Source organism: Stenotrophomonas sp. SMYL20, from assembly GCF_036320045.1.
GTDB lineage: Bacteria > Pseudomonadota > Gammaproteobacteria > Xanthomonadales > Xanthomonadaceae > Stenotrophomonas > Stenotrophomonas maltophilia_A.
In genome coordinates this window covers 73,551-128,861 of the sequence record NZ_JAWIRT010000015.1, presented here as the reverse complement: position 1 = coordinate 128,861, position 55,311 = coordinate 73,551, and the positions used below count along the sequence as shown (strand labels likewise).

General features: G+C 66.3%; 48 protein-coding genes, 2 rRNA genes and 2 pseudogenes. 33 read left to right on the top strand and 19 right to left on the bottom strand.

All coding sequences use genetic code 11. The features are described from left to right. Nucleotides 1-9: 9 nt before the first annotated feature. Nucleotides 10-124, top strand: a 5S ribosomal RNA gene (rrf, locus tag V3B48_RS13280). A gap of 134 nt (nucleotides 125-258) precedes the next feature. Beyond that, a 5S ribosomal RNA gene (gene rrf / locus V3B48_RS13275) occupies nucleotides 259-373 on the top strand. 382 nt (nucleotides 374-755) lie between these two features. Here the strand turns inward: rrf (V3B48_RS13275) and V3B48_RS13270 are convergent. Further along, the gene (locus V3B48_RS13270; RefSeq protein ID WP_049421206.1) at nucleotides 756-2,471 is read right to left on the bottom strand and encodes a M28 family metallopeptidase; all 1,716 of its coding nucleotides are present in this window, start codon (nucleotides 2,469-2,471) and stop codon (nucleotides 756-758) included. An 86-nt stretch (nucleotides 2,472-2,557) separates the two neighbouring features. Then, nucleotides 2,558-3,220: a hypothetical protein gene (locus tag V3B48_RS13265; protein ID WP_197616878.1), complete on the bottom strand. Its 663-nt coding sequence runs from the start codon at nucleotides 3,218-3,220 to the stop codon at nucleotides 2,558-2,560. Nucleotides 3,221-3,315: 95 nt separating this feature from the next. On the opposite strand from V3B48_RS13265, the gene V3B48_RS13260 reads away from it, so the two are divergent. Together V3B48_RS13260 and V3B48_RS13255 are read left to right on the top strand one after the other, a co-directional pair. Beyond that, nucleotides 3,316-4,614: a peptidoglycan DD-metalloendopeptidase family protein gene (locus V3B48_RS13260; RefSeq protein WP_197616876.1), complete on the top strand. Its 1,299-nt coding sequence runs from the start codon at nucleotides 3,316-3,318 to the stop codon at nucleotides 4,612-4,614. A gap of 108 nt (nucleotides 4,615-4,722) precedes the next feature. Continuing rightward, on the top strand, nucleotides 4,723-6,183 hold the full coding sequence (locus V3B48_RS13255) for a S41 family peptidase (protein ID WP_329893865.1): 1,461 nt from the start codon (nucleotides 4,723-4,725) through the stop codon (nucleotides 6,181-6,183). A gap of 83 nt (nucleotides 6,184-6,266) precedes the next feature. Here the strand turns inward: V3B48_RS13255 and V3B48_RS13250 are convergent, their stop codons facing one another. Beyond that, nucleotides 6,267-6,959: a rhomboid family intramembrane serine protease gene (locus V3B48_RS13250; RefSeq protein WP_019662230.1), complete on the bottom strand. Its 693-nt coding sequence runs from the start codon at nucleotides 6,957-6,959 to the stop codon at nucleotides 6,267-6,269. Nucleotides 6,960-7,185: 226 nt separating this feature from the next. On the opposite strand from V3B48_RS13250, the gene V3B48_RS13245 reads away from it, so the two are divergent. Together V3B48_RS13245 and pnuC are read left to right on the top strand one after the other, a co-directional pair. Beyond that, the gene (locus V3B48_RS13245; RefSeq protein ID WP_277779407.1) at nucleotides 7,186-8,535 is read left to right on the top strand and encodes an outer membrane protein transport protein; all 1,350 of its coding nucleotides are present in this window, start codon (nucleotides 7,186-7,188) and stop codon (nucleotides 8,533-8,535) included. 142 nt (nucleotides 8,536-8,677) lie between these two features. Then, the gene (pnuC, locus tag V3B48_RS13240; RefSeq protein WP_032129718.1) at nucleotides 8,678-9,250 is read left to right on the top strand and encodes a nicotinamide riboside transporter PnuC; all 573 of its coding nucleotides are present in this window, start codon (nucleotides 8,678-8,680) and stop codon (nucleotides 9,248-9,250) included. Between the two features lie 88 nt (nucleotides 9,251-9,338). Here the strand turns inward: pnuC and putA are convergent, their stop codons facing one another. Beyond that, nucleotides 9,339-12,557 carry a bifunctional proline dehydrogenase/L-glutamate gamma-semialdehyde dehydrogenase PutA gene (gene putA / locus V3B48_RS13235; RefSeq protein WP_197616872.1) on the bottom strand — a complete coding sequence of 1,073 codons (3,219 nt, stop codon included), beginning with the start codon at nucleotides 12,555-12,557 and terminating at the stop codon, nucleotides 9,339-9,341. A 274-nt stretch (nucleotides 12,558-12,831) separates the two neighbouring features. On the opposite strand from putA, the gene V3B48_RS13230 reads away from it, so the two are divergent. Genes V3B48_RS13230 through V3B48_RS13205 form a run of 6 tightly spaced genes read left to right on the top strand, consistent with a single transcriptional unit; the run spans nucleotide 12,832 to nucleotide 17,662 of the window. Continuing rightward, entirely contained in the window at nucleotides 12,832-13,308 is a 477-nt protein-coding gene (locus V3B48_RS13230; protein ID WP_021202927.1) for a DUF2244 domain-containing protein, read from the top strand. 11 nt (nucleotides 13,309-13,319) lie between these two features. Next, nucleotides 13,320-14,273, top strand: coding sequence for a cytochrome c oxidase subunit II (gene coxB, locus V3B48_RS13225; RefSeq protein WP_032129720.1), 954 nt, complete (start codon nucleotides 13,320-13,322; stop codon nucleotides 14,271-14,273). A gap of 59 nt (nucleotides 14,274-14,332) precedes the next feature. Beyond that, nucleotides 14,333-15,940 carry a cytochrome c oxidase subunit I gene (gene ctaD / locus V3B48_RS13220; RefSeq protein ID WP_004153896.1) on the top strand — a complete coding sequence of 536 codons (1,608 nt, stop codon included), beginning with the start codon at nucleotides 14,333-14,335 and terminating at the stop codon, nucleotides 15,938-15,940. 8 nt (nucleotides 15,941-15,948) lie between these two features. Next, a complete protein-coding gene (locus V3B48_RS13215) occupies nucleotides 15,949-16,185 on the top strand; it encodes a hypothetical protein (RefSeq protein WP_279912651.1) in 237 nt (78 codons plus the stop codon). Beyond that, nucleotides 16,182-16,772, top strand: coding sequence for a cytochrome c oxidase assembly protein (locus V3B48_RS13210; RefSeq protein WP_279912652.1), 591 nt, complete (start codon nucleotides 16,182-16,184; stop codon nucleotides 16,770-16,772). Before V3B48_RS13215 ends, V3B48_RS13210 begins: the two co-directional genes overlap by 4 nt. Before the next feature lie 14 nt (nucleotides 16,773-16,786). Next, the gene (locus tag V3B48_RS13205) at nucleotides 16,787-17,662 is read left to right on the top strand and encodes a cytochrome c oxidase subunit 3 (RefSeq protein WP_005412024.1); all 876 of its coding nucleotides are present in this window, start codon (nucleotides 16,787-16,789) and stop codon (nucleotides 17,660-17,662) included. Between the two features lie 20 nt (nucleotides 17,663-17,682). On the opposite strand, the gene V3B48_RS13200 is transcribed toward V3B48_RS13205, so the two are convergent. Continuing rightward, entirely contained in the window at nucleotides 17,683-17,901 is a 219-nt protein-coding gene (locus tag V3B48_RS13200; protein WP_010484233.1) for a twin transmembrane helix small protein, read from the bottom strand. A 57-nt stretch (nucleotides 17,902-17,958) separates the two neighbouring features. On the opposite strand from V3B48_RS13200, the pseudogene V3B48_RS13195 reads away from it, so the two are divergent. The 6 genes and pseudogenes from V3B48_RS13195 (at nucleotide 17,959) to V3B48_RS13170 (ending at nucleotide 23,839) form a co-directional block, all read left to right on the top strand. Next, nucleotides 17,959-18,676: pseudogene (locus tag V3B48_RS13195) on the top strand (SURF1 family protein). 141 nt (nucleotides 18,677-18,817) lie between these two features. Then, nucleotides 18,818-19,387, top strand: a complete 570-nt coding sequence (locus V3B48_RS13190) for a hypothetical protein (RefSeq protein WP_032129724.1) — start codon at nucleotides 18,818-18,820, stop codon at nucleotides 19,385-19,387. 10 nt (nucleotides 19,388-19,397) lie between these two features. After that, complete coding sequence (locus tag V3B48_RS13185; protein ID WP_329893864.1) at nucleotides 19,398-20,561, top strand: COX15/CtaA family protein; 1,164 nt, start codon at nucleotides 19,398-19,400, stop codon at nucleotides 20,559-20,561. Nucleotides 20,562-20,565: 4 nt separating this feature from the next. Continuing rightward, complete coding sequence (cyoE, locus tag V3B48_RS13180) at nucleotides 20,566-21,459, top strand: heme o synthase (protein ID WP_010484229.1); 894 nt, start codon at nucleotides 20,566-20,568, stop codon at nucleotides 21,457-21,459. Nucleotides 21,460-21,611: 152 nt separating this feature from the next. Then, entirely contained in the window at nucleotides 21,612-22,418 is an 807-nt protein-coding gene (locus tag V3B48_RS13175; RefSeq protein WP_329893863.1) for a calcium-binding protein, read from the top strand. 677 nt (nucleotides 22,419-23,095) lie between these two features. Continuing rightward, the gene (locus tag V3B48_RS13170) at nucleotides 23,096-23,839 is read left to right on the top strand and encodes a hypothetical protein (protein WP_329893862.1); all 744 of its coding nucleotides are present in this window, start codon (nucleotides 23,096-23,098) and stop codon (nucleotides 23,837-23,839) included. 117 nt (nucleotides 23,840-23,956) lie between these two features. On the opposite strand, the gene V3B48_RS13165 is transcribed toward V3B48_RS13170, so the two are convergent. From V3B48_RS13165 to rpsU, 6 genes are all read right to left on the bottom strand, one after another. Next, nucleotides 23,957-24,928 (bottom strand): bile acid:sodium symporter family protein, encoded by a 972-nt coding sequence (locus tag V3B48_RS13165; RefSeq protein WP_293796594.1) that lies wholly within the window; start codon nucleotides 24,926-24,928, stop codon nucleotides 23,957-23,959. A 28-nt stretch (nucleotides 24,929-24,956) separates the two neighbouring features. Beyond that, a complete protein-coding gene (locus V3B48_RS13160; RefSeq protein ID WP_329893861.1) occupies nucleotides 24,957-25,457 on the bottom strand; it encodes a protein tyrosine phosphatase family protein in 501 nt (166 codons plus the stop codon). Nucleotides 25,458-25,484: 27 nt separating this feature from the next. Continuing rightward, complete coding sequence (gene dnaG / locus V3B48_RS13155) at nucleotides 25,485-27,224, bottom strand: DNA primase (protein ID WP_329893860.1); 1,740 nt, start codon at nucleotides 27,222-27,224, stop codon at nucleotides 25,485-25,487. A 59-nt stretch (nucleotides 27,225-27,283) separates the two neighbouring features. Then, nucleotides 27,284-28,228 (bottom strand): YihY/virulence factor BrkB family protein, encoded by a 945-nt coding sequence (locus V3B48_RS13150; RefSeq protein WP_050509858.1) that lies wholly within the window; start codon nucleotides 28,226-28,228, stop codon nucleotides 27,284-27,286. 103 nt (nucleotides 28,229-28,331) lie between these two features. Beyond that, a complete protein-coding gene (locus V3B48_RS13145) occupies nucleotides 28,332-28,775 on the bottom strand; it encodes a GatB/YqeY domain-containing protein (protein WP_004153909.1) in 444 nt (147 codons plus the stop codon). Between the two features lie 133 nt (nucleotides 28,776-28,908). Beyond that, nucleotides 28,909-29,124: a 30S ribosomal protein S21 gene (gene rpsU, locus V3B48_RS13140; RefSeq protein WP_002808376.1), complete on the bottom strand. Its 216-nt coding sequence runs from the start codon at nucleotides 29,122-29,124 to the stop codon at nucleotides 28,909-28,911. A gap of 166 nt (nucleotides 29,125-29,290) precedes the next feature. Here rpsU and tsaD point away from each other — a divergent pair, with 166 nt between their 5' ends. Next, nucleotides 29,291-30,316 (top strand): tRNA (adenosine(37)-N6)-threonylcarbamoyltransferase complex transferase subunit TsaD, encoded by a 1,026-nt coding sequence (tsaD, locus tag V3B48_RS13135; protein ID WP_032129730.1) that lies wholly within the window; start codon nucleotides 29,291-29,293, stop codon nucleotides 30,314-30,316. Nucleotides 30,317-30,457: 141 nt separating this feature from the next. Here tsaD and V3B48_RS13130 read toward each other — a convergent pair whose 3' ends face one another. After that, nucleotides 30,458-31,123, bottom strand: a complete 666-nt coding sequence (locus V3B48_RS13130) for a hypothetical protein (protein ID WP_121504722.1) — start codon at nucleotides 31,121-31,123, stop codon at nucleotides 30,458-30,460. A 359-nt stretch (nucleotides 31,124-31,482) separates the two neighbouring features. Between V3B48_RS13130 and folB the strand changes: the two genes are divergently transcribed. From folB to V3B48_RS13110, 4 genes are all read left to right on the top strand, one after another. Continuing rightward, the gene (gene folB, locus V3B48_RS13125) at nucleotides 31,483-31,836 is read left to right on the top strand and encodes a dihydroneopterin aldolase (RefSeq protein ID WP_025878255.1); all 354 of its coding nucleotides are present in this window, start codon (nucleotides 31,483-31,485) and stop codon (nucleotides 31,834-31,836) included. A 62-nt stretch (nucleotides 31,837-31,898) separates the two neighbouring features. Then, nucleotides 31,899-33,170, top strand: coding sequence for a mechanosensitive ion channel domain-containing protein (locus tag V3B48_RS13120; protein ID WP_329893859.1), 1,272 nt, complete (start codon nucleotides 31,899-31,901; stop codon nucleotides 33,168-33,170). A gap of 128 nt (nucleotides 33,171-33,298) precedes the next feature. Continuing rightward, on the top strand, nucleotides 33,299-35,473 hold the full coding sequence (locus V3B48_RS13115) for a glycoside hydrolase family 3 N-terminal domain-containing protein (RefSeq protein ID WP_329893858.1): 2,175 nt from the start codon (nucleotides 33,299-33,301) through the stop codon (nucleotides 35,471-35,473). Nucleotides 35,474-35,604: 131 nt separating this feature from the next. Further along, a complete protein-coding gene (locus V3B48_RS13110) occupies nucleotides 35,605-36,147 on the top strand; it encodes a hypothetical protein (RefSeq protein ID WP_329893857.1) in 543 nt (180 codons plus the stop codon). Between the two features lie 70 nt (nucleotides 36,148-36,217). Here the strand turns inward: V3B48_RS13110 and V3B48_RS13105 are convergent, their stop codons facing one another. Further along, nucleotides 36,218-37,384 carry a PQQ-dependent sugar dehydrogenase gene (locus V3B48_RS13105; RefSeq protein ID WP_329893856.1) on the bottom strand — a complete coding sequence of 389 codons (1,167 nt, stop codon included), beginning with the start codon at nucleotides 37,382-37,384 and terminating at the stop codon, nucleotides 36,218-36,220. A gap of 170 nt (nucleotides 37,385-37,554) precedes the next feature. Here V3B48_RS13105 and yiaA point away from each other — a divergent pair, with 170 nt between their 5' ends. Beyond that, nucleotides 37,555-38,007 (top strand): inner membrane protein YiaA, encoded by a 453-nt coding sequence (gene yiaA, locus V3B48_RS13100; RefSeq protein WP_285302899.1) that lies wholly within the window; start codon nucleotides 37,555-37,557, stop codon nucleotides 38,005-38,007. A gap of 52 nt (nucleotides 38,008-38,059) precedes the next feature. On the opposite strand, the gene V3B48_RS13095 is transcribed toward yiaA, so the two are convergent. From V3B48_RS13095 to V3B48_RS13070, 6 genes are all read right to left on the bottom strand, one after another. Further along, complete coding sequence (locus tag V3B48_RS13095; protein ID WP_285302900.1) at nucleotides 38,060-38,389, bottom strand: hypothetical protein; 330 nt, start codon at nucleotides 38,387-38,389, stop codon at nucleotides 38,060-38,062. 110 nt (nucleotides 38,390-38,499) lie between these two features. Then, entirely contained in the window at nucleotides 38,500-39,801 is a 1,302-nt protein-coding gene (locus V3B48_RS13090) for an amino acid permease (protein ID WP_043400011.1), read from the bottom strand. Further along, nucleotides 39,798-40,559, bottom strand: a complete 762-nt coding sequence (locus V3B48_RS13085; protein WP_032130381.1) for a L,D-transpeptidase family protein — start codon at nucleotides 40,557-40,559, stop codon at nucleotides 39,798-39,800. The genes V3B48_RS13090 and V3B48_RS13085 overlap by 4 nt, the downstream gene beginning before the upstream one ends. Before the next feature lie 15 nt (nucleotides 40,560-40,574). Further along, on the bottom strand, nucleotides 40,575-41,423 hold the full coding sequence (locus V3B48_RS13080; protein WP_032130382.1) for a MurR/RpiR family transcriptional regulator: 849 nt from the start codon (nucleotides 41,421-41,423) through the stop codon (nucleotides 40,575-40,577). 184 nt (nucleotides 41,424-41,607) lie between these two features. Next, nucleotides 41,608-42,702 carry a dipeptide epimerase gene (locus tag V3B48_RS13075; protein ID WP_293796344.1) on the bottom strand — a complete coding sequence of 365 codons (1,095 nt, stop codon included), beginning with the start codon at nucleotides 42,700-42,702 and terminating at the stop codon, nucleotides 41,608-41,610. After that, complete coding sequence (locus tag V3B48_RS13070) at nucleotides 42,703-44,139, bottom strand: SH3 domain-containing protein (protein ID WP_329893855.1); 1,437 nt, start codon at nucleotides 44,137-44,139, stop codon at nucleotides 42,703-42,705. 132 nt (nucleotides 44,140-44,271) lie between these two features. Here V3B48_RS13070 and V3B48_RS13065 point away from each other — a divergent pair, with 132 nt between their 5' ends. From V3B48_RS13065 to V3B48_RS13025, 9 genes and pseudogenes are all read left to right on the top strand, one after another. Then, nucleotides 44,272-45,762, top strand: a complete 1,491-nt coding sequence (locus V3B48_RS13065) for a transglutaminase domain-containing protein (RefSeq protein ID WP_329893854.1) — start codon at nucleotides 44,272-44,274, stop codon at nucleotides 45,760-45,762. A 51-nt stretch (nucleotides 45,763-45,813) separates the two neighbouring features. Next, nucleotides 45,814-48,837: a TonB-dependent receptor gene (locus V3B48_RS13060; RefSeq protein WP_329893853.1), complete on the top strand. Its 3,024-nt coding sequence runs from the start codon at nucleotides 45,814-45,816 to the stop codon at nucleotides 48,835-48,837. Between the two features lie 55 nt (nucleotides 48,838-48,892). After that, nucleotides 48,893-50,446, top strand: a complete 1,554-nt coding sequence (locus V3B48_RS13055; protein WP_329893852.1) for a serine hydrolase — start codon at nucleotides 48,893-48,895, stop codon at nucleotides 50,444-50,446. Beyond that, entirely contained in the window at nucleotides 50,379-51,092 is a 714-nt protein-coding gene (locus V3B48_RS13050) for a M15 family metallopeptidase (RefSeq protein WP_329893850.1), read from the top strand. Before V3B48_RS13055 ends, V3B48_RS13050 begins: the two co-directional genes overlap by 68 nt. Nucleotides 51,093-51,324: 232 nt before the next feature. After that, entirely contained in the window at nucleotides 51,325-51,696 is a 372-nt protein-coding gene (locus tag V3B48_RS13045; protein WP_329893849.1) for a hypothetical protein, read from the top strand. A gap of 232 nt (nucleotides 51,697-51,928) precedes the next feature. After that, the gene (locus V3B48_RS13040; protein ID WP_004139214.1) at nucleotides 51,929-52,339 is read left to right on the top strand and encodes an EF-hand domain-containing protein; all 411 of its coding nucleotides are present in this window, start codon (nucleotides 51,929-51,931) and stop codon (nucleotides 52,337-52,339) included. A gap of 95 nt (nucleotides 52,340-52,434) precedes the next feature. Next, entirely contained in the window at nucleotides 52,435-53,187 is a 753-nt protein-coding gene (locus V3B48_RS13035) for an HAD family hydrolase (protein ID WP_329893848.1), read from the top strand. A 31-nt stretch (nucleotides 53,188-53,218) separates the two neighbouring features. After that, a pseudogene (locus tag V3B48_RS13030) lies at nucleotides 53,219-53,674 on the top strand (hypothetical protein); the annotation flags it as partial. Nucleotides 53,675-53,872: 198 nt separating this feature from the next. Next, a complete protein-coding gene (locus tag V3B48_RS13025; RefSeq protein WP_329893846.1) occupies nucleotides 53,873-55,237 on the top strand; it encodes a VOC family protein in 1,365 nt (454 codons plus the stop codon). Nucleotides 55,238-55,311 lie beyond the last annotated feature (74 nt).

Genomic DNA, 55,311 nt, shown 5'->3' with positions numbered 1-55,311 from the left:
AACCGCCTCCCTGGTGAAATTAGCGCTGTGGAACCACCCGATCCCATCCCGAACTCGGAAGTGAAACGCAGCTGCGCCGATGGTAGTGTGGCTCAAGCCATGCGAGAGTAGGTCATCGCCAGGGTTTGCACCCAAAAACCCCGCTGCTCACGCAGCGGGGTTTTTCTTATTAAGTGAAGGCACTGCATTTTCCGGGTACCTTCCGCCCCAAGGGCAAGATCGCGAAGCTGGCGCTGCAAGCGCTGCTGCAACCGTCTCCCTGGTGAAATTAGCGCTGTGGAACCACCCGATCCCATCCCGAACTCGGAAGTGAAACGCAGCTGCGCCGATGGTAGTGTGGCTCAAGCCATGCGAGAGTAGGTCATCGCCAGGGTTTACACCCAAAACCCCGCTGCTCGCGCAGCGGGGTTTTTCTTTGTGCGCGCGAAATGCGGGTAGTGCCGGCCGATGGCCGGCAACCCGACGGCGTTACATCGCCCCATAGATCCACGCCATGCGTGGAGGCCCTCTGCGAGGAACCATGGCGCCAACCAAGGTTGGCAGCTACCAACAGCAGGCCCACACAGCGATCATTTGCCGGCCAGCGGCAGGCACTACAAGTAGATCCACGCCATGCGTGGAGGCCCTCTGCGAGGAACCATGGCGCCAACCAAGGTTGGCAGCTACAACTGCAGGGCGCGATCACACACAAAAAAGCGGCGCCCTTGCGGGCGCCGCCTTGGCTTGCTTCAGTACTCAGTCGAGCAAGCTCGACGCTACTTCGCCGCAGCCGGGGCCTTGTCCTTCATCATCGCGTCGCGGGCTGCCTTGAACGGGTTGCCTTCGTACCAGTTCGGCCAACGATCGCCACCGGCCAGTTCCTTGCCGACGCCGTACATCAGCTGCAGGTCTTCGACGGTGCCGTCCAGCTTCCAGGTGGCCGCATCGAACTCATCCTTCGGGCCGTGGTAGCGGTTGGCGCCGTAGTCGGCTGCAGCCTTGCGGCCCGCGTCCACGCCACCCTCGCGCAGGTCTTCGCCGCCATCGGCGTACAGGGCCGGCACACCGGCCTTGGCGAAGTTGAAGTGATCGGAACGGAAGTAGAAGCCGCTCTGCACCGAGGTCTCACCGTGCAGGGTACGGTCCTGGGCCGCGGCCAGCGGCTTGAGGATGTCTTCCAGCTCCGAGCTGCCGAAGCCGGTGACGGTAACGTCCTTGGCACGGCCGGCAACCGACATCGCGTCGATGTTGATCACGCCGGCGATCTTGTCCAGCGGGAAGGTCGGATGGGCAACGTAGTACTTCGAACCCAGCAGGCCGGATTCTTCCAGGGTCACCGCCAGGAACACCACCGAACGTTCCGGCTTCGGCTCCTGATGGGCCATTGCTTCGGCCACTTCGAGAATGCCGGCCACGCCGGTCGCGTTGTCGACCGCGCCGTTGTAGATATTGTCGCCGGTCTCGCCCTCGTGCTTGCCCAGGTGATCCCAGTGCGCCATGTACAGCACGGCCTCGTCAGCGCGCTTGCTGCCCGGCAGCACGCCCACCACGTTGCGCGACTGCTTCTGCGCGATCTGGCTCTTCAGATCGACCGCAGCGGTGGCCTTCAGCGGCACCGGCTTGAAGCCGCGCTTGCTGGCGTCCTTGTAGGCCTGCGCCAGGTCCAGGCCGGCACCGGCGAACAGCGCCTTGGCAGCGTCGGCACTCAGCCAGCCCTGAACCGGAATGCGGGCTTCCGGGTCATCCTTGGCCGGCAGGTCGTACTGCGGGCCTGCCCAGGAGTTCTTCACCACATCCCAGCCGTAGGAAGCGCCGGCGGTGTCGTGCACGATCAGCGCGGCAGCGGCGCCCTTTCGCGCAGCCTCCTCAAACTTGTAGGTCCAGCGCCCGTAATAGGTCATGCGCTTGCCGTCGAACAGCTTCGCGTCATCGACATGGAAGCCCGGGTCGTTGACGAACATGACGACCGTTTTGCCCTTCCAGTCCTGGCCGGCGTAGTCGTTCCACTTCTGCTCCGGCGCGTCGACGCCGTAGCCGACGAACACCAGGTCGCTGGCATCGACCTTCACCTCGGCCTGGCCGGTACGGGTACCCACCACCATGTCGGTGCCGAACTTCAGCTCGGTGGTCTTGCCGCCCTGGGTGATCTTCAGCACGGTCGATTCGTCGGCCGTGGTCTCGGTCATCGGCACATCCTGGAACCAGCTGTCGCCGTTGCCGGGCTGCAGGCCGATGCGCTGCATCTGGTCGCGGATGTAGTTGACCGTCAGTTCCTCGCCCTTGCTGCCCGGGGCGCGGCCTTCGAATTCATCCGAAGCCAGCGTCTTGACCATCTCGGCGAAGTCGCCGGCGTTGATCTCCGGCGAGAACGCATGGGCCGCCGGCTTGGCAGCGGCGGTGTCGGTGGCCGGCGCGGGCGCCGGAGTGTCTTCGCCTTTGCAGGCACTGAGCGCGGCCGCAGCGGCCAGGCACAGGAGGAGTTTGCGGGGCATCGTCGATTCCTGGAAAACAAAGGGCGGCCGCACCACGTGTACGACCGGTAACAGCGAGTATCACCGAACCGATGGGCGCGGTGTGCTCAGTCCGCCGGAGCGGTTTCGGTGTCGAACGGGATCGGCTCGGCGCCGGTGACCGGGCCGATGCGGGCCGTGCGGTGCACGTACAGCACCACCTCGCGTTCGAACTGCAACGGGCCGTCCACCACGGCATTCGGACCGACGATCACGCGTGGCTTGCGGCTGGCGGTCAGCGAGACGCTGAAGTTCGGCTTGCGCACGTGCACACCGCCCTTGACCTGCGAACCGATGCCCACGGTGATGTCACCGTTGACGGTTTCCACGTCGTTGCCGACGCGGCTTTCGACCAGCCCGATGCCACCGTTCACGGTTTCAACGCCGCCTTCGATCTGGCTGCCGCGATCGCTGAAGATGCTGCCGTTGACGGTGCTGACGCTGCCGTGTGCGATCACCTCGCGGCCCAGGCGTACGCCGCCGTTGACCGTTTCGATCTTGCCGGTGCGCGCGCGATCGGCGACCTTGACCCCGCCGTTGACGGTGTCGATGCTGCCGGTCTCGACACCTTCGCCGACGCGGATGCCGCCGTTGACGGTGTCCAGCTTGCCGTAGCGCTGGCCGGGTTCGGCGCTGATGCTGCCGTTGACCTTGCTGATGTTTTCCTGCGCTGCCACTGGCCCGGTGACCAGCAGTACGCCCAACAGCAGCGGAATGGAGAGAGCTTTCATGGGGACCTCGATGGATGTGCGGCTGGCAGGCCGCGTGCGGAGATGTCACCATTCCCCGGTACCCCCTGCAACTGCCTGAAGTCACTGGAAAGCCCTTGCGCAACAACGCCTTCCCATCACGCCGACATCACATCGCCGCTGCTCGCGGCGGGCGCTGCCTGCTGTTGGGGCTGGCCTTGGCACTGGCGTTGCCGCTGCCGGGGGCCGCGCAGACCACGCGCGAGACCGAGCGCAAGCTGCAGAAACTGCGCAGTGAACTGAAGGGCGTGGCGCAGGAGCGCCGGCAGATCGAGGGCCAGCGTGGCCAGGCCTCGCAGCAGCTGCGTGAGGCCGACGAGAAGGTGGCCCGCACCGGCCGCGCGCTTGCGCAGACGGAAACCGCGCTGCGCGAGCAGGGCCACGCCCTGGCCGAGGCCGAACAACGCCGCAGCACGCTGCAGGTCAACCTCGCCCAGCAGCATCGCGAGCTGGCCGGCCTGCTGCGTGCGGCCTACCAGCTGGGCAACCACGCACCATTGAAGCTGCTGCTGTCGCAGGACACGGTGGCCGATGCCAATCGCGCCCTGGCCTACCACCGCTACCTGCAGCGTGAGCGGGCCCAGCGCATCACCACGCTGACCGCCGACCTGAAGGAACTGGAAGCGCTGCAGGCGCAGATTGCCGAGCGCAAGCAGAAGCTGCAGGGGGCGCAGCAGGACCAGAAGCAGCAGGCAGCGGCGCTGGAAGCCGACCGCCGCGATCGTGCAAAGACCGTGGCCTCGCTGGACGAGCGCTTCAAGGACCAGCGCGAGAAGGAACAGGCGCTGGGCCAGGACGCCAAGGCGCTGGAAACACTGCTGGCCAATCTGCGTGCGGCCGCCGCCCGTGCCGAGGCCGAGCGTCGCGCGGCTGCGCGCCGTGCGGCAGCGGAGAAGGCCGCTGCCGAACGTGCCGCACGCCAGGCCGCGGCACAGGGACGGCCGCCACCGCCCACCAAGATTCCGCCGGCGGTGGCTTCCGCACCGGCGCCGAAGGTGGGGGGCCTGGGTTGGCCGTTGTCCGGCAACCTGCTGGCCCGCTACGGCGGCAAGCTGCCTGACGGGCGTACCAGCAGCGGCGTGCTGATCGGCGCACCGGCCGGCAGCACCGTCACCGCCGTGGCCGACGGTACCGTGGTGTTCTCCGACTGGATGACCGGCTACGGCATGATCCTGATCGTCGACCACGGCAATGGCTACATGAGCCTGTACGCCCACAACGACACCCTGCTCAAGGACGCCGGTGCACGGGTCAGCCGTGGCGATGCGGTGGCCAAGGTCGGCAACTCGGGGGGCCAAGGGGTCACCGCGCTGTACTTCGAGCTGCGTCGTGGCGGGCAACCGGTGAATCCGGACAGCTGGCTGCAGCGGCGCTGAATCCCCGCTCGCCACGTGCGGGCCGGATTCAACGGGAATTTAGCTGTGCTTCGCGCATAATCGGTGCATGTGCCTTGGGCACCATGCCACCGTCGACAGGAGTGATCCATGCGCGCAGCCCGTACCGCCACCCTCTTGCTGGCCCTGTTGCCAGCGCTGTCCTGGGCGCAGCAGACCGCGCCCGCCCCGAGCCAGGAAACCGGCGGGCAGGCAGCGAGCAGCGAGGAGGCGGTGACCTCGAAGGTGCCGCTGGAGGACATCCGCCGCTTCGTGGCCGTCTACAACGCAGTGCGGGCCGCCTACGTCGATCCGGTCGATGACAAGAAGCTGATGCAGGCAGCGGTGCGTGGCTTGCTGCTCGACCTCGACCCGCACAGCACCTACTTCAACAAGGAAGACGCGCAGGCCTTCGACGAACAGGCCAGCGGCGCCTACGAAGGCATCGGCGTGGAGCTGCAGCAGCAGCCAGACAACGCCAGCATGAAGGTGATCTCGCCGATCGACGACACGCCGGCGGCCAAGGCCGGCATCCTCGCCGGTGACCTGATCATCGCCATCGACGGCAAGCCGATCAGCGCGATCGATGCCAGCGAACCGCTGCGCGGCCCGGCCGGCAGCAAGGTGGTGCTGACCATCGTGCGCGAAGGCAAGCCCAAGCCGTTCGATGTCAGCCTCACCCGCCAGACCATCCGCGTGACCAGCGTGCGCAGCCGCCTGCTGGAACCGGGCTATGGCTACATCCGCCTGAGCACCTTCCAGGCCGACACCGGTTCGGACTTCCAGAAGCACGTGCAGCAGCTGCAGAAGCAGTCCGGTGGCCAGCTCAAGGGCCTGGTGCTGGATCTGCGCAGCAACCCGGGTGGCTTGCTGACTGCTGCCGTGCAGGTGGCCGACGACCTGCTCGACAAGGGCAACATCGTCAGTACCCGCGGCCGCATCAGCATCAGCGATGCACGTTTCGATGCAACGCCGGGCGATCTGTTGAAGGGCGCACCGGTGGTGGTGCTGGTCGACGCCGGTTCGGCCAGTGCCTCGGAAGTGCTGGCCGGCGCACTGCGCGACAACAAGCGCGCCCGCGTGGTTGGCAGCCGCACCTTCGGCAAGGGCTCGGTGCAGACCGTGCTGCCGCTGGACAACGGTGACTCGGTGAAGCTGACCACCGCGCGTTATTACACGCCCAGCGGCAAGTCGATCCAGGCCACGGGCATCGTGCCGGAGGTCGAACTGAAGCCGGCCGCTACGCCGGCCGAGGATGCACTGCCGGCCAGCCTGAGCGATTACAGCGAAGCGACCCTGCCGGGTCATCTGCGCGGTGACGACGAGGGCACCGAGGGCTATCACGCCGGTGCGGTACTGCCGGGCGATGGCCCGATCAACGACGCGCTGGCCGAGCTGAAGACCCCGGGTTCGGTGGCTGCACGCTTGAAGGCCGAAGCGGCAAAAGCGGATGCGGCCAAGGCTGCGAAGGCCGCTGCGGCGAAGCCGGAAGCGAAGGTAGAAGCGAAGCCAGAAGCGAAGCCAGAAGCGAAGCCAGAAGCGAAGCCCGCACCCGTCCCGGCCAAGCCCTGATTCTGTAGAGTCGAGCCGTGCTCGACTGATCCACGAACGAGCGGGTGCGCATGGAGCCGGCCAGCGGCCGGCACTACCAGGGGTCAGAAGCCGTGGCGCTTGCGCAGGCGGCGGGCGATGGCCGCCCGCACGTAGACCCCGTACACCACGCCGAACACGAAGCCGCCGATGTGCGCCCACCAGGCCACCATGCCGAAGCTTGGGCCGATATGGGCGAACACCACCTGCAGGGCGGCCCAGACGCCGATCAGGAGGTAGGCCGGGGCGCGCACGAACTCCAGGAACAGGCCGAGCGGAATGACCACGCCCAGCCGGGCGCCCGGGAACAGGGCCAGATAGGCGCCGATCAGTGCGGACACCGCGCCGCTGGCACCGATGATGATCTGGTCCGGGCTGCCCATGGTGTAGATCGCCACCAGGTTGGACACCGCGCCTCCGACCAGGAACAGCAGCAGCAGCCGCCACGGGCCCAGCACCCGCTCAGCAGGCAGGCCGAAGATCAGCAGGAATACCAGGTTGCCCAGCAGGTGTGACCAGTCCGCGTGCAGGAACAGGGCCGTGAACAGCCGCAGCACGCTGCCGTCCTGCAGGGTCGCCCACCAGTCCAGCGGGTGGGTCAGGCCGGTGGACAGGGCGCCCCAGTCCAGCCAGAGGCTGCCCCGGGCGTCGTCCGGACGCGAGATCGACCACAGGAACGCCAGCCACAGTGCCGCAAACAGCACGGGCGTGGCCCAGCGCAGGGCCGCCTTCTTGCGCGACGGGAGGGAGACGAACATGAGCAATAGCCTAGCGTGCGGGCGCTTACGGCGGGGATTGTCCTGTTCAGCTTCTGGGACGAAAAAAGCGCCTGCGCTGTTATTGTTTCATTAACAGCTCTGGGTAATACTCGCATACGGCGTCGTATGTCGGGAGGGGAATCCGGCGCGCTCCGAAGGGCCCCAAGGCCTGCCGGGCGCAGGCGCACTCAGAGCACCATCACCGCTTACCGGAGAGAGAACTACGATGCAAACCGCTTCCACCATTGCCCGACTGACCCTGCTGGCCGTCGGCGTTGCCGGTGCGCTGGCCGCCGCCGATGCCAACGCTGCCGCCTTCCAGCTGAAGGAAAACAGCGCCAAGGGCCTCGGCCGCGCGTTCGCCGGTTCCGGCAGCGCCGAAGGCGACGCCTCCATCATCGCCGTCAACCCGGCCGGCATGCGCCAGCTGGAAGGCACCCTGGTCCAGGGCGACCTGAGCGCCATCAGCTTCAAGGCCGAGTTCAAGGGCCAGGGCCGCAATGCGGCAGGCCGCCCGCAGACCGGTGGTGACGGCGGCGACGCCGGCATGATCGCTCCGGTCCCGGCTGCGTACTTCCACATGCCGATCGGCGAGAAGGCCCACTTCGGTGTGTCGCTGACCGCACCGTTCGGCTTCAAGACCGAATACGACAACGGTTGGGTGGGTCGTTACAGCGGCCTGAAGACCGATCTGAAGGCCATCGACCTTGGCTTCGCCGCGTCGTATGACGTCAACCCGTACGTGTCGTTCGGCGCGTCGGTGTTCGTCGAGCACCTGACCATCGAGCTGAGCAACGCCGTCGACTACGGCAGCATCCTGGCCGGCGCCGGCGCTCCGGGCTTCGCCCCGGGCAGCGCGGATGGCACCCTGAAGATCGAGGGTGACAACAATGCCGTGGGCTGGACCGTCGGTGGCCTGTTCTCGATCGACGAGAACACCCACATCGGCCTGAGCTACCGTTCGAAGGTCGAGCACAAGATCACCGGTGGTGATGCGACCTTCAGCGGCGCCGACCGCGCACGTTCGCTGCTGACCAACTCGCCGCGTACCCGCGGTTGGTTCATGGACACCAGCGGCAAGGCCACGGTGACCATGCCGGCCTCGGCCACCCTGAGCGTGACCCACAAGGTCAACGACCGCTGGACCGTGATGGGCGACGTGACCCGTACCGCCTGGTCGACCGCCTTTGACAGCGTCACCGTCGACTACGCGTCGCCGCAGGCGGACTCGGTCCTGGAGTTCGGCTACCGTGACACCACCTTCGTGTCGCTGGGCGCCGACTACAAGCTGAGCGACACCGTCACCCTGCGCGGTGGTGTTGCGCTGGACCAGACCCCGACCACCGACGCCCACCGCGACGTGCGCGTGCCGGATACCAGCCGCAAGTGGCTGTCGCTGGGCGTGGGCTGGACCCCGTCGGCAAACACCGAGTACAACTTTGGCTACACCCACCTGTTCACCAGCGATCCGAACGTGAACGTGCGTGCGACCACTGCCAACCAGGGCAACTCGCTGTCGGGCAAGTACAAGGTCCGTGGCGACGTGTTGGCGGCTTCGTTCCAGTACAAGTTCTGATTCGGGCCTCGGCCTGACGCAGCACACGGAAGGCCCCGCGCAAGCGGGGCTTTCTTTTTCTGTGGCCACGGGCCATCCACGCGTGGCGTGGATCTACCGAAGATCGGAGCCATCCACGGCGTGGATCCACGACAATAGCGCCATGAACCTGTCCGATCCGAACTTCCAGCTGGAGCTGGCTGCCAACATCGCCGTCGCCGGCTCGATCCTGCTGGCCGGACGCAACAACGTGCACACCTGGTGGCTGGGCATCGTCGGCTGCGCATTGTTCGCCGCTGTGTTCGAGCGTTCGCACCTGTACGCGGACATGGTGCTGCAGTTCTTCTTCATTGCCATCAGCGTGCTGGGCTGGTGGCAGTGGCTGCGCGGCGATCACGGTGCGCCGCTGCCGATCACCTCATTGCGACCGCGTGCATGGGCCTGGCTGGCGCCGCTGGCGGTGGTGGCCACGTTCGGCTACGGCTGGATGCTGACCCGCCTGACCAACGCCTACGCGCCCTACATCGATTCGGCGGTACTGGTGCTGAGCGTGATCGCGCAGATCCTGATGATGCGGCGCAAGCTGGAATCGTGGTGGGTGTGGCTGTTGGTGAACACCGTGGCAGTGCCGCTGTACTACAGCCGTGGCCTGCACCTGACCTCGATCCTGTACGTGGGCTTCTGGATCAACGCGCTGGTGGCGTTGCGTCATTGGCGCGGCCTGATGCGGGTGTAGCGCCGAGCCCACGCTAGGCGCCACAGGAAAAAAGGCACAAAAAACCCCGCTTTCGCGGGGTTTTTCGTTCACTGCAACTATCGGGCGATCAGTCGCCCAGGGTCAGCAGCGAGGCGTTGCCGCCGGCAGCGGTGGTGTTCACCGTCACCGTCTTTTCGGTGGCAAAGCGCAGCAGGTAGTGCGGGCCGCCGGCCTTCGGGCCGGTGCCGGACAGGCCCTGGCCGCCGAACGGCTGCACGCCGACCACCGCACCGATCTGGTTGCGGTTGACGTAGACGTTGCCGACGTGGACGCCGTTGCTGATGCGGTCGACGGTCTCGTCAATGCGCGAATGCACGCCCAGGGTCAGGCCGTAGCCGGTGGCGTTGATCTGGTCGATCACCGCGTCGAGCTGGTCGCCCTTCCAACGGATCACGTGCAGGACCGGCCCGAAGATTTCCTTGTGCAGCTGGCCCAGATCCTTCAGTTCGTACGCACGCGGTGCGAAGAAGGTGCCATTGGCCGCTTCGGCAGAAAGCTCGGCGGCAGCAATCAGGCGCGCTTCGCGGTCCATGCGTTCGGCGTGGTCCTGCAGGATCTTCAGCGCGTCGGCGTCGATCACCGGGCCGACGTCGGTGGACAGCAGGCCGGGGTTGCCGACCTTCAGTTCCTTCATCGCACCGGCCAGCATGGTCATCACCTTGTCGGCGATGTCGTCCTGCACGAACAGCACGCGCGCGGCCGAGCAACGCTGGCCGGCGGACGTGAAGGCCGAACCGATCGCGTCCTTGACCAGCTGTTCCGGCAGTGCCGAGGAGTCGGCGATGAAGGCATTCTGGCCACCGGTCTCGGCAATCAGCACGCCGATGGCGGCGTCACGCGCGGCCATCGCGCGGTTGATCGCACGGGCGGTGTCGGTGGAGCCGGTGAAGGCCACGCCGGCCACGCGCGGGTCGGCAGTGAGCGCGGCACCGACGGTGGCACCGTCGCCCGGCAGGAACTGCACCACCTCGGCCGGCACGCCGGCGTCGTGCAGCAGCTTCACCGCGTAGTAGCCAATCAGGTTGGTCTGCTCGGCCGGCTTGGCGATGACGCTGTTGCCGGCGGCCAGGGCAGCGGCGACCTGGCCCAGGAAGATCGCCAGCGGGAAGTTCCACGGGCTGATGCAGACGAACACGCCGCGACCATGCAGCTGCAGTTCGTTGGACTCACCGGTCGGGCTCGGCAGCTTCTCGGCGTGGCTGAACTGCTCGCGCGCCTGCTTGGCGTAGTAGCGCAGGAAGTCCACCGCTTCGCGCACTTCGGCGATGCTGTCGGGCAGGCTCTTGCCGGCTTCCTTCACGCACAGCGCCATGAACTCCGGCATGCGCGCTTCCAGCTGGTCGGCGGCGTGCTCGAGGATGGCGGCGCGGCTGGCGGCCGGGGTGCGGTTCCAGGCCGGCTGCGCGGCCACGGCATTGGCCAGGGCCTTCTGCACGGTGGCGGCATCGGCGGCCTGCCACTGGCCGACCACTTCGCGGGTGTCGGCCGGATTGGTCACCGGCAGCGCGGCGCCGGCCGGGTTCGCACCCGGCACCAGCGGGGCGGCCTGCCACGGCTTCACTGCAGCGTTGATCTGCTCGGCGAGGGCGCGCAGTTCGTTGTCGTTGGCGAGGTTGGCGCCCATGGAGTTCTTCCTGTCGTGGTTCTGGCTGCGCAGCAGGTCAACCGGCAGCGGGATCTTGGGATGCGGAATCGATTCGAACGAAGCAACCATCTCGACCGGATCGCGGATCAGGTCGGCGATCGGCACGCGCTCGTCGGTGATGCGGTTGACGAAGCTGGAGTTGGCGCCGTTTTCCAGCAGGCGGCGCACCAGGTACGGCAGCAGGTCTTCATGCGAACCGACCGGCGCATACACGCGGCAGGGCAGGTTCAAGCGATCGGCCGGCACTACTTCGGCGTACAGGTCGTCGCCCATGCCGTGCAGCTTCTGGTGCTCGTACACGCCGCCATTGGCGATGCTGCGCACGGCCGCGATGGTGTGCGCGTTGTGCGTGGCGAACATCGGGTAGATCGCGTCGGCATGCGTGAACAGGCGCTTGGCGCAGGCCAGGTAGGAGACATCGGTGTTCTGCTTGCGGGTGAACACCGGGTAGCCCGGGTAGCCTTCGATCTGCGCGCGCTTGATCTCGGCGTCCCAGTAGGCGCCCTTGACCAGGCGCACCTGCAGGCGGCGACCGGCGCGGCGCGCCATGTCGGCCAGGTGGTCGATCGTGTACGGCGTGCGCTTCTGGTAGGCCTGCACGACCACGCCGAAGCCGTCCCAGCCGGCCAGCGAGGCGTCGGAGAAGACCTGCTCGATGATGTCCAGCGACAGTTCCAGGCGGTCGGACTCTTCGGCGTCGACGGTGCAGCCGATGCCGTAGCTCTTGGCCAGTTGTGCCAGTTCCAGCACGCCCGGCACCAGGTCCTTCAGCACGCGCGCGCGCTTGGCGTGCTCGTAGCGCGGGTACAGCGCCGACAGCTTGATCGAGATGCCCGGCGCGTTGTTGACGTCGCCGTCCGGACGGCCGCCGCGTGCCTTGTGGTCGCCGCCGATGGCGTGGATCGCACGACGGTAGTCTTCCAGGTAGCGCAGCGCGTCCTTCATGGTCAGCGCGCCTTCGCCCAGCATGTCGAACGAGTAGCGGTAGTTCGCGTTGTCGCCCTTGTGCGAGCGCGACAGCGCTTCGCTGATGGTGCGGCCCATGACGAACTGGTGGCCCATGATCTTCATCGCCTGGCGCACGGCCAGGCGCACCACCGGCTCACCGACGCGGCCGACCAGGCGCTTGAACGCGCTGGGCGCATCGGCACGGGTGGCGTCGTTCATCTGCACCAGCTTGCCGGTCAGCATCAGGCCCCAGGTGGAGGCGTTGACCAGCACGGAGTCGCTGCCGCCCAGGTGCTTTTCCCAGTCGGCATCGGCCAGCTTGTCGCGGATCAGCTTGTCGGCGGTGTCCTGGTCCGGAATGCGCAGCAGCGCCTCGGCCACGCACATCAGCAGCACGCCTTCCTCGCTGCCCAGGTCGTACTGGCGCATGAAGGCTTCGATCGCGCCCTGGTCCTTGGCACGCACGCGCACGCGGCCGACCAGGTCGGCGGCCAGCGCCTGCACCTTGGCCTGCTCTTCGGCGGGCAGGCGGGCCTGCGCCAGCAGCTCGCGCACGTGGCTGGCCTCGTCCTTCAACCAGCCATCGGTGATGGCCTGGCGGAACGGGTTGGGGGGCGCCGGCAGTTCCGGCGACAGCAGCGCGCCGGGACGCGGAGCGTCGTGGGCGGCAGGGGAGGAGGAAGGTGCGTTCATGCCGGTCCGGCCAGTGGAAAACTTGGCGATTTTAATCATTTTTGCGGGTTGCGGAAGTGCCCATCAGCCACCTTCGTGAAGCGCTGATAGCCCCTAGCTGCGGTGGATTCAGCGTGTTCAGCAAGCTCGGCAGAATTTGTGCTGAATTCGTCATTCGTGCCGCCGACCTCATGCTGTGTTGCAGCATGGTAAAAAGTGTGAATGCACCCTTGCTACCGGCGAGAGGGCGGGGCTACCATCGAGACGTTTCCCGCGGCAGGAACGCGGTTGCGACATGATCGAGGTGCTTCCAGCTCCGGATGGGTCAGGTACGCAGCTGCGGCTGCGTCCCCCACGGGCGCTCGATGCCCGGCAGTTCGTCCTGTTGTTCACCGTGTTGTCGGGTGCGATGTGGCTGGTGTCCGCCCTCGGGTGGTGGGCCGGCAATGCATTCGCCCCCCTGTTCGCGCTGCTGTACAGCCTGGTGCTGGCGGCGGCACTGCGTGCCTTGTGGCGCAGTGGTGAACGGCAGGAGGAGATCCGGGTAGTACCGGCGTACGTGGAGGTCATCCCCGTACCCGGTGGATCGCCGGTGTTCCGGGCCCACCCCCACTGGGTGCGCCTGCTCACCGACGACGAGAGGGTCCGGCTGGCATCCAGCGGCCGGCAGGTGGAGGTGGGGAGTTTCCTCGCGCCGGCCGAACGTCAGACGCTCGCAGAGACACTTGAAAGCTTGCTCGCCGCCAGCGATGGCGGCAACCGACGACGCTAAGGGTCTAGGCAATGAAGCAAAGCAGCAGGTGGGGCACGAAGTGCGTTGCAGCGGTCGCCGCCATGGTGGCCGGGGGACTGATGCCGGCGTTGGCTTGGGCCCAGGCGGCCGATCCCAAGCCGTGGCAGCTGAACATGGGCAAGGGGGTGACCCAGACCTCGCGCCTGGCCTGGGAATCGAACAATCTCTCGTTGATCATCTGCACGGTGATCGGCGTCATCGTGTTCGGGGCGATGGCCTACGCCATCTTCAAGTTCCGCAAATCCAAGGGCGCGGTCGCCGCCACCTTCAGCCACAACACCAAGGCCGAGATCATCTGGACAGTGATCCCGGTGATCATCCTGATCGTGATGGCATGGCCGGCCACGGCCAACCTGATCAAGATGTACGACACCCGCGATGCCGAGATGACGGTGAAGGTCACCGGCTACCAGTGGATGTGGAAGTACGAATATCTCGGCGAGAACGTCACCTTCACCAGCCGCCTGGACCGCGAGTCCGACCGCGTGCGGCAAAGTGGCATCGTGCCGACCCGCGAGACTCACCCGCATTACCTGCTGGATGTCGACAACCGCCTGGTGCTGCCGGTCGATACCAAGGTGCGCTTCGTCATCACCTCCGACGACGTGATCCACGCCTGGTGGGTGCCGGCGCTGGGCTGGAAGCAGGACGCCATCCCCGGTTTCATCAATGAGGCCTGGACCAGCATCGAGCAGCCCGGCGTCTACCGCGGCCAGTGCGCCGAGCTGTGCGGCAAGGACCATGGCTTCATGCCGATCGTGGTCGAGGCGGTGTCCAAGGAAGAGTTCAAGCAGTGGCTGGCGCAGCGCAAGCCGGCGCCGCCCGCCGAGCCGGCAACGCCGGCGGCACCTGCCGAACCGACTGCACCGACGGGAGAGGCACCTGCAGCGCCTGCCGCTGCTGAAGCCGGCAGCGCGCCTGCCACCGCGGCCAGCGGAGCGTGATGTAAAGCCCGCGGCCGTTCGCGGCCGTGGTGACAACCGATTCTGAGAGGTGTTTTGCAATGGCGCACTCGGCAGTTGGGCACGACGATCACCATCACCAGCAGAGTTTCTTCGAGCGTTGGTTCTTCTCGACCAACCACAAGGACATCGGCACGCTGTACCTGGGTTTCAGCTTCATCATGTTCATCATCGGTGCGGCGATGAGCGTGGTGATCCGTGCCGAGCTGGCGCAGCCGGGCCTGCAGTTCGTCAAGCCCGAGTTCTTCAACCAGATGACCACCGTGCATGCGCTGGTGATGATCTTCGGTGGCGTGATGCCGGCCTTCGTCGGACTGGCCAACTGGATGATTCCGCTGCAGATCGGCGCGCCGGACATGGCGCTGCCGCGCATGAACAACTGGTCGTTCTGGCTGCTGCCGGTGGCCTTCAGCCTGCTGCTGCTGACCCTGTTCCTCCCTGGCGGTGCACCGGCTGGTGGCTGGACGTTGTACCCGCCGCTGTCGCTGCAGGGCGGCTACAACGTCGCCTTCAGCGTGTTCGCCATCCATGTGGCCGGCATCAGTTCGATCATGGGCGCGATCAACATCATCGCCACCGTGCTGAACATGCGTGCGCCGGGCATCGATCTGCTGAAGATGCCGATCTTCTGCTGGGCCTGGCTGATCACCGCGTTCCTGCTGATCGCGGTGATGCCGGTGCTGGCCGGCGCGGTAACCATGCTGCTGACCGACAAGTTCTTCGGCACCAGCTTCTTCAACGCCGCCGGTGGCGGTGACCCGGTGATGTACCAGCACATCTTCTGGTTCTTCGGGCACCCCGAGGTCTACATCATGATCCTGCCCGCCTTCGGCGTGGTCAGCGAGATCATCCCGACCTTCAGCCGCAAGCCGCTGTTCGGCTACCAGGCGATGGTGTACGCCACCGCCGCGATCGCGTTCCTGTCGTTCATCGTCTGGGCCCACCACATGTTCACCGTGGGCATGCCGCTGGGTGGCGAGATCTACTTCATGTTCGCCACCATGCTGATTTCGATCCCGACCGGGGTGAAGGTGTTCAACTGGGTCAGCACCATGTGGCGTGGCTCGCTGACGTTCGAGGCGCCGATGCTGTGGTCGGTGGCCTTCGTCATCCTGTTCACCATCGGTGGCTTCTCCGGCCTGATGCTGGCCATCGTGGCGGCTGACTTCCAGTACCACGACACCTACTTCGTGGTCGCGCACTTCCACTACGTGCTGGTGACCGGCGCGGTGTTCGCGCTGATCGCGGCGGTGTACTACTGGTGGCCGAAGTGGACCGGGCGGATGTACAGCGAGAAGTGGGCCAAGGTGCACTTCTGGTGGTCGATCGTGTTCGTCAACCTGCTGTTCTTCCCGCAGCACTTCCTCGGCCTGGCCGGCATGCCGCGCCGCATTCCCGATTACAGCGTGGCCTTCGCCGACTGGAACCTGATCAGCTCGATCGGCGCGTTCGGCATGTTCGTCACCCCGTTCATGATGGCCGCGATCCTGCTGTCCTCGCTGCGCAATGGCGAGAAGGCCGAGGCCCGATCGTGGGAAGGTGCGCGCGGCCTGGAATGGACGCTGCCGTCGCCGGCACCGGCGCATACGTTCACCACGCCGCCGACCATCCGCCCGGGGGATCTGGCGCATGACGACATCACGCATTGAGGTGGGGCATGCATAACGAAAGCCCGCTCCCGATCGGTAGAGTCGAGCCATGCTCGACTGACGAAAAGCAGCCGACCAACGGTCGGCTCTACAACAGCGAAGCGCAGCCGACCAGCGGTCGGCTCTACCAGGGTGGAAGCATCGAGCAGCAACGCCAGCGCGCCAGGCGCACGGCGATGTGGGTCGGCGCCATCGCCGTGCTGGTCTACGTCGGTTTCATCCTCAGCGGGGTGATCGGCCGATGAGCGAGGCGCCGGCCACCACACCGTCACGCAGTGCGGGGCTGCCGCGCCTGATCGGCGTGGCGGTGGCGGTGTTCCTGCTCACGTTCTCGCTGGTACCGCTGTACCGCATCGCCTGCGAAAAGGTGTTCGGCGTGCGCCTGGAACGCGGTCCCGGCAGCGAGGCCAGTACCGGCGCGGCGGCCGGCAAGCGCACCGTGCGCGTGGAATTCGATGGCGGGGTCAACTCACGGCTGCCATGGTCGTTCCATCCCGAGCAGCTGACCATGGACGTGGTGCCCGGCGAACTCAACGAAGCGCTGTACTTCGCCCGCAATGACAGCCAGCAGGCAGTGGTCGGCAGCGCGGTGCCTTCGGTGGCGCCGGCGCGTGCGTCGGGCTTCTTCAGCAAGACCGAGTGCTTCTGTTTCACCGCGCAGACGCTGCAGGCCGGCGAGAAGCGCGACATGCCGGTGCGCTTCATCGTCGATCCGGACCTGCCACCCGAGATCAAGACGATCACGCTGTCCTACACCTTCTACCGCAACGACGCGCTGTCCGATCGGCTGGCTCCGGCCGCCACCTCGGAAGGCGCGCACGCCGCACCCTGACCCCGGATACCGACATGGCCCAGACACCGACCGACGCCAACGTGTACTTCGTCCCGGCCCAGAGTAAATGGCCGTTCGTGGGTTCCATCGCGATGATGGTGACCATGGTAGGCGTGGCCAGCTGGCTCAACGATGCCAGCTGGGGACGCTGGACGTTCTACATCGGCATCGCGATGCTGGTGCTGACCCTGTTCTGGTGGTTCAGCGACGTGGTGCGCGAATCGCAGGCCGGCAACTACAACCATCAGGTCGATGGCTCGTTCCGGATGGGGATGATCTGGTTCATCTTCTCCGAAGTGATGTTCTTCGGTGCGTTCTTCGGCGCGCTGTTCTACACCCGCAACCTGGGCCTGTCGTGGCTCAGCGGCGAAGGCCGCGGGGTGATGACCAACGAGCTGCTCTGGCAGGGCTACTCGGCGGGTTGGCCCACCAATGGCCCGGCGGCGATCGGTGGCGCGTTCCAGACCATTCCGGCCTGGGGCCTGCCGCTGATCAACACGCTGATCCTGCTGACCTCCGGCGTGACCCTGACCATTGCCCATCACGCGCTGAAGGCGGGCAACCGTCGCCAGCTGCTGATCTGGCTGGGCCTGACCGTGGTGCTCGGCCTCGGCTTCCTGACCCTGCAGGCGGAGGAGTACATCCACGCCTACAAGGAACTGAACCTGACGCTCGGTTCGGGCATCTACGGTTCAACGTTCTTCATGCTGACCGGCTTCCACGGCGCGCACGTGCTGCTGGGCACGATCATGCTGATCGTGATGTGGCTGCGTTCGGCCAAGGGGCACTTCACCCGCGACAACCATTTCGGTTTCGAAGCCGCCGCGTGGTACTGGCACTTCGTCGACGTGGTGTGGCTGATGCTCTTCATGTTCGTCTACGTGCTTTGACCGCGCACGTATCGGTGGCCTCAGCCGCCGATGCCGTGCGGTTTGATCCAGCCCATGTAGATGCTCACGATCACCAGTACGATCAAGGCCACCGACACCCCGATGCGGCGTGTCAGTGCGTTGACCGTGCGCTTGGTCTGGCCGCGGTCGACCAGCAGGTAATACAGGCCGGCGCCCAGATTCCAGACGATGACGATCAGAAACGCGATTACCAGCAGGGTCTTCAGCGAATCACTCATGCGCGGCTCGAGGGCAGGGTGGATGGGCCTATCTGACCGCGTTTGCGCGGACTTGTCATGATGCGCCAGCACACGCGCCTGATCGGCTGGCTGTTGGCGCTGCTGGCAATGGCTGCTTTCACCGCGTTGGGGCTGTGGCAGCTGCAGCGCATGCATGCCAAACAGGCAATGTTGGATGCACAAGGTCCAGCCGTGGCACAGGCGCTGCCACTGGCGCAGGCTCTGGCGGCGCCCGGCGCGTTGCACGGCGTGGCCGACCACGGCCGCTTCCTGCCCGGCGTGGTGCTGCTGGACAACCAGACCCGGCATGGTCGCGCCGGGGTGAAGATCTATCGTCCGTTCCGCAGTGACGAAGGCGGCGTGCTGCTGGTCGATCTCGGCTGGCGTGCGCTGCCGCCGGATCGCACGCTGCCGGATGTGCCGGCGCCGCCTTCGCCGGTGGCGGTGCGTGGGTTATTGGCGCCGCCGCCGTCGGCGGGACTGGCACTGGGTCCCGCATTCTCCGCAACCGATGAGGCCGGGCGTTGGCTGGCCAGCCGTTTGCCCGCCGAAGGCCTGGCGGCGGCGCTTGGCCTACCGGTATTGCCCGACCGCGTCCTGCGCCTGGACCCGGCACTGCCATTCGGCGACGAACGCGATCTGGACCTGCTGCCGAACACGCTGCCGCCGCAGCGTCACCTGGGCTACGCCGTGCAGTGGTTCGGCCTGGGCCCTGACCGTGCTGGTGGTCGCGCTGGTGCTGGAGTGGCGCAGGAGACGTGCCGTGGCCCGGTAGTGGGGGGGGGGGGGGGGGGGGGGGGGGGGCGGGGGGGTGGGGGGGGGGGGGGGGGGCGGCCCCCCCCCCCGCCCCCCCCCCCCCGCCACTACCGGGGCACCACACCCGCATCCCTTACCCAACCATGAGAAAATGCCCCGCATGAACACTGCTACGTCCCCGCAGGCGCGCGGCTCCGGCCGCCGGACCCTGGTGCTGCTGTTTGCCGTGTTCTTCGGTGCGATGGCACTGGCCGCCGTGCTGCGCTTCTCCGGCTGGCAACCGACCGGGCACCGCAATGCCGGCCAGCTGCTGAAGCCGCCGGTGGACCTGCGCCAGCAGGCGCCGACCCTGGCCAGCGGCCAGCCCTACGCCTGGAACCCCGAGGCCCGTACCTGGCGCCTGCTGGTGGCGCCGGCCGGTGCCTGCGACGCGCAGTGCGTCACTTTGTCGCAGGGACTGGGCAAGGTGTGGCAGCTGTTCGGCCATAACGCCGATAATGTCGAAATCCTGTGGCTGGGAACGCCACCGGCGTCGATCGCCTCGCTGCCCGCGCTGCGGCCGCTGGCTCCGTCGCCAGCACTGCGCGCGGCCCTGCCCGGCGTCGACGATCCGGCTGGCCTGCCGGTCTACGTGATCGATCCGAACGGCTTCGTGATCATGCGTCATGCCCCGGGCACCGACCTGGGTGGCCTGCGCAAGGACATGGCCACGTTGCTGAAACTGAAGTGAGTCCCGTTTGATGAGCCTTTCCGCGCGTCCGGCGCTGCACCGCAATTTCCACCGCCTGGCGTGGTTCGCCATGATCATGACCGCGAGCACGATCATGTTCGGCGCCTTCGTGCGCCTGTCCGATGCCGGCCTGAGCTGCCCGGACTGGCCGACCTGCTATGGCCAGGCCACCTGGCCGCAGCATGTGGAAGAGACCATCGGCCACCCGGCGGCGGAGATCCGCCCGCTGGAGACCCACAAGGCCTGGCGTGAGCAGGTGCACCGCTTCCTGGCTGGCGCGCTGGGCATCGAGATCCTGACCCTGGCCCTGTTGGCCACGCGCAAGCGGCGATTCGGAAGCACGGCGGTGGTGACCGCCTGCGTGCTGGTGGCCGTCGGCATACCGCTGTACATGATGGGCTGGCATGGCACGGCCAGCGTGCTGGCGTTGATCGGTGAGGCGATCCTGCTGATCGCCGCGCTGCGCTGGAGCAACATCGACCTGGCGCGCGCTGCATTGCTGACCCTGGCGGTGGTGATCTTCCAGGCCTTGCTGGGCATGTGGACGGTGACCCTGCTGCTCAAACCCATCGTAGTGATGGGCCATCTGCTCGGTGGCATGCTGATGTTCGGCCTGCTGGTGTGGATGGCCTGGCGCGCGACGCACATGCCGATCACCCTGGCCGAGGCGCCGAAGCTGAAGTGGCTGCTGCGCATCGGCGTAGCGGTGCTGGTCACCCAGATCGCGCTGGGGGGCTGGGTCAGCGCCAATTACGCGGCGCTGGCCTGCGGCGGTGGCAGCGCCTCGCTGGACAACTTCCCGCGCTGCGCCAACCAGTGGTGGCCGCAGCATAACTTCGTCGAAGGCTTCACCCTGTGGCGTGGCATCGGCGTGGATTACGAAGGCGGCGTGCTGGATGGCGCCTCGCGCATCGCCATCCAGATGGCACACCGCCTGTTCGCGGTGGTGGTGGCCCTCTACCTGCTGTGGCTGGGCGTGCGCCTGTTCCGGTTGCCGAGCATGCGTGGCTGGGCCAGCGCGCTGATCGCGCTGCTGGTGCTGCAGGTCACCCTCGGCATCCTCAATGTGAAGCTGGCGCTGCCGCTGGAAGTGGCGGTGGCCCACAACGGCGTGGCCGTTGCCCTGTTGTTCGTGCTGGTCAGCCTGCTGGCCCGCCTGCGTGCCCCGGACTGATTCCATGTTTTCCAATTACCGCCAGTACTGGGACCTGACCAAGCCCAAGGTCGTTGCCCTCATTGTCTTCACTGCCCTGGTCGGCATGGTCCTGGCCATCCCCGGCGTGCCCAGCTGGGAGCAGGTGCGCGCCGGCGTGCTCGGCTTCCTGGGCATCTGGCTGGCCGCTTCGGCGGCCGCGGCGATCAACCAGCTGCTGGATGCGCACATCGATGCGCAGATGGCCCGCACCTCGTGGCGGCCGCTGGTGGTGGGCAAGGTCAAGCCGTGGCAGGTGCTGGTGTTCGCCGGCGTGCTGATCGTGCTGTCGATGGTCATCCTGGTGCTGTGGGTGAACCTGATCACCGCCGTGCTGACCTTTGCCTCGCTGATCGGCTACGCGGTGATCTACACCGTGTACCTCAAGCGTGCGACCTCGCAGAACATCGTCATCGGTGGCCTGGCCGGCGCGATGCCGCCGATGCTGGGCTGGGCTGCGGTGACCGGCATGCAGGGTTCGTCGGACTGGGCGTACTCGTCGCTGCTGGTGCTGATCATCTTCATCTGGACGCCGCCGCACTTCTGGGCGCTAGCGATCTTCCGCCGCGAGGACTACGCCAAAGCGGAGATCCCGATGCTGCCGGTGACCCACGGCGTGGTGCACACCCGCAAGCAGATCATGGTGTATTCGGTGGTGCTGGCGCTGGTCTGCCTGCTGCCGTACCTGGTGGGCATGAGCGGTGCGTTCTACCTGGGCGGCGCGATCGTGCTCAATGCGGTGTTCCTCTGGTACGCCTGGCGCATGCTCAATCCGCCGGACGAACTGTTCTCGATGAAGATGTTCTATTACTCCATCGTCTACCTGATGGCGCTGTTCGCCTTCCTGCTGGTGGACCACTGGATCCTGCCCTGGTTGTAGAGTCGAGCCATGCTCGACTCGGGGGCGGATCCCCGTCGGGGCTCTGACCCGGTCTGATGGTGGGCGCATCCACGCATGGCGTGGATCTACTTGAACCGCGGTTGCTGTGTCGCCATTGCTGTTCCTGACCTCAAGGAAAGGAAGGCGCAGGGATGCATTCGATCTTCCGCTGGACCAGCGCGCTGCTGCTGGCGCTCGGCATGGCCCTCAATGCGCATGCCGACGACACCGCCGTGCAGATCCGCCAGCACGCCGGTGAGCATCGCCTGCTGGTGCTGGGTGAATTTCACGGTACCCGCGAGACACCGCTGCTGGTACGCCAGCTGGTGGACGACTACAGCCGTAACGGCCCTGTCCTGCTGGCCCTGGAACTGCCGCGTGCAGAGAACCCTGCGCTGCACGACTATCTGGAATCCGATGGCGGGGCCGCGGCGCGCCAGCACCTGCATGGCCGCGCGTTCTGGACCGTGCGCGATGACCAGCATGACGGCCGTCGCAGCCGCGACATGCTGGCGATGATCGAAGACCTGCGTGCGCTGAAGGCACAGGGTCGTGCCATCGATGTGGTCGGCTATGACGTCGACAACAGCGATGGCGGCAACCAGGCACGCGATGACCGCATGGCGGCCGAGCTGCGGCGGCTGTACCGGCGACTGCCGGCTGGCGCACGCATGCTGGTGCTGACCGGCAACGTGCACGCCATGCTGCAGCGCCCGCAAGGTATGCCGCCGGAAATGCAGATGTACCCGATGGCGTCGCAGCTGCGGGACCTGGATATCTACAGCGTACGGTTGGGCGCGCAGCGTGGTCAGGCGTGGGGATGCGCGGGCCGTTGCGTGGCGCGGTCACTTCCAGAGCAGGTGGCCACGGCGCCGCGGGTCGATGCCGATGCGAAACGGCCGTACGACCTGTGGGTGTGGATGCCGGAGTTGAGCGTCGGCACGCTTGTGGGCCCGTAACGGCAGGCAACCCATCCACGCATGGCGTGGATCTACTGGTGGTTCACGCCATCGGTGGGAGTAGAGCCACGCCATGCGTGGATGGGCTCTCACGGAACCCGGCGCAGCCAGTGTCGGGTTTCGCCCGGGAGGGCTGCAACTGCGCCCATCGACCAAGCCGTCGCGCTGTAGGGTTTTGCCGCGCTGTCAGCTTCCTGCACGCAAGGCGTCACAGATACCGACTGTTCCACCAGACCGGATCATCAACAGTAGATACACAGGTATTGCGGGATGACTCGCAATTCTGTGGCGCAATCAATGAGATGTCATGTTTCTCTGCCCATCGTTCTGTGTGCCGCGCTCACCTGCCTGGCTGGCAATGCGGCAGCAGAAGTAAAAGCACTGAGTCGGGCCAACTGCATTGGATTCATCAACGAATCCGTGACCTATGAACGGCCCCAGTTTCGCAATTTTCAGGGGTCGGCCGTAACCAGGCACGTTCCCCTCGGGAACATTGAGCCGAAGCATGCTTTCGGTGCGCCTAACAATGGACTGTACTCCTGGCGATTTTACGCAGGCGATGGCAGTGATCCAGAACGAATGGTTGTTCACGGATATCACACATGGGTGCTGGGCGGACGCGTATTTACGCAATCCACGAGTGCGGTCGATTGCCAACTTTCGGAGTGGTGAGCATCATGAAGAGTCTTTGCTTTATCGCATTCTCGCTGGCCATGTCGATGTCAGCTCAAGCATCCCAGAATGAACCTGCTCCCGATGCGGTAGGGAGCTGGCTACACCAACGCGCCATGCAGGCTGCAATGCAGGAGGCCTCGGCAATGGGAAGATCGTCCGCCAGCGTGGGCAGCTACCAGATGGTGAAACTGGCAGACCTTGATGCCCCCCGAGAAGTGAAGCGGCAGCTTCGCGATGACATCGAACGATCCAACGGTGTCGTGCGGGTTGCAGCAGGGAGCATCCCAACGCAGGCCGAAATGCTGGCTGCCGTGCCGCGGACTCACCGCTCAACTCCAGAACTACGCCAGCGCCTGCCGCAGCCACCCAGCAGGCTGGAAAGCAGCCTGCTGGGCGCAGCCGAGATGATTGGCATGGAGCCCAGTGGTGCGTTGGAGGGTGGAAAGTCCTCGGGCTTGAGCCGTTTCTACCGGCTGGAGGGTGTCGGCATCGTGGAGTTCAGCGAGAACAACTTCCTCGCTGCGGGCATGCAGATCGAGGTCATCGCGGAGGCGCAGAACACCGTGGTGGACGGCAAGCCCGCTCACCTCGGGAAGGTTGTGGATAGTGTCGGCCGTACTCGGGTTGAGCTTGCCTGGACGGGAGACAGCAAGACTTACAGTCTGACCGTCACGGGCGAGCCGGGCAGCGACGTGGAGCGCAACGCCCGAGTGCTGCACGACATCGCCGCGGCCATCGTGAATTAGCGGCGGCGTATGCGTCATCCACGCATGCCGTGGATCTACTGCGGGTTCACGCCATCCGCGGTTTGGTAGATCCACGCAGCGCGTGGATGGGCTCTCTACAAAAACCCGCGCGCCCAATCAGGGCGCGCGCTTCGCATACCGCTGCGCGATCACGCCGCAGACGATCAGCTGGATCTGGTGGTAGATCATCACCGGCAACACGATGGCGCCGAGGCTGCCACCCGCAAACAACACCTTGGCGATCGGCACACCGGTGGCCAGGCTCTTCTTCGAGCCACAGAACACGATGGCGATCTCGTCCTCGCGGTTGAAGCGCAGGCGGCGGGCGATGAAGGTGATCAATGGCATGGCGATGCCGAGCAGCACGGCGGCGACCACCGCCACGGCCAGCAGCGACAGCAGCGGTGTCTTGCTCCACAGCCCTTCGGTCACCGCTTCGCCGAACGCGGAGTACACCACCAGCAGGATGGTGGCCTGGTCGGTGTAGCGCAGCAGCGCGCGCTGCTTCTCCACCCAGCCGGCGATCCACGGCCGCAGCAGGTGGCCGGCCACGAAGGGCACCAGCAGCTGCAGCATGATGCCGCCGATGGCGTGCAGCGGGTCGTGCACGCCGCCGGAGGTACCGGCCAGCGCGGTCAGCAGCAGCGGCGTCAGGAACACACCGAGGATGCTCGACAGCGACGCGCTGCATACCGCCGCAGGCACGTTGCCGCGTGCCATCGAGGTGAACGCGATGGACGACTGCACGGTGGAGGGCAGGGTGCACAGGAACAGCACGCCCAGGTACAGCTCCGGGGTCAGCAGCCAGCCCGACAGTGGCTTGAACATCAGCCCCAGCAGCGGGAACAGGATGAAGGTGCAGGCCAGGATGGTCAGGTGCAGCCGCCAGTGCAGCATGCCGCCGATGATCGACTCGCGCGGCAGGCGCGCGCCATGCAGGAAGAACAGCGCGGCGATGGCGACGGTGGTGACATCGTCGAGCACGATGGCGGCGGCGCCCTTCATCGGCAGCAGCGAGGCCAGGCCGACGGTGCACAGCAGGGCGAGGGTGAAGTTGTCCGGTCGCAGGCGCGACCACCAGCGGGTCATGGTGGGCAGAGTCCTTGGTGCGGAGGGTTCAGGGCGAGGTGACCGGCGTGGCCAGGCGCTGGCGGGTGGCGGCTTCCAGCGACTTCAGGCCAGCACGCTGGCCCAGCTGAAGGGCGTGTTCCGGGCTGGCGTGTTCGTAGCGTGCATTGACCAGGCCGAGCACGGCACCGGCGCGGTTGCCGGAGGCGCAGTGCAGCAGCACCGGCCCCTGGCTCTGCTGCAGGGCCTGGTGCACGGCACGGATGTTGGCTGCATCCAGGCCGTCGGCGCCGGCCACCGGAATGCGTACGTAGCGCAGACCCAGTGATTCGGCCACGCGGGTTTCATCGAAGCCGCGGTCTTCGTCGGGCTGGCGCAGGTCGATCACGGTGCGCACGCCCTGCGCGGCCAGGGCCTGCAGCTGTGTGGCGCTGGGTTGGCCGCCGGCATACAGGCCGGGGCGGACTTCGTTCAGGGGCGCGTCTTCGGCCAGGGCCGTCAGCGGCAGGCAGAGCGACAACAACAGCAGGCAGGTCAGGCGCAGCAGCATGGTCCTCTCCGTGAAAACGTTCTGCCGCTACAGGCGCAGTCCGGCGCGCGCCTTCAGCAGCTCGCGCAGTTCGTATTTGTCAGTATCGTCCAGACCCTGCTGGCGCTGCTTTGCCAACAACTCCTCCAGACGTTGCACCAGCAGCTGTTTCTCCAGCTGGGCCACGGCATCGTGCAGTTCCTGGGTCCACATCGCGTCGTCGCCGGGCATCGTCTGCGCGGCCAGCATGTGCAGTGACGCCTGTTCCTCACGCCCGTCGAAGTGCTCCAGCAGTGCGCCGGTGCTGATGTCCGGACGTTGCTCGACCAGGTCCAGCAGCTCCAGCAGCAGCTCCACGCCCGGCAGGCGCAGGCCCTGGAAGTGGTGCTTGCCGCCCAGCGTCAGCGCCAGCGACGGCTGCTGCAGCAGAACGGCGATCGCGCCGCGCACCAGGCTGCGCTTGGCCACCGGCTGGATCGTCCGCTGCGGCTGGCGTTGCGGCATCGGTGCGCGCGCTGCCTGGGCATTGCCGCCAAGGCCGGTCAGCTGCGCCAGCTGCTGCTTCATCAGGTCGCCGAAGGCGCCGTCGGGAATCTGCGCCAGCATCGGCTTTGCGCGCTCGGCCAGGCGCGCCTTGCCGTCCAGCGTGCCCAGGTTGATTTCGCGGGTGAGCTCGTCGAAGAAGAACTGCGACAGCGGCGTGGCCTGTTTCAGGCGTTCGTTGAAGGCCTCGGCGCCTTCCTTGCGCACGATGGTGTCCGGGTCTTCGCCATCGGGCAGGAACAGGAAGAAGGCCTGGCGGCCATCCTTCATGCGCGGCAGCACCGACTCCAGCGCCTTCCAGCCGGCGCGGCGGCCGGCGGCGTCGCCATCGAAGCAGAAGAACACATCCGGTGCGTTGCGGAACAGCAGCTCGGCATGGTCCGGCGTGGTTGCGGTACCCAGCGTTGCCACCGCCTGGGTGACCCCGAACTGGAACAGCGAGACCACGTCCATGTAGCCCTCGACCACGATCAGCCGCTCGATCTTCTGGTTGGCCTGGCGCACCTGCCACAGGCCGTACAGTTCGCGGCCCTTGTGGAACAGCGCGGTCTCGGGCGAGTTGAGGTACTTGGGGCCGTCGTCCTTCTCGAACACGCGGCCGCCGAAGGCGATCACCCGGCCACGGCGGTCGAAGATGGGGAACATCACCCGGTCGCGGAACTTGTCGTAGACGTGGCCGCGATCGTTCTTGGAGAACAGGCCGGCGCGGTCGAGCAGCTTCATGCGTCGCTCGTCCTTGCCCAGCGCATCGCGCAGGCCGCTGTAGCCATCCGGTGCGTAGCCGATCTGGAAGCGCGCGCGGTTCTCTTCATCCACGCCACGGCCATCCAGGTAGCTGCGGGCCTTGTCGCTGCCCTGCAGGTTGTTCTGGAAGAACTTGGTGGCCGCCTCAAGCGCCGAGTACAGCTCGCGGCTGTCGTCCTGCTGCTGCGGGCTGCGCGGATTCTCGCTGCGCGGCACTTCCATGCCTGCGCGCTTGGCCAGTTCATCCACCGCGTCGAGGAATTCGAGGCGGTCGTAGTTCATCAGGAAGCTGATCGCGGTGCCGTGCGCGCCACAGCCGAAGCAGTGATAGAACTGCTTGGTGGGCGAGACCGTGAACGACGCCGAGCGCTCGTCATGGAACGGGCAACGCGCTGCGTATTCCTTGCCCTGTCGCTTCAACGGCACGCGGCTGCCCACCACCTCGACGATGTCGGAGCGGGCGAGCAGATCGTCGATGAAAGCGTCGGGGATACGGGCCATGGGCAACAGAACGGGGCGCGGCCGCAGGGCGCGCAGCAGGGGCGGCAGGTTCCCCTAGTTTACTCGCTGGCGGTGCCGGGGCTGGCCTGTTCCGCATCGGCCCCGGCCCTGGCCAGTTGCGCCCGTGCATGCTGCCGTTCGTCGATCACCGCGGTCATCAGCGCACCGACGAAGAACACGGCGGTGGCGTAGTAGATCCAGACCAGCGAGATCACCAGCGCGCCCATCGAACCGTAGGCGCTGCCCGGGGCCACCGTGGCGATGTAGACGCCGATGCCATAGCGGCCGAGGGTGAACAGCACCGAGGTGATGGCACCGCCGATGAAGGCCTGGCGCCAGGCCACGCGGCGGTCCGGCAGGTAGTGGTAGAGGAAGGCGAAGGCCAGCGTGTACAGCAGCAGCGAGGTCAGGTAGCCGATTGCCGGCAGTACCGAGGGCAGTTGCGCGAACACCACCTGCAGTGCGGTGGTGGCGGTCATCGACAGGATCAGCAGGAAGCCCAGTGCCAGCACCACGCCGAACGAGAACACGCGTTTGCGCAGCCAGGCCTTGATGCCTTCCAGGCGCTGGCCGCTGGTGTGGAAGATCCGGTTCAGCGCGTTCTGCAGCTGGGCGAACACGGCGGTGGCGCCGATGAACAGCAGCAGCGTGCTCCACAGCCCGGCCAATGAACCGACGCTGGGCTGGCTGTTGGCGTTGTGCAGCACGGTGTCGGCGACGCTGGCCACGCTGCTGCCGGCCACCGAACCGATCTGGCTGATCAACGTCTGTTGTGCTGGTGGGTACAGCGAGGCGGTCAGCCACAGCAGCAGCACCAGCAGCGGTGCCATCGACAGCAGGGCGTAGAAGGAGACCGAGGCGGCCTGGGTCAGCACGTCGATTTCGACGAAGCGCTTGGCGACGGCCATCGGGAAGCTGTCCTGCAGGCGGTCAGCGTAGTGGCGAAGCCGTGCCGGAATGCCGTGGGGACGCGTGTCGGCGGGGGAGTGCGATTGCTCGACCATGGGGATGTTGTAGCAGCCGGGGGTCGAAGGTGCGGTGAAGCGGGTGCATCAATGGGGTCAGAGCCCTTCCGCGATGCGAAAGGGATCCGACCCCGGCAATGGCTTACGCCAGCTGCTGCTTGACCAGCTTGGAGACCAGACCCATGTCGGCCTGGCCAGCGAGCTTGGGCTTCAATGCGCCCATCAGCTTGCCCATGTCGGCCGGACCGGAAGCGCCGGTCTCGGCGATGGCGGCCTGGATCGCGGCGACGATCTCGGCTTCGCCCATCTTGGCCGGCAGGTAGGCTTCGATGACCACGATCTCGGCGCGCTCGATCTCGGCCAGGTCCTCGCGGTTGGCGGCTTCGAACTGGCTGACCGAGTCCTTGCGCTGCTTGACCATCTTGTCGAGCACGGCGATCACGGCGGTGTCATCCAGCTCGATGCGCTCGTCCACTTCGCGCTGCTTGATGGCGGCGTTGATCAGGCGGATCACGCCCAGCTTGTGCTTCTCGCCCGCCTTCATGGCGGCCTTCATGTCTTCGGTGAGCTGCTGCTTCATGCTCATGAGGAACCTCGTGGTGGTAGGTGGGGCGGGGCGGATGCCCGAACCCGAAAACGCAAAAAGCCGGCGACGCTCGCGCGTGCCGGCTTCGGCTCCATCGCGACAGGCAAGCCCATCGCAATGAAGATGCGTCCGATCAGTACAGGCGCTGACGCTTGGTAACGTCGCGCGACGAGCGGCGCAGCTGACGCTTCACAGCAGCGGCGGCCTTGCGCTTGCGCTCCTGGGTCGGCTTTTCGTAGAACTCGCGCTTGCGGGTTTCGGCCAGCACACCGGCCTTTTCGCAAGTGCGCTTGAAGCGGCGAAGAGCAAACTCGAAGGGCTCGTTCTCGCGGACTTTGACGCTGGGCATGGAATCTCCGGGACACAGTAGAACCGGGTCACGCCCGGCGAGCCGCACATTATAGCGGCGAATAGACAAACTGCAAGCGGCCAACCCTGAATACGGGCCAGAGGTTCGAAAGCAGTGAGACCTGCACGTCCCCCGAGGGGGCGGCAGGGGCGTCATAATAGCAGGCATGCGAGTCCTTGGCATCGAATCTTCCTGTGATGAGACCGGCGTGGCGGTGTATGACACCGACCTGGCCGGCAGCGCGGCCCTGCGCGCCCATGCGGTCTACAGCCAGATCGCCCTGCACGCCGAATACGGTGGTGTGGTGCCCGAACTGGCCAGCCGCGACCACGTCCGCAAGCTGCTGCCGCTGGTGCGCCAGACCCTGGCCGACGCCGGCCTGGGTGTAGGTGATATCGACGGCGTGGCCTATACGGCCGGTCCCGGCCTGGTCGGCGCACTGCTGGTCGGCGCGGGCGTGGCGCGGTCGCTGGCCTGGGCGCTGGAGGTGCCGGCGGTGGGCGTACACCATATGGAAGGCCACCTGCTGGCCCCGCTGATGGAGGACGACCCGCCGGAAGCGCCGTTCGTGGCACTGCTGGTGTCCGGTGGCCATACCCAGCTGGTGGCGGTGGACGCGATCGGCCAGTACCGCCTGCTGGGCGAGACCTTGGACGATGCGGCCGGCGAGGCCTTCGACAAGACCGCCAAGATGATGGGCCTGCCCTATCCGGGCGGCCCGCAGCTGGCCAGGCTGGCCGAGCAGGGCACGCCGGGTGTCTACCGCTTCGCGCGGCCGATGACCGACCGCCCGGGGCTGGATTTCAGCTTCTCCGGCCTGAAGACCCAGGTCCTGATGGCCTGGCGCGACAGCGACCAGAGCGAACAGACCCGCGCCGACATCGCTCGGGGCTTCGAAGACGCCGTGGTCGAGACCCTGTCGATCAAGTGCGAGCGCGCGCTGGAAGCGGCCGGGACCAATGTGATCGTGGTGGCCGGCGGTGTCGGCGCCAACAAGCGCCTGCGCGCACGCCTGCAGCAGATGGCCGAGCGCCTCGGCGGACGGGCCTGTTTCCCGCGGCCGGCACTGTGCACCGACAACGGCGCGATGATCGCCTTCGCCGGCGCGCTGCGGCTGCAGGCCGGCCAGCACAGCCCGCCGAAGGTGGACGTCACCCCCCGCTGGGACATGGCGACCCTGCCGGCGGTGTGAGCCCCCGGCCGCGCGAACCGCTCGATCGGCGTTTGTAGAGTCGAGCTTGCTCGACTGGGCGCAATGACGAACACAGAGCAGTCGAGCAAGCTCGACTCTACAGGCAGGCCTCCGTAGCGCCGGGCTACGCCCGGCTACACATTACGGACGCCCTGCCAACGGCGACGCCGCCAACACCGTTGTCGCCCGCTCATGGCGCTGCAGCCAGCCCAGCGTATGCGGGCAGCGGGCGTGGATCAGCCGTCCGATCGCCGCCAGGTCGGCACCGATGTCGCGTTCCAGGATGGGTTCGTGGTGGGCGATGCGGTTGCGCAGGTGGCGAATGCGTCCGATGTCAGCGTGGATGGCTTTTCTGATGACGCTGGGATGAGCTGAGGGTGCATGCCGCAGAACTCCATTGAGTGCGGGTATCCACAGCGTATCGTCGAAGCGACAGGTGAAAAGCTGCTGCCAGAACACCATCGGCAGCTTGGCGACGATTTCGGGTGTATCGGTCGTGCGGCCAGCAACCTGTTCCAGTGCTGCACGTGCGGAAGTACAGGACGAGGTTGGCAGCCTGCGTCGGAAGGCATCATTCCAGGGCCAACGCGGGCCATGCTGCCGGGCGAGCACGGTAGCAGCGGCGTTACGGGTGACCACTTCGCACAGATGGACCGGCATCATCAGTGCACCGCACATCCGCATGTTCCAGAGGTACAGAGATTCGGCCGTGACGTCGGGGCTGCAGGTCGATGCGATTCTCTCGTAAGTAGACAGACGCTCCGCTGACAACGCGCGCCGCAGTACATCGTATGGAGCCATCGTCATGTGCGGTGGTGAAGGAGGGATCGATGTTCGCGAGAGTGGGCGGCGGCCACCATCAGGGAACGTCGTTGTCTGCGCGGCTGATTCTCTGCGTTTGACCTCGGACGACTACCTGACCTGCCCTGTCGGAATTGGCCTTGACCGGTGATCTCGTCTTTACCTAATCTGCGTGCCTGCGCCACCGGGACTCGCGGCTGTTCAACAGCTCCCCCCGGGGACAAACGGTAGTACCAAAGGGCCCTGCTAGCGGGGCCCTTTGTTTTTTCTGGAACCGCGCCCCTGCCGGCCACCCACCGCCCGTTCCGGGCAGGCTCACCGCCGTGCCGTTACCATGGCCCCCTGTATTCGGGCTGGTAAGCGCAATGGACAAGGTTTTCATCGAGGGGCTGACGATCGACGCCCTGATCGGTATCTACGATTGGGAACGACGGATCCGCCAGGACCTGGTGTTCGACCTGGAAATGGGCTTTGACAACCGTCGTCCCGCGGCCTCCGACGACATCGCCCATACCCTGAACTACAAGGCGGTGAGCAAGCGCCTGGAGCAGTTCGTGCGCGAGTCGGAATTCGGCCTGGTGGAAACCCTGGCCGAGCGCTGCGCACAGATCGTGCTGGACGAATTCGACGTGAAGTGGCTGCGCCTGAAACTGAGCAAGCCGGGCGCGGTGCGTGGCGCGCGCGCGGTGGGCGTGATCATCGAGCGCTCGCGGGACTGATCCGGTAGTGCCGGCCGCTGGCCGGCACCCCCAACAACAACGACAACGCAAGGAGACAACTGATGGTGGACGCGGTGGTGGCGGTACAGTGGCTGGAAAAGCTGCAGAACACACTGGAACCCTATCCCGGCGCCTACCTGGCGTTGATGATCTCAGCCCTGCTGATCGCTGCGGGCTTGGCCAACTGGGTGACCAAGCGCATCCTGGTGCGTGGCCTGCGGCGCCTGCTGCAGCGCCTGCCGGGCGCCGAGTCCGGGCGCGGCAGCCACGTGATGCGGGTCATTTCGCGTCTGTCCAACGTGGTGCCCAGCCAGGTGATCGCCTCGGGCGTCACCCTCATCCCCGATCTGCCCGAAGGCCTGGTCAAGGTCATCATCAAGCTGTGCATCGTGTGGGCCGTGCTGACGGTGTCGATGGCGTTCTCGCATGCGCTGGACGCGGCCAACAGCCTGTACGAGCGCAAGCCCGATGCGCGCAACAAGCCGATCAAGGGCTACCTGCAGGTGGTCAAGATCGTGGTGTTCGTGGCCGCCGGCCTGTCCATCATCGCCACGCTGCTGGGGGTGAAACTGGGGCCGTTGGTGACCGGCCTGGGGGCGGCCACGGCGGTGCTGATGCTGATTTTCCAGGACACCATCCTGTCGTTGGTGGCCAGTGTGCAGATCAGTGGCGATGGCCGTGTGCGCATCGGCGACTGGATCGAGATGCCCAGCCAGAACGCCGACGGCGATGTGATCGACATCGCGCTGCACACCATCACCGTGCAGAACTTCGACAAGACCATCACCACCATCCCGACCAAGAAGCTGGTGACCGAGTCGTTCAAGAACTGGCGTGGCATGCAGGAGGCCGGTGGCCGCCGCATCAAGCGCGCGCTGTACCTGGACCAGCACAGCGTCGGTTTCCTGGACGAGGGTGATCTGGCCTTCCTCGGCGAATTCGCGCTGCTGCGCGACTACCTGCAGGCCAAGGAGCAGGAGCTGGGCCAGTGGAACGGGCGCCTGCGCGAGCAGGGCGTGGCCGAGGTCAACAGCCGCCGGGTGACCAACCTGGGCACCTTCCGGGCCTATGTGGAGCGCTACCTGCGCAGCCACCCGGGCATCCATACCGATATGACCCTGCTGGTGCGGCAGCTGCAGCCGACCACCGAAGGCCTGCCGCTGGAGCTGTACTGCTTCACCCGCAGCACCGCCTGGGGCGAGTACGAGGCGGTGCAGTCGGACATCTTCGACCACCTGCTGGCGATCCTGCCGGCCTTCGGCCTGCGCGTGTTCCAGGCCTCCAGCGACGCCATGTTGATGGCCGGGCAGCGCCAGTTGGCCGGCTCGGAGTAAGCTGCGGTGCCCCTGGCGGGGCCATACGGACCCCGCTGGTGGCTGAAACTGAATGAAGAAACCTCTCGCCAAATCGCCCGGGATCGCTAGAATGCCGGGCTTGTAAACGTTTTCATCAAGGACTGCCGGTGGCCTCCGATCGCATCGAATCCCTCATTGCCCAGATGACCGTCGAGGAAAAGGTCGGCCAGCTGGGTGTCTTCGCGGACATGGTCCGCCCGTTCGCCCCGGACGTGAACCCGGAAGCCAACGTGCGCAATGCCGACCAGGTGCTGCAGCAGGTGCGCGAGGGCAAGGTCGGTTCCCTGTTCAACGGCGTGGGCGCCGAGCTGGGCCGCCGCATCCAGCAGGTCGCCACCGAAGAGAGCCGCCTGGGCATTCCGGTGATCCTGGCCGCCGACGTCATCCACGGCATGCGTACCGTGTTCCCGATTCCGCTGGGCGAGGCCGCCAGCTTCGAACCGGAGCTGGCCGAGCGCACCGCACGCGCCACCGCCATCGAAGCCACCGCTGCTGGCCTGCACTGGACCTATGCTCCGGCCGTGGACATCGCCCGCGACCAGCGCTGGGGCCGTGGCGCCGAAGGTGCCGGTGAGGACGTGGTGCTGGGGTGTGCGTTCGCCGCCGCCCGCGTGCGCGGCTTCCAGGGCAGCGACCTGCGCGCTGCCGATTCGCTGCTGGCCACGCCGAAGCACTTCGCCGCCTACGGTGCGGTGATGGCCGGCATGGAATACAACATGGTGGACATCTCGCCGCAGACCCTGCGCGACGTGCACCTGCCGCCGTTCAAGGCTGCGTTCGACGCCGGCGCGATCACCGTGATGTCCTCGTTCAACGACATCAACGGCGTGCCGGCCAGCGCCAACGCCGAACTGCTGACCGACATCCTGCGCGGTGAGTGGAAGTTCCCGGGCGTGGTGATCTCCGATTACACCGCCGACATGGAACTGGTCGCGCACGGTTATGCCGCCGACGACCGCGATGCCACCGCCAAGGCGTTCACCGCCGGCCTCGACCTGAGCATGCAGAGCGGCTTCTACGCCGAGCACCTGCCGGGCCTGGTCGAGAGCGGCGAGGTGCCGATGGCGGTGCTGGATGAAGGCGTGCGCCGCATCCTGTGGCTGAAGGAAACCATCGGCCTGTTCGACGACCCGTACCGTTCGCTGGATCCGGCGCGCGAAGCCGATACCTCGCACATTGCCGCACATGACGCGCTGTCGCGCGATGCGGCGCGTCGTTCGATCGTGCTGCTGAACAACCGCGACAACGTGCTGCCGTTGCAGAAGACCGGGCAGAAGATCGCGCTGATCGGCCCGTTCGTGCAGGACCGCGAAAACATCGAAGGCTGCTGGACGCTGTTCGGCGACAAGCAGCGCTACGTGGATCTGGAAACCGGCGTGCGCGCCGCCATCGGCGATGAAGCGCTACTGGAAATCGTGCCGGGTTGCGATCTGGAAGCCGCGATTCCGGGCGGTACCGAAGCGGCCGTGGCCGCCGCGCTGCGCGCCGATGTGGTGGTGCTGGCGCTGGGCGAACCGCAGCGTTACAGCGGTGAAGCGCAGTCGCGCGTGGAGATCACCCTGCCGCCGGCACAGCAGGCGCTGGCCGAGGCAGTGGCGATGACCGGCAAGCCGCTGGTGGTGCTGCTGCGCAATGGCCGCGCGCTGGCGCTGCAGGGCGCGGTGCGCAATGCACAGGCCGTGGCGGTGACCTGGTACCTGGGCACCCAGACCGGCCATGCCGTGGCCGATGTGCTGTTCGGTGACTACAGCCCGTCCGGCCGCCTGCCGGTCAGCTTCCCGCAGGTGTCCGGCCAGCAGCCGTACTTCTACAATCACCCGCGCACCGGCCGCCCGGAACTGCCGACCATGTCGGAGTTCAAGGCCCGCTGGCGCGAGATTCCGAACGAGCCGCTGTACCCGTTCGGGCATGGTATCGGCTACACCACCTTCGCCTATGGCGTGCCGCAGTTGAGTGCGGGCCAGCTCGGCTGGGACGACACCCTGACCATCACCACCACGCTCACCAACAGCGGCGACGTGGCCGGCGAGGAAGTGGTGCAGCTGTACATCCACGACCGCGTGGCCAGCCGCGTACGTCCGGTGCGCGAACTGAAGGACTTCCGCAAGGTGGCACTGCAGCCGGGCGAGTCGACCGAAGTGGTGTTCACCCTGACCCGCGAGCAGCTGGCGTTCACCGGCCGCGACGGCGTGCTGCGTGCCGAGCCTGGCCAGTTCGACCTGTGGGTCTGCGCCTCGTCGGCAGCAGGCGAAGCCGTGCAGTTCGAGCTGCTGAAGGCCTGATCGAGAAAAAGGGGACGGAGGGGATTAAGTCGTTTGTGCCACTAACGACTTAATCCCCTCCGTCCCCTTTTTTGTTGTTCTCACTGGCACGGCGCTACCATCGGTGTTCTTGAACCGATGGATGCCCGCGCATGCGCACGATCGCTGTGTTGATTCCCGCCCTGTTGCTGGCGGCCTGTTCGCAGCCGGCACCGCCGGCCGAGCCTGCGGTGGACGCACCGCCGCCGATGGAGGCCAGTGCTGCGGCCACGCCCGCGGCTGAATCGGCGAAGGCTGCTGCCGAGCCGGCCGGCGCCGCACCGGCGGATGTGCCCGCGGAAGACGCGCGTGCACGCATTGAGACGCTGCTCGGCGACGCCGCGCAGTACGAGAAGGTGTTCAACGCGTTCAAGACCGCGGTGGTCGGTGGTGATCGCGCTGCGGTGGTGGAAGAGGTGCGCTTCCCGCTGAATATCGCTAACGGAAAGAAGATCACCGGCCCCGGTGAGTTCCAGCGCAGCTACGAGAAGATCATCACGCCGGCGGTGGTCAAGGCGGTGTCCGAACAGGACTTCGGCAAGGTGTTCGTCAACCAGCAGGGCGTGATGATCGGCGATGGCCAGGTGTGGCTGAACGGGCAGTGCCTGGACCAGGCCTGCACGAAGACCGAGGTGAAGGTCATCACCATTCAATGAACGCAGACGGCCCCGCGTGCGGGGCCGTTGCGGGAAAACGTGCCGGCCAGCGGCCGGCACTACCATCCTGTCAGGTTTTCGGGGTGAGCTTCAGCAGGCGCGCCTTGCTGCCGTCTTCCAGCAGCCACAGCGCGCCATCCGGGCCCTGTTCCACTTCGCGGATGCGCTCGCCCATGTTGAAGCGTTCGGCTTCGCGCGCGCTGTCACCATCGAAGGCCACGCGCACCAGCGAGGTGGAGGACAGGCCACCGATGAAGCCGCTGCCCTTCCACTGCGGGAACAGGGTGCCGCTGTAGATCACGAAGCCGGCCGGCGAGATCACCGGCGTCCAGGTCACCTTCGGGGCGGCGAATTCCGGCCGGGTATCGTGGTCGGGAATCGGGCGGCCGTCGTAGTGGCTGCCGTTGGAGACGATCGGGTAGCCGTAGTTGGCGCCGCGCACGATCAGGTTCAGTTCGTCGCCGCCGGCTGGGCCCATCTCGTGCGCCCACAGCTTGCCGTTGGCGTCGAAGGCCATGCCGAGGATGTTGCGGTGGCCCAGCGACCACACCTGCGCAGCAACACCGCCCTGCGAGGCGAACGGGTTGTCGGCGGGCAGGCTGCCGTCGTCGTTGAGGCGGATGATCTTGCCGAGATTGCCGCCCATGTCCTGGGCCGGATCGAACTTCTGCCGCTCGCTGGAGCTGATCCACAGCTTGCCGTCCGGGCCGAAGACGAGGCGGTGGCCGTAGTGGCCCTCACCACTGACCTTGGGGCTCTGCCGCCAGATCACCTTCAGGTCCTTCAGCTCACCGCCACCGTTGGCGTCCAGCGCCAACGTGGCACGGGCCACGGCAGCACCGCGGGTATCCAGCGTGCCTTCCTCGGCATAGCTGAGATAGATCACGTGGTTGCTTGCGAACTGCGGATGCAGGATCACGTCACCGAAACCACCCTGGCCACCGTAGGCGACCTTCGGAACGCCGGTGATCTCGTGTTTCTGGCCGCCGGCCAGGTCCAGATGCTGCAGCTTGCCGCGCTTTTCGGTGACCAGCAGGCTGCCATCGGGCAGGAAGGTCATTGCCCACGGCTGGTCGAAACGACTGATTTCGGATGCGGTGAACGGTCGCTGGTCGGCAGCGTCTGTGCTGGCAGCGGCAGCTTTCTGCCCACTGGCATCGGGGCCGGCGGCACTGCAGGCCGTGGTGGCGAGGATCGGCAACAGGCCGAGGACGAGCAGCAGGGGCGTGCGGGTCATGGGTATCTCCAGCGGAAGGGGATGCGGATGGCCAGGCTCTCCCTTGTATACCACCGGGGCGGTGACGGTCCTGGCCCGAAGGTCCTGTTTCCCCCTGTGCGGCGGCGGCGGGATCGTCTAGGGTGGGTTCGCCCGGGCAAAGCATGCCCGCCTGACTGCAAGGAACCGCAATGAACGCACCGATCATCCATCGACCCTCGCCGGCCTTCATTGCCGCCTCCTGGGTGGCCCTGCTGCTCGGCGCGGTGGCCTACCTGATAGGCCTGTTCAATGCGGAGATGCCGCTGAACGAGAAGGGCTACTACCTCACCCTGCTCCTGTTTGGCCTGTTCGCAGCGGTGTCGCTGCAGAAGAGCGTGCGCGACCGTGTCGAGGGCATTCCGGTGAGTGGCCTGTACTACGCGCTGTGCTGGTTCGCATTGCTGTCTGCGCTGTTGTTGCTGCTGGTTGGCCTGTGGAACGCCACCCTGGTGCTGAGCGAGAAGGGCTTCTACGGCATGGCCTTCGCGCTGTCGCTGTTCGGTGCGGTGGCGGTGCAGAAGAACACCCGCGACCTGATCGCCGCCGGTGGCGGCGAGAGCAAGCGCAGCACGATCGTGCCGCCGCTGCCGGAACAGGAATGATGCAGCAACGGTAGCGCCGGGCCATGCCCGGCGTTGCCGCATATCGGGTCCGTCAGGGGCCGCGTGCCAGGCGCGGTTCCACCTGCTGCGCTTCCTCCCAGCCACGGCGAACGGCACTGCGTGCCTGCGCCCAGTCCAGGCGGCTGCGGCCGCGTTCACAGGCCCAGCGTGATTCCAGTTCGCCTTCCACTTCCTCGTAGGCGCGGATCATGTCCCGCGCACGTGCGGCGTGGCCGATGCGGTAGGCCGGCTCGTAGTCCTCGAAGAACAGCTGGTCGTCGTAGTACGGCTCGGCCGTGTAGCGTTCGCGCCAGTAGTTACTGACCGCATCGCGCGGTGTGCTGTCGTCCGGTACGCGGCCGGGAATCTGGTACTCGGTCATGGAAGGGCTCCGTTGTGGACGAAACCTGATCGTGCCTGCGAGGCGGTTAACGGCCCGGTCCGGCAGCGTGATCGCCAGATCAATCCGCCGGGCATGGCCCGGCGCTCCGCTCACCCGGCGTCGGCATCCTTGCGCGGCAGCTTGTAGATCACCGCGCCGATGGCAAACGCGACCAGTGCAGCGGCAATGTTCTGCCAGCTCGCACTGGCGAACAGGGCAACACATAGCAGCAGCGCCAATACCGGAATCAGTGGGCCGCCCGGCAGCTTCAACGCACCAGGGCGATCGGCATAGCGCTTGGCCAGCACCAGTACTGCAGCGGCAGTACCGATGTAGGCGAACAGGCGCGTGGTCATCGACAGCAGCGCCAGCTGCACGAACGAACCGGACAGCGCCAGGCCGAGTGCGATCAGGCCCTGGCACAGGATCGATGCGGCCGGCGTATGGAAGCGCGGATGCACCTGCGCCAGGATCTTCGGCCCGTAGCCATCGCGCGCCAGCGCGAACAGGAAGCGCGGGCCCATCATCATCGTGTTGCTGTTGGTGCCGAGGATGGAAATGGTCGCGCCCACGGTCAGGATCAGCGCCAGTGCCTCACCACCGAAGCCTGCGGCGGCGTCGGCCAGCGGCGTGGCCGAACTGGACAGCCCGGCCAGCGTGCCCTGCGCCACCACCTGCACCGCTCCATAGATGACGGTGACGGTGATGATCATGGTGATCAGCGCGAACGGAATATCGCGGCGCGGATTGCGGTACTCGCCCGCAGCTGCCGGGATGTTCTCGAAGCCGGCGTAGGCGTACAGCAGCAGCAAGGCGGCTTCGCCCATGCGCTGCAGGTCATGCGGGTCAGGGCGCTGGCCGGAGAAGGCCAGCTGCGGATCGATGTAGAACGCACCGATGGCCACGAACAGCAGCAGCGGCAGCATCTTGCCGATCACCAGCACCACGCCGGTACGCGCAGCCGAGCGCACGCCGATGATGTTGACGCCGGTGAGGAAGCCCAGCGACACCACGATCACTGCGATGCGGCCCATGCCGGCGCCGGCCCACGGCCAGAAGCGCGCGACCGCATCGGCCAGTGCATTGCTCAATGCGGCCGCCGAGCTGATGCGGGTCAACCAGATCATCCAGCCGATCTCGAACCCGGCGAATCGCCCGAACGCCTCACGGGCATACAGGTAGCTGCCACCGGGTTCATCGAAGTAACTGGCGGCCTGCGCGTAGCAGAGCACCAGCAGGGCAACGACGATGCCGGCGGCGACCACGCCCCACAGGCTGAAGGGGCCGAGCAGGGCGACGGTGGCGGCCGGCAGCAGGTAGATGCCGCTGCCGATCACATCGTTGATCGACAGGCCGACGATCTGCCAGCGGCTGACCGCGCGCTGCAGCTGCGGTTCGTCCTGCGCGCTCAACGGGCGTCTCCGCTCAGTGCGGGCAGCTGCCACTGGGCCTGCAGGCGCGTGTACTCGGCGCGCGGCAGCAGCACGAAGCGCGGCGTATCCTGCGGGCGCAACCAGTCCAGCAGCGCCTGCATGCGTGGCTGCGGCATGGCGGTGCAGCCAGCCGTGGCCTCACCGGGCGCGCGCCACAGATGGGCGAAGATGCAGCTGCCCTTGCCGGGCTGGTTGTCCGGGTTGTGGGCGATGACGAAGCCTTCCTGGTAGCGCACGTCGCCCTGGTTGTGAAGGTCCAGCCGCATCGGCTCGGTGGAGCCCTTGACCGCGGCGCTGCCGACCTTCCTCGCATCGACGATGCGGTTGTAGAACGGTGAACCGGGCACATCCATGCAGTAGCTGCTTTCAAGCATGGGCTGGTAGGCCATCGCGGTGCCGGGGCGGGTGATGGCATAGCCGAAGGCGCTGCCGAGCGCGAACACGCCGGCCGGGCTGCGGCCATCGCCTTCCTGCTTCTGCGGGCCTTCGCCCTGTGCCGGATGCAGGCCCAGGCCCCACGCGCTGCCGGTACGGCCGAGCGCGACCGGGAAGGCCTGCCCGTGCGCGTGCCAGCCCTTGCCGTCGCGTACATAGGCCTGCAGCTGCCCCTGGGTGCTGTCCCAGTTGTCGCTGGTAACCACGATCAGCTGGCGTGCACCATCGAGCGGCGCGGCGTGGACGGACACCGCAGCGGCAAGCAGCAGCGCAGTGGTGGCGAGACGGGCCAGCGATTTCATCAACGTGCGCTCCGGTCAGGAATCCAGCAGGTGGTCGATCCGCTCCAGGTTCACCGCCAGTTGCTGCTGGCGGTCCGGATTGGCGTGGCAGAGCAGCACGAACAGGAAATCGAGCAGCGCGTGCATGGCGCTACGGTACAGCAGCTGCGCGACCTGCGGCGTGCGGTCGTGCGCACACACCACCAGTGTTGCATCAGCATGCGCGCGCAGCGGGTTGGCGGTGTGGCGGGTGATGGAAATCACCTTGCCACCCATGTCCTGGAACTGGCGCGACAACTGCGAAAGCTGGGGCAGGTTGCCGAACTCGGAGAACATCAACAGCACGTCACCCGGGCGTGCCGCCGACAGGTTGGCCAGCATCAGGATCGGGTCGGTATGCGGCACCACCAGCAGCCCGAGCAGGGACAGCCGCATGGCGAACTCACGCGCGTACAGGCCGTCATCACCCAGGCCGTACACGAACAGCTTCGGCGCGCCGTCGATCAGCTGCACGATGCGCTCGATTTCCTCGCGTGGATTGGCCTGGCGGGTTTCCTCTTCGGCTTGTGCCTTGCTGCGACGCAGGGCCTCGCCCAGGCGCAGGTAGTCATCGCCGCTGTCGGGTTCGCTGGGCGCCTGCTGCGGGTCGGCACCGGCGCGAGCCACATCCTGGCCGATCGAGTACTTCAGGTCCGGGTAGCCCTTGAAGCCGAGCTTCTGGCTGAACTTCACCACGCTGGACTGGCTGATGCCCAGAGCGCTGGCCAGCTGCTGGGACGAGTAGTCGCGCAGCAGGTGGGCGTTGTCGAGGATGAAGTCGGCGATGCGACGCTCGATGGCCGACATCTGCCCGCGCTCGGAGCGGATCTTCAGCAGGGGCGGCATGCGGGGAGTCCGGGCATGTGTAGGCGCATTGCGGTTGGTCGCGTAGAGCGTGTCATGGAGTGGGCCGGGCGGGTGCCAGACGCGAGGGGGGTACGGGGTAGAGCAGAAGCAGGAGCATCCACGCATGGCGTGGATCTACCGGGGCGCGGCCCTTGTAGAGTCGAGCCATGCTCGACTGCGCGGTTCAACCCAGCATCTCCAGCCCGCGCACTTCGGTGATGCCCAGCCCCGGCACGTCGCTGATGCTGATCTCCGATTCGTTGAAGTGCACGCCGCCACTGACCGGGTCGAACTGGCCCAGCGAGGGGCCGTCGAGGTCGACCTTGGTGATCACATCGCTCTTGGCCACCGCCAGGTGCACCGCCGCGGCCACGCTGATGCTCGATTCGATCATGCAGCCGATCATGCAGGGCACGCCGTAGATGCCGGCGATGTCGGCAATGCGGATCGCGTTGAACAGGCCGCCGGTCTTCATCAGCTTGATGTTGATGATGTCGGCCGCGCGCTGCTGGATCAGGTCCATCACCTGGCTCGGGCTGAACACGCTTTCGTCGGCCATCACCGGCGTGTTGACGCGGTCGGTCACGTACTTCAGGCCACTGATGTCGGCCGCCTTTACCGGCTGCTCCAGCAGTTCCAGCACCACACCGGCCTCTTCCAGCGTGCGCATCGCATGCACCGCCTGCTTGGCAGTCCAGCCCTGGTTGGCGTCCAGGCGAAGCAGGGCGCGGCCTTCCACGGCGGCGTGGATCGCCTTGACCCGTTCGATGTCCAGACCGATGTCCTTGCCGACCTTGATCTTCAGCGACTCGAAGCCGCGCTCGATCGCCGATAGCGAATCGGCCACCATCTTGTCGATGTAGTCCACGCTGATGGTGATGTCGGTGGTGATCACCGGGTCGCCGCCGCCCAGCATCTGGTACAGCGGCGCGCCATGCAGCTGTGCCCACAAGTCGTACAGCGCGATCTCCACCGCCGCCTTGGCGCTGGTGTTGCGCTCCATCGCGGTCTGCACCAGACCGCACAGGCGATTGAGGTTGGCCACGTCCTGGCCGATCAGGCGCGGCGCGATGAAGTGACGGATCGCTTCGATGATCGAGCCGTGCGTATCGCCGGTGATCACCGCCGTGGCCGGGGCTTCACCGTAGCCGGTGTTGCCCGTGTCGGTGCGGATCAGCACCACCACGTCTTCCACGGTTTCCACCGTGCGCAGGGCAGTCTTGAACGGTGTTTTCAGCGGCACGCGCAGCATGCCCAGTTCGATGGCAGTGATCTTCATTCAGGGGGTCTTGGCACGCAGGCGTTGGATGTTGGTGATGCGGTCGATGTAGCGGACGCTGTCGCTGGCCATCATCGGCTCCAGCGGGGTGACCGAAACACCATTGAGGTGGGCCTGCACGCGCGTGCCGTCAGCACCAAACCAGCTGCCGCCCGCCGTATCGTGGATCACCCAGGTGCGGCCGTCGACGTGGCCGATGGCCATCATCACGTGGCCGGGAATGTAGACCAGATCGCCCACCTGCAGATCGGTGACGGCGCGGTCGCGCACGTCCTTGCCGTCCTTGCCGGTGAACGGTACGCGGTCCAGCGCCGGACTGATCGCCTGAGCACTGGTATTGCGCGGTAGGAGCACGCCGAAGCTGCGGTAGATCTCGGAAACGAAACCGCTGCAGTCGCGGGTGTCGTAGTCGTGGCCCCAGCCGTAGCGCTCGCCGAGGAACTTGAAGGCCTGCTGCAGCAGCAGGCGTGGGGTCAGCGGCAGGTAGGCGGCGGCGGTGTCCTGCGAGCGCGGCAGCAGCGCCGGTACCAGTTTCAACCGGCCATCGGCCTCGCGTACCGGCAGCTGAACCACCCACGCGGCGTGCGCCTGCTGGCCGTTCACCGGCTCTGACGCCGGCCAGTCGGCCAGCACCGGCAGGCGCACGCCCATGTCCAGCTGCAGGCGCGAGACGCGCGGTTCTTCCGGGGTGTAGGCGGTTTGTGCGGTGGCGCCGGTGACGATCCGGTACGGTCCCTTCGCGCCGTAGCCGAGCACGGTGGCTTTGTCGCCGCTGGCGATGGCATCGGCCTCGATCCATGCGCTGTAGCGCTCGCTGTGCACGAACAGCCAGCGGCCGTCGGCGCTACGATGGACCACGGCAACCTTGTCGCCGGGGAACAGCGCCGATTCCTGGAAGCGATCGATGTCGGTGTCGCCGATGCTGCTGAAGACGCGCTCGCGGGTGGGGAAGGTACGCAGTGCGGCGCGCTTCACCACCAGCCCGTATTGCGGTGTCGTCTGCGCGGGAATGGACTGCAGGCCCAGATTGGCTTCAGTCGCGCTGCGCAGTGCCGGCGCAATGGCCTGGCCCTTGTCGTTGTACAGAGTGCGGGTGGGCCAGCTCGACAGCGCGGTGATGCTTGCGCGCACCGCCGCCGCATCCAGCTGGGCTGGCAATGCGGCGATGTCCTGGATGTGGCCGTCCTGTGCCCGCATCCGCGCGTTCTGTGCCTCGATCTGGCTGCGGTCCAGGATCGGCACATCGGCGTTGTCCAGGCGCGCGGTCCAGTACTGCGGGGTGAGGTAGGCCTCGTGCAGGCCGATCACATAGGGCAGCGGCGCGCCCGGGTCGGGCGGCGGGGCCGCCTGTGCAAAGGCCGGTGCGGCCAGCAGGCACAGGGCCAGGGTCAAGCGGCGTGGCCAATGCCGATGCCGTTCGCGGGAAGCCAGGATCATGCGCTGCACACCCTCCTCGAATGCCTGTTGGAATATTTATTCCTTTTGGCATCAAAATCAAGAATAAATTATTGACCGACATCCCGGCCCGTGTTACACAGCCGTTACCACCCGCGCTTGGGAAGTGTCGCTGTGGATCCTGCCGTTCGCAAACTGCGTCTGCCTGCTGCTGCCGGCCTGAGTGCCGCGCTGCTGCTGTGCGCGTGGTCGGCGGGAGCGGAGCCGCCACCCTCGGCCATCCAGTTCGCGCGCGTCGTGCAGATGATCGACGCGGGACGGTTCTTTGAAGCCGGCAGCGAACTGAACACCTGGTCGGCTGCGGACGCGGCGGAGCCTGGCGTCAGTTTCGACGACATCGCGTTCCAGGAAGAGCGCATGCGCCGCATCCGCCTGGATTTTTCCCTCGACGAAGCCGCCACCAAGTCTGCCGTGCGCCGCTGGATTCCCGACCTGACCGACGAGGAATTCGCACGCTGGGACCAGCTTGGACTGATCGAACACCTCGACATCGATGGCACGCGCTGGTACTTCAAGCGCGCACCGTCGAACCTGTTCCTGCTCAGCGACGAGGCACGTGCGCGCCGCCGCGCGGATGCACCGATACCGGCGCCGGGCCCGAACGAGGTGCTCAACGCGCACCACGCGCGCGTGCTTGCCGCAGCGGAACAAAGTGGCCGAGCGTCGGTACTGCCGCAGCGCATTGAATTCACCCAGTCGCTCACGGTGAAAGCTGATGCGGTGCCGGCCGGCGAGACCGTACGCGCCTGGATTCCCTACCCGCGCGAGATACCCGGCCAGCAGGAGCAGGTGCAGTGGCTGGGCAGCACCCCGGGCAAGGCGCGCGTGGCGCCAGCCAGCACCCTGCAGCGCACGGCCTATCTGGAAGCCAAGGCGGTGGCGGGGCAGCCGACGCGCTTCGAGGTCCGCTACGCGGTCACGATCCTGGCCCGGCATACCGCGATCGATCCGGCCAAGGTGCAGCCGACACCGGCCGATCCGGCGCTGAAACCCTACCTGGCCGAGCAGCCGCCGCACGTGCGATTCACGGCGGCACTGAAGCTGTTCTCCGACCAGGTGCTGCAGGGGGAAACCCGCCCGTATGAAGTGGTGCGCAAGCTGTTTGCTGCCGTGGATCGCATTCCATGGGCCGGTGCGCGCGAATACTCCACGATCAGCAACATCAGCGATTACGCGCTGCGTGCCGGACATGCCGACTGCGGCCAGCAGACGCTGTTGCTGATCGCGCTGCTGCGCATGAACGGCATTCCCGCGCGCTGGCAGTCGGGCATGGTGTTCTCCGACGATGGCAGCGGCTACAACAACCTGCATGACTGGGGGCAGGTCTACCTGGCGCCGTATGGCTGGCTGCCGATGGATGTGACCACCGGCGCGCTGGCCAGCGACGTGCCTGCCCTGCGCGATTTCTACCTGGGTGGCCTCGACGGCTACCGCATCGCCTTCAACGACGATTTCGGCCAGGCCCTGGTGCCGGCCAAGCAGCACTTCCGCTCGGAAACGGTCGACTCGCAGCGCGGCGAGGCCGAGTGGTCAGGCGGCAACCTGTACTTCGACCAATGGAACTACGACTTCCAGTGGCGGGTACTGCCAGCCGGGCAACGCTAGCGCGACACATCGCATTCCACACCATTCAATTCTTGCAGGAGAGAGCAGGGGATGAAGGCTTACAGCATCAAGCGGGCGGCGTTGTGCGTCGCCCTCGGGGCGTGTCTGGGCGTGATGCTGCCCGGCACCGCAATGGCGCAGAACGTGAGCGGCGCGGTGGCGGGCCGTGCCACCGCCGGTGATCAGGTGACCGTGGTCAGCAACAGCACGGGCCTGACCCGCTCTGTCACGGTCGGTGCCGATGGCAGCTATCGCCTTGGCCAGCTACCGGTGGGCGACTACCAGTTGCAGCTCAGCCGTGATGGCCAGAAGCTGGGTGATCAGGTTGCTGTCAGCGTCGCGATCGGCGGCACCACCACGGTCAATCTGGCAAGCGGCGGCGGCGTCACCAATCTCGATGCACTGCAGGTGGTCGGCACACGCGTGGTCAATCGCGTGGATGTCTATTCCACCGAAACATCCTTCAACATCAATCGACAGGAAATCTCGCGCCTTCCTGTGGCGCAGGACCTGTCTGCGGTCGCACTGATGGCGCCTGGCGTGGTCGGCGGCAACTCGTCCTTTGGTGGCTTGTCCTTCGCCGGCTCGTCGGTGGCTGAAAATGCCGTCTTCATCAATGGCCTGAATGTCACCGACATGTACACCCGTCGCGGCTTCAGTACCGCGCCGTTCGCCTTCTTCAAGGAGTTTCAGGTCAAGACCGGCGGATACTCGGTCGAGTTCGGCCGCTCCACCGGTGGCGTGATCAATGCGGTGACCCGTTCGGGCAGCAACGAGTTCGAAGGCGGCGTGGAAGTCACCGCTGAACCCAGTGCATGGCGCTCCAGCGGCGGCGACCACTTCCATCGTGATGGAACCCCGCATTCGTATGGCAGCCGCGACAACAACTCGTTCCTGAAGACCAACGTGTGGGGCTCCGGTCCGATCATCAAGGACAAGCTGTTCCTGTTCGCGATGTATGAAGACCGCAGTGACAAAGGGCACAACACCTCGTCCGATGGCAGTACCTGGTTCAAGAATGATTCCGGCAACGGCTTCTGGGGCACCAAGCTGGACTGGAACATCAACGACAACCACAGCCTGGCGCTGCTGGCGTTCTCCGACGAAGGTGACGTCACCAACGCCTCGTATGGCTACAACTGGAACGCAGACCAGCTCGGTGCATGGGGCGGTGATTCGGTCACCGAGACGGGTGGTCGCAACTGGTCGGCCACCTATACCGGCCACTTCGGCCAGAACTTCACCGCCCGCGCCATGGTCGGCCAGAACAACCAGCGTGCGTTCACCAATTCGTCGCTGGATCAGGCGTGCAGCCCGGTGTTCACCGACAGCACCTACGGCCCGCGCCTGGGCAAGCTGCAGGGCCTGCGCGCAGGCTGCCACCCCACCGGCACGGCAGTGGCCGAGCGTGACGATACCCGTGACGTGGCGCGACTGGACTTCGAATGGCAGCTGGGTGATCACCTGCTACGCTTCGGTGTCGACCGTGAGCTGATGACCACAAAGCAGTCCACCCGCTACCCCGGTCCGACCGAGTTGAGCTACACGGCCTACGTAGCGCGACCTGGCGACGAAGTCTGGGACGGTGCCAATGCCTACGTGCCAGCAGGCGTTACCGAAATGCTGCGTGCGCGCAACCGCAAGTCGGGAGGCACGTTCGAGACTGAAGCCAATGCCTTCTACGTGGAAGACATCTGGAACATCACTCCGAACCTGATGCTCAACCTCGGCGTGCGCTGGGACCGTTTCGAAAACCGCACCGCCGCCGGCAAGGCGTTCATCAAGATGGACGACCTGGTCGCGCCGCGTGTGGGCTTCTCGTGGGACATGCGCGGTGATGGCAGCACCAAGCTCTTCGGCAACGCCGGCCGCCACTACCTGCCGGTTACCAACAACATCAACGTGAACTTCGCCGGTGGTCTCACCGACGAATACAGCTATTACGTGCTCAACGGCTGGGAGCAGAAGACCTCGCCGACCGGCTCGCCGTACATGGCACCGATCGTCGGCCAGCAGATCGGGCCGACCGACACCCGCATGAACACCGGTGGTGCCGATCTGCGCCAGAGCGTGGACCGCGACCTGAAGGCGGTCTACCAGGATGAGTACATCCTCGGCTTCCAGAACATGATCAACCAGGCCTGGTCGTGGGGCGTCAATGCTACCTATCGGCGCATGACCCGCGCGCTGGATGACATCCGCATCAACTACACCCCCTGTGGCCCGACCCCGAGCACGCTGTGGCCGATCGCCAACCCGGGTGAGAGCCTGACGATCTGGGGCGACAAGAGCATCGGCTGCGCCAATGAAGGCTGGATCACCATCGACACCGCCAACAGCGGCTATCGAAAGGGCGGCAGTGGCGAGGTGATCGGTTACTCCAAGCCCAAGCGCACCTACAAGGCGCTGGAGTTCCAGATCGACCGTGCATGGGACGAGAAGTGGATGTTCAACGCGTCCTACCTGTGGTCGAAGAGTGAAGGCAACTTCGAAGGACCAGTGAACTCCGATACCAACTACGGTGATACCGGCATGGTCCAGTTCTGGGACCACCCCGCCACCAACGAGCGCTACGGCGTACTGTTCAACGACTTCCGCCACCAGTTCAAGCTGCGAGCTGCGTACGCACTGAACAAGCAATGGTCCTTCGGCACCACGTTGCAGGTGCAGTCCGGTGGCCCGATCACTGCGTATGGCGTGATGTGGCCAAACGACTCCATCGCCGGTGGCAGTACCTCCAGTGAAGGTAGTGGCGGTGGCACCGGTTGGCTGTGCGTGGCCAACTGCTCCGGCCCATACAACCAGCGACAGTTCGAGTACAGTCCGCGCGGCGCGTTCGGTCGCCTGCCATGGACGTGGACCATGGGCGCCAATGTGACGTGGCGTTTGCCGGTGGAAGGCATCGACCTCAGCGCACGGCTGTCGGTCTACAACCTGTTCAACAATCAGAAGACCATCAACGTGCACCAGCGCTATGAAGCGCAGCCCGGCCAGTACCGCGAGGCGACGTTCGCCACCGGGACGCGCTGGCAGGCTCCGCGCTATACACAGTTGGTGGTGACCTGGAATTTCTGAGGCTGCATCCCGTGCCGTCCGTGTGGGCGGCGCGGGCATTGGAAGGGAAGCGTGCATGCATCATCTGCTGATCCTCGCAGCGGCACTGGCCGCACCCTCCGCTTCGGCGGTCGATACCGCATCCATCGATGCCGATGTCGCCGCCGTGGTCCAGCATGAGCACCTGCCCGGGCTGGCCATGGCGGTGGTCGAGAATGGGCACGTGGTCTATCGCCATGCCGAGGGCGCGCGCGGTGATGGCGGCCGCATCGACGAGGACACGCTGTTCAAGATCGCCTCCAACAGCAAGGCGATGACAGGCGCGTTGCTGGCGCGGCTGGTGCAGCAGGGCAAGCTGCGCTGGGATGACCCGGTGCGGCGGCACCTGCCCGGTTTCCGCATGCATGACGCATGGGTGGGCCAGCAGATGCAGGTGCGCGACCTGCTGATCCACAACAGCGGTCTCGGCCTGGGTGCCGGCGACCTGATGCTGTGGCCGGAACCGAACACGTTCACCCGCGCCGACATCATTGCCGGACTGGCGCACTTGAAGCCGGTCAGCAGCTTCCGCAGCCACTATGCCTACGACAACCTGATGTACGTGGTGGCCGGCGAAGTGGCCGCTGCGGCGGGTGGCAAATCGTACGACCAGTTGATGCGCGAGCAGGTGTTTGAACCACTCGGCATGACGCGCTGCCAGGTGGGGGCCTGGTCGGTGAAGCGCGTAGGCAACGTCGCGCAGCCACATGCCTGGCGTCGTGATCGCAATGAGGTGGTGAACGCTGACGGTGCCATCAGCCCGGACCTGCCGTCCATGGCGGCCGGAGGCATCCGCTGTTCGCTGCGCGACATGACGCGCTGGATGCAGGTGCTGCTCGACCCCGCGCTGGTGCCGGACTGGTTGGGCAATGAACAGCGCCGCACGCTGTGGACATTGCATATGCCGATGCCGCTGGGTGAACGCCAGCGGCGCTGGGACAACGCGCATTTCTACGGCTACGGCTATGGCTGGCGCGTGTCTGACATGGATGGGCAGTGGAAGGTGGCACACACCGGCACGCTGTCGGGGATGTACTCGTCGCTGGCGCTGCTGCCCGACCGGAAGGTGGGGGTAGTGATGTTGATCAACGGTGAAGGCGAGGATGCGCGCACAGCCCTGATGCAGGCCGCGCTGAAGCGCTTCACCGCAGCGGACGGTGCGCGGCCTGCGTTGGAGTATCTGGCCGAATTGAAGGCAGACAAGGCAACGCGGGCGGCGACCGGTCATTCGCGGCCGTCCACTGTTGCGGTGCAGGAGACGAGCCGCACGGATCTGCCGCACTGGCAGGGCCGTTACCGCGATCCGTGGCTGGGCCCGGCCTCACTGTGCCCGGGCAAGGACGGCCTGCACTTCAGCGTGGACAAGTCGCCCCGGCTGCAGGCCATGGTGCTGCAGTTGCAGGGGCGTTGGCTGCTGCGCTGGGATACGCTGGGCGAAGACGCACAGGCCTGGCTGCAGCCCGGTGACGGTGCACCGCCCACACTGGACCTGCGTGCCATCGATCCGGACATCGACTTCAGCTATGACTTCCAGGACCTGCATTTCACTCGTACTGGCGACTGCGCTGGCAGCGAGCGCCAGCGCCGCTGAGCCGCCGCGCGTTTCGCCGGCCACCGATGCCGCCAGCGCCGGATTCGTGGAGATCCGCACGTTGTCGCCAGGCATTGAGATGGACATCCGCTACGCCGGTGCGAACAACTTCACCGGCGCGCGCGTGCCGGGTTACGAGGCGCCCTCGTGCTACCTGCTGGCGCCGGTGGCGAAGGCACTGGCACAGGTGGAACAGGACCTGCGCGCGGATGGCTTTGGCCTGCGCCTCTACGACTGCTACCGGCCGGTGCGTTCGGTGCAGGCCTTCATGGCCTGGGTGAACGATCCGCGCGAGCGCTCGCGCAAGGCTTTGCAGTACCCGGATCTGGACAAGCCACGGCTGCTGACCGACGGCTACATCGCCGAGCGCTCCGGCCATAGCCGCGGTGCCACCGTCGACCTCGGTCTGCTCGATTGCCGCAGCGGTACCTGCACGCCGCTGGACATGGGGACGGATTTCGATTTCTTCGGCCCTCGTGCGCACACGCAGACAAGCGGATTGAGCGATGCACAACAGGCCAATCGCAAGCAGCTGGTGCAGGCGATGGCACGCCGTGGTTTCGTCAACTATCCGCAGGAGTGGTGGCACTACACCCTGCAGCCCGAACCGGACCCGGGCACCGCATACGACGTCCCCGTGCGGTAGGGACATCGGCAGAGGGGCGCCGCTGTTGGTAGGTGTCGACCTTGGTCGACACGGTAGATCCACGCCATGCGTGGACGCCTTTCGTTCAATCATCGGAGTACTCGATTTCGATGGAGATTTCGTCCACGCATGGCGTGGATCTACCAGAAACCGGATTGGCGCGATGGCGCGCAGCAGGGCGCCACCCTGCCGATACCCTTACACTGGCCGCCATCCCACCGTTGCCCACCCGATGAACCTTCCCCTGCACTTCGGCCTGCTCGGTACCCTCGAAGCGGGCGCCATCGCCCTGCTGGTCGGGCTGCTGGTGTACTTCCTGTGGTCGCAGCTGTGCCGGCTCCTGCACTGGACGGTCGGCCACGCGATCGGCTGGTCCTGCGTCATCGCCGTGATCATCTCCGCCGGCATCGATGCATGGAAGCTGTTCTACATGGGCATCGTGCGTCTGGAGTCGCCCCTGTATGCGCGCCTGTTCCTCGCCACCATCCACGATCCGAACGAACTCGGCAGCCGCGTAGTGCTGGAAATCGCCGGTGCGCTCGCCGGTGTTGCCCTCGGCTGGGTGGTGTTCAGTTCGCAGTCATCGGCTCAGAACGTCGACTGACGCAGGTTTTTCGTTCGCTGCCGGTTAAATCAGGCAGCGCTGAATGCGCAGCTTATGAGCCACTCACTTCATGCTAACCACCGCGCTAAAGCATGCGCGTAGGCGAGTGGTTAATCGTGCGTGTTGACGCCGGTCGCGAGGCAAAATCGATTCATAAACGCGGTGGCAGGGTAGGTGCCGTGCGGAAACAACACGCCGCGCAACACCACCCAATTGGTAGGAGACACCCCTGATGACTATTCGCAACCGCAAGCCCCTGATCGCCCTGATCGTCGCCGCCGGCAGCGTGCTGGCCATTCCGGCGATGGCCCAGTCGGCCAAGCAGCAGGCCGCGCAGGCACAGAACGAGGCCGCGCAGGCGCAGCAGTCGGCGGCACAGGCAGGGCAGGCGGCTGACCAGGCGACCAACGCGGCCGCAGCGGCTTCGGCACAGGCCAATGGCGGTGGCCAGACCTGGGCCAGCATCGATACCGATGGCAACGGCACCATCAGCAAGACCGAGGCGCAGGTGAACGCTGGCCTCGCTCAGGTGTTCGACCAGGCCGATACCAACAAGGACGGCGAGCTGAGCGCCGATGAGTACAAGGCCTACGTGGCCGCCCAGCAGGCCGGTGCAGGTGCCGGCGCGGCGCAGGGCCGCTGATCCACGCCTGATTCGGGAAGACCGGTGCATGGGGACCCGGGCGGCTGCGGCCGCCCGGGTTTTTATCGTCACCAGCACCCCTGTATCCTTGTGCGATGAACACCCCCACGCCTGCGCCGTCGCGCGCCATCGGCCTGGTCGGTTTTGACGGTGACGATACGCTGTGGAAGAGCGAGGACTACTACCGCAAGGCCGAGCAGGATTATCTTGACCTGCTGTCGCGCTACGTCGACGTGCATGACACGCAGACCGCGCGCCACCTGCTGGAAGTGCAGCAGCGCCACCTGGGCACCTTCGGTTACGGCGTGAAGAGCATGACGCTGTCGATGATCGAAGCGGCCATCGACATCACCGGCCAGCGCATCGAGGCCAAGGACATCCAGCGCATCCTGGATATCGGCCACGACACCCTGCGCCACCCGGTCGACCTGATCGACGGTGTGCGCGAAGCGGTGGCGGCCATCGCCGAGCACTACCCGGTGGTGCTGATCACCAAGGGCGACCTGTTCCACCAGGAAGCGAAGATCAAGGTCGCCAACCTGGCCGAGCTGTTCCCGCGCATCGAGATCGTCTCCGAGAAGGACCCGGAGACCTACGCCCGCGTGCTGGCCGAGTTTGACCTGCCGATGCAGCGCTTCGTGATGGTCGGCAACTCGCTGCGCTCGGACATCGAGCCGGTGGTGACCCTGGGCGGCTGGGGCGTGCATACCCCGTACGCGGTGACCTGGGCCCACGAGACCCAGCACGGCGTGGCTGACGATGAACCGCGCATGGTCACCGCCGATACCGCCCACGATTGGCCGGCCGCACTGGCCGCGATCGAGGCCAAGGCGGCTGCGGCGGCCTGACAGGACCCGGCGGCTGCGGCAGAATCGGGGCATGAACGTCCGACTGCGCGCGCTATTGTTGTCCCTGCTGCTGGTGCCGGCCACCGTGCTGGCCCAGCAGACCGCCGAGCGTTCGGCGGCCTACACGGTGGAAACCGGTGACCGCTGGGTCGATGCCCAGCTGCAGGACATCAACCACTACGCCGAACGCTACCCCGACGCCTTCCTCGACGAAGTGTCGCGCTATGCCGAGGTGCCGCGCGGTTACATCAGCGCGCTGTTCACCACCCATGGCTGGCAGGCCGGGGATATCTACTTCGCCTGCTTCTGGGCCAAGGCCAGCGGCCAGACCTGCCGCGACAGCGTGCGCGCCTTCAGCCAGGACCCGGAGGGCGGCTGGGAGGCGGTGGTGAAGCGCATGCCGACCAAGCCGGACAACCTGCATTACCGCGCCGTGCGCCATGCCATCGTGGCCAGCTACCAGCACTGGGACCGGCCGATCACCCTGCAGCCCACCCTGCCGCGCCACCACCCGCGGTTGTCCCCCCCGCTGGCCGGCAACTGCATCATTCCATGCATCCCGAGGTTGCCGGCCAGCGGCCGGCACTACCGATTTCCTTCATGTTGCTCTGCATATCGCCGCGGCCCCGCGCTCCGGCGACAATACGGGTTCGAGCTGTTCCCCGTTCCCGTAATCGAGTGACTGATGAGCGCCTCTTTCGTTTCGCCTGATGTGATCCGCCGCCTGTTCGCGCAGGCCATGTCCCGCATGTACCGCACCGAAGTGCCGCTGTACGGCACGCTGGTGGAACTGGTGGAGCGGATCAACGCGCAGGTGCTTGACCAGGACCCTGCGCTGGCCGCACAGCTGCAGCGCAACGACGAGCGTGCGCGCCTGGATGAAGAGCGCCACGGCGCGATCCGCGTTGGTACCGTGCAGGAACTGGCCACGCTGCGCCGCCTGTTCGCGGTGATGGGCATGTACCCGGTCGGCTACTACGATCTGTCCGTGGCCGGCGTCCCGGTGCACTCAACCGCGTTCCGCCCGCTCACCGGCGCCGCGCTGGCGCAGAACCCGTTCCGCGTGTTCACCTCGCTTCTGCGCCTGGAGCTGATCGAAGACGAAGCGCTGCGTGCCGAATCGGCGAAGATCCTTGCTCGCCGCCGCATCTTCACCGAGGGCGCACTGGCGCTGATCGAGCAGGCCGAGCGTGACGGTGGCCTGTCGCAGGCCGATGCCGGGCGCTTCGTCGATGAAGCACTGGAAACCTTCCGCTGGCACGGCGATGCCACCGTCGATCTGCCGACCTACCACGCGCTGCACAACGCGCATCGCCTGGTGGCCGACGTGGTCAGTTTCCGTGGCCCGCACATCAACCACCTGACCCCGCGCACGCTGGATATCGACGCGGCGCAGGCGGCGATGATCGAGCATGGCATGGCGGCCAAGGCGGTGATCGAAGGCCCGCCGCGCCGTGCCTGCCCGATCCTGCTGCGGCAGACCAGCTTCAAGGCACTGGAAGAAGCCGTGCAGTTCCCGGACAACGAAGGTGGCGATGCCGGTACGCATACCGCGCGCTTCGGCGAGATCGAACAGCGTGGCCTTGCGCTGACCCCGAAGGGCCGCGCGCTCTACGACCAGCTGCTGTCGCAGGCACGCGATGCCGGTGGCGAAGGCAGCACCGGCGGCGACTACGGCCAGCGCCTGCAGGCGGTGTTCGCCAGCTTCCCGGATGACCATGACACGCTGCGCCAGGAAGGCCTGGGCTATTACCGCTACCAGCTGACCGATGCCGGCCGCGCCGCGCCGGAGCGCGTGGCCGATCTGCCGGCTGAAGTACTGGTGGCCGCAGGCCTGGCCACGGCCGACCCGATCGTCTACGAGGATTTCCTGCCGGTCAGCGCCGCGGGCATCTTCCAGTCGAACCTGGGCGGTGAAGAACAGCGTGCCTATGCCGCGCATGCCAACCGCGAGGCCTTCGAGCAGGCGCTGGGCGTGGCGGTGAATGACGAGTTCGAGATCTACGAGCGGCTGCAGGCCGAATCGCTGGCGGCGCTGCGCACCGCGTGAAGGTAGAGCCGGGCGCGGGGCGGGGGGTGGGGGGGGGCCGGCCCGCGGCGGCGCTCCCCCCGTGCGGGGGGGGG

Excerpts from the sequence above, each read along its gene's own strand:
- V3B48_RS13270 (WP_049421206.1), bottom strand. The coding sequence starts at position 2,471 with ATGCCCCGCAAACTCCTCCTGTGCCTGGCCGCTGCGGCCGCGCTCAGT.
- V3B48_RS13265 (WP_197616878.1), bottom strand. The coding sequence starts at position 3,220 with ATGAAAGCTCTCTCCATTCCGCTGCTGTTGGGCGTACTGCTGGTCACC.
- V3B48_RS13255 (WP_329893865.1), top strand. The coding sequence starts at position 4,723 with ATGCGCGCAGCCCGTACCGCCACCCTCTTGCTGGCCCTGTTGCCAGCG.
- V3B48_RS13250 (WP_019662230.1), bottom strand. The coding sequence starts at position 6,959 with ATGTTCGTCTCCCTCCCGTCGCGCAAGAAGGCGGCCCTGCGCTGGGCC.
- V3B48_RS13245 (WP_277779407.1), top strand. The coding sequence starts at position 7,186 with ATGCAAACCGCTTCCACCATTGCCCGACTGACCCTGCTGGCCGTCGGC.
- pnuC (WP_032129718.1), top strand. The coding sequence starts at position 8,678 with ATGAACCTGTCCGATCCGAACTTCCAGCTGGAGCTGGCTGCCAACATC.
- putA (WP_197616872.1), bottom strand. The coding sequence starts at position 12,557 with ATGAACGCACCTTCCTCCTCCCCTGCCGCCCACGACGCTCCGCGTCCC.
- V3B48_RS13230 (WP_021202927.1), top strand. The coding sequence starts at position 12,832 with ATGATCGAGGTGCTTCCAGCTCCGGATGGGTCAGGTACGCAGCTGCGG.
- coxB (WP_032129720.1), top strand. The coding sequence starts at position 13,320 with ATGAAGCAAAGCAGCAGGTGGGGCACGAAGTGCGTTGCAGCGGTCGCC.
- ctaD (WP_004153896.1), top strand. The coding sequence starts at position 14,333 with ATGGCGCACTCGGCAGTTGGGCACGACGATCACCATCACCAGCAGAGT.
- V3B48_RS13215 (WP_279912651.1), top strand. The coding sequence starts at position 15,949 with ATGCATAACGAAAGCCCGCTCCCGATCGGTAGAGTCGAGCCATGCTCG.
- V3B48_RS13210 (WP_279912652.1), top strand. The coding sequence starts at position 16,182 with ATGAGCGAGGCGCCGGCCACCACACCGTCACGCAGTGCGGGGCTGCCG.
- V3B48_RS13205 (WP_005412024.1), top strand. The coding sequence starts at position 16,787 with ATGGCCCAGACACCGACCGACGCCAACGTGTACTTCGTCCCGGCCCAG.
- V3B48_RS13200 (WP_010484233.1), bottom strand. The coding sequence starts at position 17,901 with ATGAGTGATTCGCTGAAGACCCTGCTGGTAATCGCGTTTCTGATCGTC.
- V3B48_RS13190 (WP_032129724.1), top strand. The coding sequence starts at position 18,818 with ATGAACACTGCTACGTCCCCGCAGGCGCGCGGCTCCGGCCGCCGGACC.
- V3B48_RS13185 (WP_329893864.1), top strand. The coding sequence starts at position 19,398 with ATGAGCCTTTCCGCGCGTCCGGCGCTGCACCGCAATTTCCACCGCCTG.
- cyoE (WP_010484229.1), top strand. The coding sequence starts at position 20,566 with ATGTTTTCCAATTACCGCCAGTACTGGGACCTGACCAAGCCCAAGGTC.
- V3B48_RS13175 (WP_329893863.1), top strand. The coding sequence starts at position 21,612 with ATGCATTCGATCTTCCGCTGGACCAGCGCGCTGCTGCTGGCGCTCGGC.
- V3B48_RS13170 (WP_329893862.1), top strand. The coding sequence starts at position 23,096 with ATGAAGAGTCTTTGCTTTATCGCATTCTCGCTGGCCATGTCGATGTCA.
- V3B48_RS13165 (WP_293796594.1), bottom strand. The coding sequence starts at position 24,928 with ATGACCCGCTGGTGGTCGCGCCTGCGACCGGACAACTTCACCCTCGCC.
- V3B48_RS13160 (WP_329893861.1), bottom strand. The coding sequence starts at position 25,457 with ATGCTGCTGCGCCTGACCTGCCTGCTGTTGTTGTCGCTCTGCCTGCCG.
- dnaG (WP_329893860.1), bottom strand. The coding sequence starts at position 27,224 with ATGGCCCGTATCCCCGACGCTTTCATCGACGATCTGCTCGCCCGCTCC.
- V3B48_RS13150 (WP_050509858.1), bottom strand. The coding sequence starts at position 28,228 with ATGGTCGAGCAATCGCACTCCCCCGCCGACACGCGTCCCCACGGCATT.
- V3B48_RS13145 (WP_004153909.1), bottom strand. The coding sequence starts at position 28,775 with ATGAGCATGAAGCAGCAGCTCACCGAAGACATGAAGGCCGCCATGAAG.
- rpsU (WP_002808376.1), bottom strand. The coding sequence starts at position 29,124 with ATGCCCAGCGTCAAAGTCCGCGAGAACGAGCCCTTCGAGTTTGCTCTT.
- tsaD (WP_032129730.1), top strand. The coding sequence starts at position 29,291 with ATGCGAGTCCTTGGCATCGAATCTTCCTGTGATGAGACCGGCGTGGCG.
- V3B48_RS13130 (WP_121504722.1), bottom strand. The coding sequence starts at position 31,123 with ATGACGATGGCTCCATACGATGTACTGCGGCGCGCGTTGTCAGCGGAG.
- folB (WP_025878255.1), top strand. The coding sequence starts at position 31,483 with ATGGACAAGGTTTTCATCGAGGGGCTGACGATCGACGCCCTGATCGGT.
- V3B48_RS13120 (WP_329893859.1), top strand. The coding sequence starts at position 31,899 with ATGGTGGACGCGGTGGTGGCGGTACAGTGGCTGGAAAAGCTGCAGAAC.
- V3B48_RS13110 (WP_329893857.1), top strand. The coding sequence starts at position 35,605 with ATGCGCACGATCGCTGTGTTGATTCCCGCCCTGTTGCTGGCGGCCTGT.
- V3B48_RS13105 (WP_329893856.1), bottom strand. The coding sequence starts at position 37,384 with ATGACCCGCACGCCCCTGCTGCTCGTCCTCGGCCTGTTGCCGATCCTC.
- yiaA (WP_285302899.1), top strand. The coding sequence starts at position 37,555 with ATGAACGCACCGATCATCCATCGACCCTCGCCGGCCTTCATTGCCGCC.
- V3B48_RS13095 (WP_285302900.1), bottom strand. The coding sequence starts at position 38,389 with ATGACCGAGTACCAGATTCCCGGCCGCGTACCGGACGACAGCACACCG.
- V3B48_RS13085 (WP_032130381.1), bottom strand. The coding sequence starts at position 40,559 with ATGAAATCGCTGGCCCGTCTCGCCACCACTGCGCTGCTGCTTGCCGCT.
- V3B48_RS13080 (WP_032130382.1), bottom strand. The coding sequence starts at position 41,423 with ATGCCGCCCCTGCTGAAGATCCGCTCCGAGCGCGGGCAGATGTCGGCC.
- V3B48_RS13075 (WP_293796344.1), bottom strand. The coding sequence starts at position 42,702 with ATGAAGATCACTGCCATCGAACTGGGCATGCTGCGCGTGCCGCTGAAA.
- V3B48_RS13070 (WP_329893855.1), bottom strand. The coding sequence starts at position 44,139 with ATGATCCTGGCTTCCCGCGAACGGCATCGGCATTGGCCACGCCGCTTG.
- V3B48_RS13060 (WP_329893853.1), top strand. The coding sequence starts at position 45,814 with ATGAAGGCTTACAGCATCAAGCGGGCGGCGTTGTGCGTCGCCCTCGGG.
- V3B48_RS13055 (WP_329893852.1), top strand. The coding sequence starts at position 48,893 with ATGCATCATCTGCTGATCCTCGCAGCGGCACTGGCCGCACCCTCCGCT.
- V3B48_RS13050 (WP_329893850.1), top strand. The coding sequence starts at position 50,379 with ATGACTTCCAGGACCTGCATTTCACTCGTACTGGCGACTGCGCTGGCA.
- V3B48_RS13045 (WP_329893849.1), top strand. The coding sequence starts at position 51,325 with ATGAACCTTCCCCTGCACTTCGGCCTGCTCGGTACCCTCGAAGCGGGC.
- V3B48_RS13040 (WP_004139214.1), top strand. The coding sequence starts at position 51,929 with ATGACTATTCGCAACCGCAAGCCCCTGATCGCCCTGATCGTCGCCGCC.
- V3B48_RS13035 (WP_329893848.1), top strand. The coding sequence starts at position 52,435 with ATGAACACCCCCACGCCTGCGCCGTCGCGCGCCATCGGCCTGGTCGGT.
- V3B48_RS13025 (WP_329893846.1), top strand. The coding sequence starts at position 53,873 with ATGAGCGCCTCTTTCGTTTCGCCTGATGTGATCCGCCGCCTGTTCGCG.